General features: G+C 45.4%; 27 protein-coding genes and 1 pseudogene. 13 read left to right on the forward strand and 15 right to left on the reverse strand.

All coding sequences use genetic code 11. From position 1 onward, the window contains the following. Nucleotides 1-102: 102 nt before the first annotated feature. From hflX to RIG66_RS32355, 5 genes are all read right to left on the reverse strand, one after another. The gene (gene hflX, locus RIG66_RS32335; RefSeq protein WP_446384037.1) at nucleotides 103-1821 is read right to left on the reverse strand and encodes a GTPase HflX; all 1719 of its coding nucleotides are present in this window, start codon (nucleotides 1819-1821) and stop codon (nucleotides 103-105) included. A gap of 398 nt (nucleotides 1822-2219) precedes the next feature. Then, nucleotides 2220-5165 (reverse strand): response regulator, encoded by a 2946-nt coding sequence (locus tag RIG66_RS32340; RefSeq protein ID WP_446383987.1) that lies wholly within the window; start codon nucleotides 5163-5165, stop codon nucleotides 2220-2222. A 163-nt stretch (nucleotides 5166-5328) separates the two neighbouring features. Beyond that, nucleotides 5329-6339 carry a phosphate/phosphite/phosphonate ABC transporter substrate-binding protein gene (locus RIG66_RS32345; RefSeq protein WP_446383989.1) on the reverse strand — a complete coding sequence of 337 codons (1011 nt, stop codon included), beginning with the start codon at nucleotides 6337-6339 and terminating at the stop codon, nucleotides 5329-5331. A gap of 194 nt (nucleotides 6340-6533) precedes the next feature. Beyond that, on the reverse strand, nucleotides 6534-8129 hold the full coding sequence (locus RIG66_RS32350; protein ID WP_446383991.1) for a SpoIIE family protein phosphatase: 1596 nt from the start codon (nucleotides 8127-8129) through the stop codon (nucleotides 6534-6536). Nucleotides 8130-8491: 362 nt separating this feature from the next. Further along, nucleotides 8492-8980, reverse strand: coding sequence for a DNA-binding protein (locus RIG66_RS32355; protein ID WP_446383993.1), 489 nt, complete (start codon nucleotides 8978-8980; stop codon nucleotides 8492-8494). A gap of 406 nt (nucleotides 8981-9386) precedes the next feature. On the opposite strand from RIG66_RS32355, the gene RIG66_RS32360 reads away from it, so the two are divergent. From RIG66_RS32360 to RIG66_RS32375, 4 genes are all read left to right on the forward strand, one after another. After that, nucleotides 9387-10841 carry a hypothetical protein gene (locus RIG66_RS32360; protein WP_446383995.1) on the forward strand — a complete coding sequence of 485 codons (1455 nt, stop codon included), beginning with the start codon at nucleotides 9387-9389 and terminating at the stop codon, nucleotides 10839-10841. A 198-nt stretch (nucleotides 10842-11039) separates the two neighbouring features. Next, nucleotides 11040-12485: a DUF3131 domain-containing protein gene (locus tag RIG66_RS32365; RefSeq protein WP_446383997.1), complete on the forward strand. Its 1446-nt coding sequence runs from the start codon at nucleotides 11040-11042 to the stop codon at nucleotides 12483-12485. A gap of 395 nt (nucleotides 12486-12880) precedes the next feature. Then, nucleotides 12881-16798 carry a DUF3131 domain-containing protein gene (locus RIG66_RS32370; RefSeq protein ID WP_446383999.1) on the forward strand — a complete coding sequence of 1306 codons (3918 nt, stop codon included), beginning with the start codon at nucleotides 12881-12883 and terminating at the stop codon, nucleotides 16796-16798. 334 nt (nucleotides 16799-17132) lie between these two features. Beyond that, nucleotides 17133-19535 (forward strand): glycosyltransferase family 2 protein, encoded by a 2403-nt coding sequence (locus RIG66_RS32375; RefSeq protein WP_446384001.1) that lies wholly within the window; start codon nucleotides 17133-17135, stop codon nucleotides 19533-19535. Nucleotides 19536-19564: 29 nt separating this feature from the next. Here RIG66_RS32375 and RIG66_RS32380 read toward each other — a convergent pair whose 3' ends face one another. Further along, nucleotides 19565-19747, reverse strand: a complete 183-nt coding sequence (locus RIG66_RS32380; RefSeq protein WP_446384002.1) for a hypothetical protein — start codon at nucleotides 19745-19747, stop codon at nucleotides 19565-19567. A gap of 18 nt (nucleotides 19748-19765) precedes the next feature. Here RIG66_RS32380 and RIG66_RS32385 point away from each other — a divergent pair, with 18 nt between their 5' ends. The 5 genes from RIG66_RS32385 (at nucleotide 19766) to RIG66_RS32405 (ending at nucleotide 24802) form a co-directional block, all read left to right on the forward strand. Further along, on the forward strand, nucleotides 19766-20092 hold the full coding sequence (locus RIG66_RS32385) for an STAS domain-containing protein (protein ID WP_446384004.1): 327 nt from the start codon (nucleotides 19766-19768) through the stop codon (nucleotides 20090-20092). A 448-nt stretch (nucleotides 20093-20540) separates the two neighbouring features. Then, the gene (locus tag RIG66_RS32390) at nucleotides 20541-21239 is read left to right on the forward strand and encodes an MBL fold metallo-hydrolase (protein WP_446384006.1); all 699 of its coding nucleotides are present in this window, start codon (nucleotides 20541-20543) and stop codon (nucleotides 21237-21239) included. 79 nt (nucleotides 21240-21318) lie between these two features. Continuing rightward, complete coding sequence (locus RIG66_RS32395; protein ID WP_446384008.1) at nucleotides 21319-21858, forward strand: rhodanese-like domain-containing protein; 540 nt, start codon at nucleotides 21319-21321, stop codon at nucleotides 21856-21858. Between the two features lie 136 nt (nucleotides 21859-21994). After that, nucleotides 21995-22837, forward strand: coding sequence for a sulfite exporter TauE/SafE family protein (locus RIG66_RS32400; protein WP_446384010.1), 843 nt, complete (start codon nucleotides 21995-21997; stop codon nucleotides 22835-22837). A 729-nt stretch (nucleotides 22838-23566) separates the two neighbouring features. Further along, the gene (locus RIG66_RS32405) at nucleotides 23567-24802 is read left to right on the forward strand and encodes an LL-diaminopimelate aminotransferase (RefSeq protein WP_446384012.1); all 1236 of its coding nucleotides are present in this window, start codon (nucleotides 23567-23569) and stop codon (nucleotides 24800-24802) included. 181 nt (nucleotides 24803-24983) lie between these two features. Here RIG66_RS32405 and RIG66_RS32410 read toward each other — a convergent pair whose 3' ends face one another. The 3 genes from RIG66_RS32410 to RIG66_RS32420 all read right to left on the reverse strand — a co-directional run bounded on the left by RIG66_RS32410 (nucleotide 24984) and on the right by RIG66_RS32420 (nucleotide 28724). After that, entirely contained in the window at nucleotides 24984-25616 is a 633-nt protein-coding gene (locus RIG66_RS32410; protein WP_446384014.1) for a PEP-CTERM sorting domain-containing protein, read from the reverse strand. Between the two features lie 32 nt (nucleotides 25617-25648). Further along, entirely contained in the window at nucleotides 25649-26407 is a 759-nt protein-coding gene (locus tag RIG66_RS32415) for a glycosyltransferase (RefSeq protein ID WP_446384016.1), read from the reverse strand. Nucleotides 26408-26609: 202 nt separating this feature from the next. Beyond that, nucleotides 26610-28724: a protein kinase domain-containing protein gene (locus RIG66_RS32420; RefSeq protein WP_446384018.1), complete on the reverse strand. Its 2115-nt coding sequence runs from the start codon at nucleotides 28722-28724 to the stop codon at nucleotides 26610-26612. Between the two features lie 504 nt (nucleotides 28725-29228). On the opposite strand from RIG66_RS32420, the gene RIG66_RS32425 reads away from it, so the two are divergent. The 4 genes from RIG66_RS32425 to RIG66_RS32440 all read left to right on the forward strand — a co-directional run bounded on the left by RIG66_RS32425 (nucleotide 29229) and on the right by RIG66_RS32440 (nucleotide 33514). Further along, nucleotides 29229-30578 carry an AAA family ATPase gene (locus RIG66_RS32425; RefSeq protein ID WP_446384020.1) on the forward strand — a complete coding sequence of 450 codons (1350 nt, stop codon included), beginning with the start codon at nucleotides 29229-29231 and terminating at the stop codon, nucleotides 30576-30578. A gap of 2 nt (nucleotides 30579-30580) precedes the next feature. After that, nucleotides 30581-31558 carry a hypothetical protein gene (locus RIG66_RS32430; RefSeq protein WP_446384022.1) on the forward strand — a complete coding sequence of 326 codons (978 nt, stop codon included), beginning with the start codon at nucleotides 30581-30583 and terminating at the stop codon, nucleotides 31556-31558. Between the two features lie 292 nt (nucleotides 31559-31850). Further along, nucleotides 31851-32768, forward strand: a complete 918-nt coding sequence (locus RIG66_RS32435) for a putative selenate ABC transporter substrate-binding protein (protein ID WP_446384024.1) — start codon at nucleotides 31851-31853, stop codon at nucleotides 32766-32768. Further along, a complete protein-coding gene (locus RIG66_RS32440; RefSeq protein ID WP_446384025.1) occupies nucleotides 32765-33514 on the forward strand; it encodes a phosphonate ABC transporter ATP-binding protein in 750 nt (249 codons plus the stop codon). Before RIG66_RS32435 ends, RIG66_RS32440 begins: the two co-directional genes overlap by 4 nt. A gap of 236 nt (nucleotides 33515-33750) precedes the next feature. Here the strand turns inward: RIG66_RS32440 and RIG66_RS32445 are convergent, their stop codons facing one another. The 6 genes and pseudogenes from RIG66_RS32445 to RIG66_RS32470 form a co-directional block, all read right to left on the reverse strand. Next, complete coding sequence (locus RIG66_RS32445; RefSeq protein WP_446384027.1) at nucleotides 33751-35901, reverse strand: CHASE2 domain-containing protein; 2151 nt, start codon at nucleotides 35899-35901, stop codon at nucleotides 33751-33753. Nucleotides 35902-36068: 167 nt separating this feature from the next. Continuing rightward, nucleotides 36069-37472: a DUF928 domain-containing protein gene (locus tag RIG66_RS32450; protein ID WP_446384029.1), complete on the reverse strand. Its 1404-nt coding sequence runs from the start codon at nucleotides 37470-37472 to the stop codon at nucleotides 36069-36071. Nucleotides 37473-37500: 28 nt separating this feature from the next. Further along, nucleotides 37501-40158: a CHAT domain-containing protein gene (locus tag RIG66_RS32455; RefSeq protein ID WP_446384031.1), complete on the reverse strand. Its 2658-nt coding sequence runs from the start codon at nucleotides 40156-40158 to the stop codon at nucleotides 37501-37503. A gap of 204 nt (nucleotides 40159-40362) precedes the next feature. Then, nucleotides 40363-40644: a DUF433 domain-containing protein gene (locus RIG66_RS32460; protein ID WP_446384033.1), complete on the reverse strand. Its 282-nt coding sequence runs from the start codon at nucleotides 40642-40644 to the stop codon at nucleotides 40363-40365. A 162-nt stretch (nucleotides 40645-40806) separates the two neighbouring features. Then, a complete protein-coding gene (locus tag RIG66_RS32465) occupies nucleotides 40807-44418 on the reverse strand; it encodes a two-partner secretion domain-containing protein (RefSeq protein ID WP_446384035.1) in 3612 nt (1203 codons plus the stop codon). A gap of 141 nt (nucleotides 44419-44559) precedes the next feature. Continuing rightward, a pseudogene (locus tag RIG66_RS32470) lies at nucleotides 44560-46910 on the reverse strand (hypothetical protein); the annotation flags it as partial.

The following is a 46910-nucleotide window of genomic DNA, read 5'->3' on the forward strand; positions in this document are numbered from 1 at the left end:
GAAACCCGCCCCTACACAATCTCCCCCATCTGACACACCGAGCGTGTTACTGAGCGAAGCCGAAGTAAGTCGAGGTGTTCCCCATCTGCTGATAACTGATAACTACATCTGCGGTGCGATCGCATAATCCACTAACTGGGCTATTTTTTGCCGCAGGGTTTCTAGTCCTAACCGTTTGCTAGCGGAAATAAATATCCCTTGGGGAAATTCGTCTTGGGCTAAGACTAGGGTTTCACTGTCTACTTCGTCAATCTTGTTAAACACCACTAGAATCGGTCCTGGTGTCACGGGCATATCTGCCAAAATGGACATGACCGAACGAATGTGATTTTGCCATGCGGGATGGGATAAATCCACCAGATGAATTAACGCATCGGCTTCTGTCACCTCTTCCAACGTGGCGCGGAAGGAATCGACGAGGGGGGGTGGTAATTCGTGAATGAATCCCACGGTATCGGTTAGCAGAACCGTAATCGCTTCCCCCGTCTCCGCATAAGTAATCGGTAAACGTCGGGTAGTGGGGTCAAGGGTGGCAAACAATTGATCAGCGGTGTAGACTTCGGCATTCGTTAATGTATTTAACAACGTCGATTTGCCTGCATTTGTATAACCCACAACAGAAATCGTTGGCACATCTTGTTTTTGGCGTCGTTGTCGCATCCGCGATCGATGTGCCTGCAACTGATTCACCTCTTGTTGCAATCGGGCAATTCGGCGCTGAATCGCACGGCGTTCGGTTTCCAGTTTGGTTTCTCCGGGTCCACGAGTTCCAATTCCACCGCCTAACCGCGACATGGCTTGACCTCGACCCGTGAGGCGCGGCAGCATATATTCTAATTGGGCTAATTCGACTTGTAATTTCCCGGCACGGGATTGGGCGCGTTGGGCGAATATATCTAATATGACTTCCGTGCGATCAACGACTCGTACCCCAGTTTGGGCTTCTAAGTTGCGGACTTGGGCGGGGGATAAATCGCGGTCAAATACGACTAGATTCGCCCCTAATGTCTGCACCGTCAGGGCAATTTCCTGCACTTTTCCTGCGCCGACAACGGTTTGAGGATGGGGTTGCGATCGCCTCTGTCGCATCGTCTGTAATACTTCCCCTCCGGCGGTTTGCACCAGTCGGGCAATTTCGGCTAACCCGTCTTCAAACTGTCCCTTACTCATATTCCCTGTCATTAACCCAACAATCAACACCCGATCTTGATCAACATCGACGTGTTGGGCGATGAATTCGCGGCGGAATTCGGCTTCAAGTCCTTCAACTAAATCAAAGAAATCTTGTTTAGTCAACAGATCTAAACTTAATGCTGGGGATAAATGCCAACTCGGTTGACCATCGTTGTCTTGTTTCGATGACTGAGTAACGGGAATCAGGTGGGCTAAATAGGTTTCATTCACATATCCGGTTGCGCCTCCCCCCCGCCGTTCAAATCCCGACTCACTCACGGTTAGCATGACTAACGCATCCAAGCGTTGAATCGCCATGGCGGTTAAGTCAGTATTACGTGGGGTATGGGATTTGAGTTGAGTGGCGATACAGCGAATCCCACACAACCGTTCTGCACCATAGCGGGGTAACTCCAAGGGTGGGATTTTGGTTTGCGTTGGGGTTCCCACTCCCACTCGAATTACCTGTCCTCGACGATTCAGGTAAGTACATAAGGGCTGTTTGATATCAGCGCTAATCGCGGCTAACCGTTGGGCAAATTCCGGTGTGGTCAAGCGATCGCCCGGTAAGCGCTGGTGATAGAGGCGTTGCAGTTGTTTAAGCTGGCTAGGCTTTAAACCGACAAGATTGCCGTAGATCGTTTCGATAGGCGACTTCCAGTAAACTGGCTCCTGACTCTACTTTTGTTTATTTTAGATCCTCCCCGGTGTCAACGCACGAGGATTCCTTACCAGCCAATCCAAATGTAGGGGCGGGTTGAGGAATTCACGTAACGGGGAAATCACTACATTTCATCCAAAACCCGCCCTTCCCCCAATCTTGAACCCAATAATGGAGGGGCGGGTAATGAAACTCAATTAATGGGAAAATCAACCCAAACCCGCCCTTTCCCAATCTTCAACTCAACCGCTAACCTCATCCTAAATTCACCCCTAACGGTTAAGCAGAGGGCGGGTTTTGTTTTTCATTTATCGGTGGATATCTGAATTGATTCTCTAAACCCGCCCCTACAAATTGTCCCTAAACCCGCCCCTACAAATTGCCTTCAACCGCATTTGATATCTATTAGTACCACTTTGACTCGTTCAAATTCCCGCTTCAGCCGCGACACCACCTCGGAAGCCGTGGTTAATTGTTCTTCTTGCCCCATTCTTTCTAAATTTTCGCAATATTCCGAAAACGGTATTGCCCCTAAAGACGCACTGCTTGACTTGAGGGTATGAGCGGACTGTTCTAACCCTGCTGCATCGCTCTGGGCGATCGCGGTTTCCATCCCTTGGATTAATGTCGGAGTTCCGGTTAAGAAAATATCAATTAATTGGGCTAAACAGTCTGATGCAGCATCTCCCATTGCAGCTCGAAAGGCTTGCAGAATCTCCAGATTTAACGCCGCTTGACCCGTGGGTGCTGGTTGTATCTCTTCCTGTTTTGGCACAGACGGGTTCAAGACTTGAACGGATTGTGTAACGTGAATCGACTGGCTGCTATCGCCTTCCATGGCAACAATCTCAGGACAGGCGGCAGTTTCCCAGACGCGCCGTGGCGCGTCTCTACAAGTTCCCTCATCCTCCCGTGGCAAACATTCATGCAACGCTCGAACCAATTCCTCAACCCGAATCGGCTTGCTAATATAGTCATCCATACCAGCACGCAGACATTTTTCCCGATCGCCTTGCATGGCATTGGCGGTCATGGCAATAATTCGAGGGCGGGCGGCAGTTTCCCAGGTTTGGCAGATGTGTTGCGTGGCAGTTAACCCATCCATGTCCGGCATGTGTACATCCATGAAGACCACATCGTAGGGCTGACGCTGCAAGGCTTCTAGCACTTCTAAACCATTGGCAGCAATATCGGCTCGATACCCCATCCGTCCCAGCAGTTGCAGCGCTAACTGTTGGTTGACCATATTGTCTTCCGCGACTAAAATTCGCAGGGGTAGCCGCTGTGCCAAGGTCGCGTCAAGTTGGAGGGATTGGGTCCGCGATCGCTTGATTCTGTGGGGTTGACCGCTAAACACTCGAACTAATGTCTCGTAGAGTTGCGACTGCTTCACGGGTTTGTTCAGAAATGCCGCCAACTCCGCCTTCGCTAATCCCGATAGTCCTTCCGCACCCCCCAATGAGGTGAGCATCATTAACGGTAATTGCTGATACTTGGGCTTTTGGTGAATCGCAGTAGCTAGGGTTAAACCATCCATTCCCGGCATTTGCATATCTAAAATTGCTAACTCGAAATCCTCCTCCTGAGTCATTCGCGTCAGCGCGTCTTCCCCAGACTCAACCGCTTGGGGGATCATTCCCCAGGACTGGGTTTGCAGCGTCAAAATTTGTCGGTTTGTGGCGTTATCATCGACGATCAGGACTCGCCGTCCCGCTAGCTGAGGTTGATTGATGGAGATATTATCCCCCAACTCAGCAATCGACTCCGCCACAATCGTAAAATAAAACGTCGAGCCAACTCCCACCTGACTCTCTACCCATGTTATCCCCCCCATCATTTCACTGAGACGTTTGCTGATGGCTAATCCTAATCCCGTACCCCCATATTGGCGTGAGGTTGAGGAATCCACTTGAGTAAAGGACTGAAATAGCAGGGGGAGGCGATCAGCAGGAATGCCAATTCCTGTGTCCTTAATTGCAAACTGAATCTCGTAATTGGGGAAAGTCGCAGCAGACATCGGTAACGCTTCATTCCCGAATTCTTTGGCATTGACTTCAACCGTTACTTCCCCTTCATGAGTAAATTTAATCGCATTTCCCAATAAGTTGACCAAGATTTGCCGCAGGCGGGTAACATCCCCGACAATTCGGTCTGGCGTCCCGGGTTTAATCAGATAAGCCAATTCCAATTTTTTCTGGGCAGCTTTGGGCGCCAGTAAGTCGAGGGCTTCTTCAATACAAGTTCGCAGACCAAAGGGGTGTTCTTCTAAATCCAGCTTGCCCGATTCAATCTTAGAAAAGTCTAGGATATCATTAATAATGACCAGCAACGCATCACCGCAATTGCGAATGGTTTCGGTGAATTCCTGCTGCTGGGGAGTAAGTTGGGTATCTAAAAGCAATCCAGTCATGCCAATCACCCCATTCATCGGCGTGCGGATTTCGTGACTCATCGTCGCCAGAAAATCCCCTTTGGCACGGGTGGCGGCTAAGGCTTCATCCCGAGTTCGAGCTAACTCGATTGCCGTCTGCTGTAACTGGGCTTCCGCTTGCTCACGCTCAATAATCCGCTGCTGTAACCCTTCTAGGGTTTGTTGCAGTTGACCCGCCATGCGGTTAAATGCGGCTTTTAGTTGCCCGATTTCGTCATTGTGGGTAATTTCAGCACGGCGATTCAGTTCACCGTTAGCTAGGGCTTGTGCTAGTTCGGCTAACTCTTGCAATGGATAACGAACTTGTCGATTAAACAGGATAATCGTAACGGTTGCCAGCAAAATACTAATTGAAATGGAGGCAATTAACGTGGTGACTGTCGAGTGGTATAACTCTTGTTGAAGATTAGCAATAGAATAGCCGAGACGAACTTCTCCCAGGGATTGACCCCCGGAAACAATAGGTTTGCGGAATTCGCGCACGACGGGGTTCTGGGCGACAGCAGAAATCAGGGCAAGGAGATCACCTTCAGACGCCGTAAACTCCATCGCTTCTGCCACAATTGGTTCGTTCTGATTGATAAACCGAGTTAACGGTTTTCCCTCTGAATCAAGAACGACGCTGTAGACAATATTATCATCCACATTGGTTTGTTTCATCAACCGTTCTAGAGTCAAGAAGTCCCAATCGAGAACGGCTTCTGGACTGACGGCGCTTAAAAATTCAGCCTGATCTTCGGCTCGTTGCTCAAGGTTGGTTAACTGAACAGAAAATCGTCTGTTGATCTGCAAAACGCCAAAGAGTAATTGGCTGACAACTAAGACACTACTGGCAATTCCCAGATAGCGGAGAGTAATGCTTTGATTCCACTTGCCTAATGTTTTTCGTTTGAGAGTCATCGTCGGCGTCTCTATTAAGTAGGTAGGGACAATAAAAGTTAACGGTGGGGATCGTCATTGGTCATTGGTCATTGGTCATTTGTAAGGGCTTGAGGGCTATTCACATAACTTAATATAGTTGAGTTTATTTCCACCAACCTACTTACAGTTTTAGTGAAACTAACTAAGGTTTGGCGTTCCAGCTTTTGAGCTTTAAGGTTTCAATTAAGCGATCGAGTTCGGAATAGTCGGCGGCTGGCGTAAATTTCTCTAATCGGGCAGCTGTTAGGGCAGGATGATTAGCGGGAATGTTCAGCAGTGTTTCCTTAACTTTGTCCACGAGTTGCGGATCAGTATCCTGGAGTGCAGCCAAAGACCACTCTGGATAGAGCGCCGTGGTATGTTTGTAGTAGAAATTGTCGTTGGCTGGGTTGATAATTCTTACCACATCGGTACTGTTTATTAATCCTTTGTTGACCATTTTTTCCAATTGCCCAGTCCGAATAAAGCCTACCTCAATTGTGCCATTGAGAACCGCTAAGACAATGTTGTCCTGGGATTTATTTTCGACAAAACTCCTAAAATCTGTAAAGGGATCGATCCCATTTTTCTGCAGGTGATAGAGTTGAAAAACACAACCCGCCGCAGCGGTTTCAAAATCCACACAAGCGGCTGTCTTTCCCCGTAAGTCTTCCAGAGTTTGAATGTCACTATCCCGTTTGACGATAATTAAGGCGCTAAATTCTGCACCCGTTTGGGGGCGAACATGGGTGGTGAGAAATTCGGTATTGTAGAGCCGACGAATTTGGACAGCAGCGAGGGGGTTATTTAGGATAAAATCTAGATTTTCTTCTGCTACTTCAGTAAATTGACTGTCCTGGGTTAAGGGGATTAATTCAAAGGGACGACCCGTAACTTCAGAGAGATAGTTCAATAAAGGACTATAGCGTTCGTTAACGGATACGGCACTATCAATAGCAAGAATTCCCACTCTAATCAGTTCTTCGCTGACTTGCTGCACGGCGGTGGTTTCGACGGAGGACGTTGGTGGAGATTCAGCGATTTCTGTTTCCGTTCTGGCACAGCTTGTTAAAGATAGAAGCAGACTGAGGAGGAGCAACCAGAAGGCAGAGGGCTGAGGACTGAAGGCGGTACGATTTAGGGTGTTTGTTTGGCGTTTATTATCATTTTTCATCAGTAAGAGTAAGGGGGGGAAGTTTGTTAACATTTCTTAACGCAAATTACAAGATTTATGTCCAGGTACTTACATAGCAAAAGGCAGAGGGCAGAGGGCTCCAAGGCAGAAGGGAAAAGATTGACGGATCTTGGTTTGGCGCATTTTGCTTTGTCCTAATCGCTCATGTAGACTGCTATAACTCCCCTAAACGATTAAGACAATCTAATTTTCAACAAAGAAAAGTCATCAGGAAGGACACCATTATAACTGAGGGATTGGATATGATGAAAAACGTGCATTAAAGTGTTATTGGTAGAAAAATTGGTAATTTCTAGAACTTCAGAGAATTCATGAAGTCCCCAAATTTTGCCATTGTCTTGATGAATTTCATAAACTCCGTCACTAAATAAATAGAGTGTACTATCGGGTTTGATTTCACATAAATTGTCATCAAAATCAGCTTCGGGAAGCATCCCAATGGGAATACTCTTCGCTTCCAACCGTTTCATGGGAGTTGAAGCATCAGGTAGCAAAAGAGCGGGTGGATGTCCAGCACAAGCATAAACTAAGGTGCGATTAGTCTGGTTGTAAACGCCATACCAAATAGTGAAATAATCATCTCCGGTATCACCCATCTGAAAGATGGTATTAAGTGCCGTGAGAACCGCGCTGGGTTGGTAAAAATTGGTGTTAGCTAAAGATTGCGATCGCAAGATATTTAACACTGATACCGATAACAGGGCTGACTTCACCCCATGTCCGGCGACATCTAACAGGTACATGACTAAATGTTCGGAATCCAGCCAATAATAATCAAAGGCATCACCCCCTAACTGCAACGAGGGAACAAACTGCTGTTCAATCGTGACAACCGATTCCGTAATGGGGCGCGGTAAGAGCGATCGCACATAGTCAGCGGCTTGATTTAATTCCTGTTGTAAAATCTGATTTTGGCGCTGCAATTCTTCCTCAGCTTGCTTGCGCTTAGTGATATCATTGAGTGTGCCAGAAATTCCTCTGAGAGTCCCATTGCCATTTAAGAGGAGGCGGGCATACACTTCAATATAGCCTACCGTCCCATTTTTTGATAAATAGCGAACTTGGTAACAGCAATCTGGCATTTGAGAGGTGAGATTCTGTTCGGCTATTTGATCTTCATCAACCTGTAAGGCGTTAACTGGATAGGATTGGAGTAGATGGTGGAAATGGGCATCATGTTCGTGACGATCATCGGGATGAATGAAGTCTACAAAGCGCTTACCAAGACTTTCATGAATCGAAAATCCTGTAATTTCTGTCCAAGCAGGATTAAGAAAAGTTAATTGTCGTTCAGCATTCATTTGGAAAATCACTTCTTTCAGGTTTTCCACCACAGAACGATATTGCTTCTCGCTTTTGCGTAACGCCTTCTCCGCCCAACTCGCTTCCAGCAAACGACGCACTCGTCGCCGCAACACGGGGGCGTGAATGGGTTTAGTCACATAATCCACAGCACCCGCTTCAAACGCCCGATCCACCGAGGTTTGGTCATCCAATCCCGTAATCATTAAAATAGGAGTGCGATCGCATCCCATCAAGGTTTGCAGTTTGCTACAACAGGTAAAACCATCCATCTCTGGCATCATGGCATCAAGCAGTACCATATCCGGTTGTAGCTGGGCGTAAGTCGCAAGACATTGTTCTCCATTCTCTACTTCTTCGACTCTGTTCCCCTCTTTTTCGAGAATTTGACGCAGCATGATCCGCGTAAATCGGTCATCATCAACAATAAGAATCAAGGCAGAATTTGAGTGAATTGAGTGACTCATGCGATCAGATTAAATATTAATCAGTTTAATTATGAGCAATGCTGATGTACCAGTGGTTTTCCACTGTACGTCAGTGTTATTCCGTTAATTGTGGACTCGACACTGCCACAGACACCAGCGAAGAATTACGGTAATTTGTCTTAAGTCACAAAAACTCTATCCTAGAATTCACGTATTGACAAAATTCAAAAAATGTGTTTAAGATCGTCATTCATCATAAGTCACCTTTGTAGGTTGGGTTGAGGAACGAAACCCAACAAGAACAGGTTCGACAATACTGACTCACCCAGGGAGCGCGATCGCGAACTAATCCAACAAACGTTTCCTGTCTATTGGCTATCTTTAACGCGACTGGGTACAAGTCAGCCAGAGCCGTCCTCCTGCCAAGAAATTACTCGGACGTTGTCAAAGGTTTCAATCCACACCTTAGCTCCACATCTGGGACTATCGGGACGATATACAACCCGGCATCCTCCCGGTATTTCCACCTCATGACCATAGATATTAGTCTTGCCCTTTTGAGTCCCCTGTTTCTTGGCGTCAATCCCCGACGCGGGGTCGCCCCACTTCTTCACCGTAATCACCGGCTGGCGTTGTTGGTATTTTTGATTGGAGCGAATTCTTTGTGAATTGACGTGAATGATTGTTTTCGCTGGCTTTCGGTGATTGCGCCAACGCGGAGCCGGACCTCTTTTCCCGCGCTTAATTAGGGGTTTACCACTAAATAGAGGCATTAACCACATCCTCCCAGTCTTGTAAGCCCCTTCCACTCTGCCTTGGAGCAGCAGGACTCGCAGTCGAGCCGTGGAGATATTTAAAATTTCAGCCGCTTCTTTTGTACCGACAATCATAGTAACTAGAAAGATAGCGTAATAGTTTTAAGGAGTATACTATACCCGTTATCAGAATTCAACCCAAGCCCAATCAACTTTCCCTGTGGGATAAGTAGGTGGACAGAATTAACGTCAACGGTGAAGAACTCGCGGAGCGCCAAGCAAGCTACGTCATTTGTAAGGGTTTGAGGCTTGTTTACTTGCACTTAGTAAGGAGAAAACACGACACCCTTCAGGGTAAACGTCGTGTGCCTGGGAACTTGGGAAGACAATTAGAACTGTTTTCTTCTATGTCACTCAGTAAATTTACGGATTAAGTAAATTTACGGATTAGATTGCCTTCCCTTCATCAAAAATTCATAGTTTTCCCGGATGTAAGAGACAGTCATGACTGACTAAGATGTTTATCGTTCAGGAGTTAGTCATGAACGTAAACAGTTTCAATTATGGTTTAGAGTTTTTTCTCTTCCTGCGAAATGTAGGTAGAATGCGCTGGCATTACCGAAGGATTTTTATCTGGAGTGTTGGGTTGTGGATATTGAGTGTTGGTAGGTTACAGGCAATTAGTCAAGCTGTTTTTACTCAGGTAGATTCTATGCCATTTTCGGATAATTTGGTTGAATTGGATGCGACGCTAGCTGAGAACTCGGTTATTCCTAAGTCAGGAATAAAAGAGAACCTGTCGTTACATCGGACTCACGATAGTCCGCCAATTTCTAAGTCTACTATTTCCCCATCTTTAGAACCAATACCCTACCCGTCTCCGCCAGAGGTAACGTTGGATTTTGCTTTAGCGTCATCCCCAGAAACACCCACTCAGATGGATAATCGTTTGACTGAAGTTTCCTCCACTGAACTGCACTATCCATTTGATCAATCACCCGTATTGATGGCTGCACCAGACAACTTTAATCCGGGGTTACGATTGCCGCCGGAATCTCCAGAGTTGCCATCCCAACCGAGTTCAGTTTCGTCTTCGGCTGAGTCGATTGTTTTAGAAAGTTTAACGACTGATTTTCGCTATGATCATGATAACTTTGACCAACGGAATCTCTTTATCGAAGAAACTGCTCAATTTCGTTTACGGAATGGGAATATCGTCCGATTTAAAACAGGATTTAATTCCTTCAAGCATCCTGATGTTGATTCCGTAACCAATATTCCAATTCAAGTCGGTTGGGAGGGGAAAATTGAGCAAGTAACAGTGGAGGTTGCTGGAGGCATTGATTGGTTTGACCGTTTGCCAACGGCGCTGAATTTGAGCGCTAGGGTGGAAGCGCCTATTGCGGTTAAGGTGAGTCCGACGGGAGAGTTGGAATCGGGAATTTTCCCCGCCTTTATCGTCGAACAAGCACCCTATAAGTTTAATGCTGAAACGCTGGATAATCAAATCACAGCTTGGCGATTTGGTCCCAACGTATATTGGCAGATTGCCCCAGATACTAGCTTCTTTACCTTTCTGAGAGTGGGGCTTTATAACGATGGGAATCAAGAGTGGCAATCCTTTAGTCGGCTAGAGCAGAAAATTGGTCAGTTTTATCTGGCGGCTAATCTGTTTACCTGGAGTTATCAAGAGGATTTAGAGATGCAAAATGGCTATTTTTCGCCGCCGGATTTCCTGGTTTACAATGCCGAGTTTGGTTGGGAAGGCGATGTCTTTGATTTTCTGAGTTGTCGGTTAGCAGCAACATTAGGACGCCAGCGATTAGATGGAGAATTTGATAATGCTAATGGGTATGAAGCCCGTTGTACAGCTAAGATTTCGCCTAATGTAGAGGCAGATTTTGGTTATCGCTATACCAATGTTCAGAATCGAGCAACGGGGGATAGTGACTATAACAATGATGCCTTTAGCGGACAGGTGCGGATTTCTTTTTAGGTCATTGGTCATTGGTCATTGGTCATTGGTCATTGGTCATTCGTCATTGGTCATTGGTCATTGGTCATTCGTCATTGGTCATTGGTCATTCGTCAAAGCTTGAGTAGTATTGACTAAATTTGATTTAGTTTGGTTTATTTTTACCCGTCTACTTATGACTGAGTTAAATTTCAATAAATCGGTTTATCAAGGAGCATCATGAGTATTAATTTTGAGCCACCACCCAAAAAAATATCTCTTTTGGTTTGTGCTGGAGGAATTGCCACAGCCATTGCCGCGATCGCGAGTTTGGAAACCCTGTCGAATCAACCAAATATTGAGTCTATTCCATCACCCGAAGCCTCGGTTTCTCAAGTCGTTACCCCTAAGACTAAGGAAAACCCTAAATTGGCGAAACTCGATGCTGAATCGGTAAAATTGCCCGGTACTCCAGTCACCTCTGCTGAACTCAAAGCGGCGGAACGTTCAGTGATTCCTCCGGGTGCAGGTACATTAACCCCAGCGGAAATGGCAATGGCTGAACAAGCCTGGAAGTATTTTGAACACAACTGGAATGATCAAACCGGATTGGTGAATTCTGCTGATGGATTTGCCTCAGTAACGATGTGGGATCAAGGGGCGGCAATTGCGGCATTAGTGAGTGCTAAAGAACTGGAGATTATCCCAGAGTCTGAATTTAAGACTAAGATGAGTCGCCTGTTGAAAACACTGGCAACGATGCCGCTTTATAACGACGAATTGCCGAATAAAGTCTATAATTCTAAAACATTAATGCCTGTTGATTATGGTCAACTGGACAAGAAAGAGGAAATCGGTTGGTCAGCCATTGATTTGGGGCGATTGGCGTTATGGCTGAAGATTGTCGGCGCGAAATATCCAGAGTTTAAATCAGAAACGGAAGCCGTTTGGGATCATTGGCAGGTTGATCGGTTGACAGAAAATAATCAGATGTATGGCACTAGCGTTGTTAATGGCAAAGAGCAATATAATCAGGAAGGGCGCTTGGGCTATGAAAATTATGCGGCTTATGGTTTGAAGTTGTGGGATTTGAATGTTCAGAAGGCGTTGGATTTTGCTGAAAATGTGGCGTTTGTGGATCTTTATGGTCAAGGGGTTCCTTATGACAAGCGAGATTATGAAACGTCGGAAGCGAATAACTATGTCCTTAGCGAACCTTATATTTTAGATGGGATTGAAACCGGGTTTAAGGCTTTGCCGAAAGCTTACGCGGATCGACTTTTAGCGGCACAAGAATCCCGGTACAATGCCACGAATCAATTAACGGCGGTAACTGAAGATAATTTGGATCGTCCGCCTTATTTTGTCTACGGCACTTTGTTCGCCAATGGGGAAGCCTGGGCAACGATTACTGATACTCGCGAAAATCATGATAATTTGCGCTTTATCAGCACGAAAGCGGCGCTGGGTTGGCACGTTCTTTACAATACGGATTACACCGATAAGTTGTTTGAGTTTGTCCAAGATAATCTCAAAGCGGATAAGGGATGGTACAACGGGTTTTATGAGTCGTTAGATGAACCGAATAAATCCCTGACGGCGAATAATAATGGTGTGATTATGGAACTGTTTCTCTACAAAAAAGTTGGCGAACCGCTGATCGAATGGGCAGGGGTGAGGGAATAGGTTTGTAGGGGCGGGTTTTACCGATAACGTGAGGGTTCAAACTATTAATGTAACCCAACCCGCCCTGACAGAGTTTTGAATGTGAAAAGGAATGGTGCGTTACGCTACGCTAACGCACCCTACAGATAGAGACTCGCTATCTGCTTTTTGTCCTGAAGCATTCCTCCGTAAATCTAACTAATTCTCCAATCCGGACTAAACAAATCTCCGTAGGTATACGGTTTTCCGGCTTCATTTTTTTGCGTCTAATAAAAAAAGAGTTAAGTAAGTAGCCGGATAAAAGAAAACGATACCCTACTCAGTCTTGTAAACAAGCCTCAAATCCTTACAAATGACAAAGGACAAATGACAAATAACAAATGACGTTACTTGTTCTAGCGTAAACATTGATTCTTATGCTGCCAAAACATTCTCGCCAAACCGCCTTACAACTAATTGCTTTATTCCTCATCGGAGCAATTTCTCCTTCACTATTGATTCAGTTTCCCCAAACAGCATTGGCTCAAATGCCCACTTCTGCGCCTACTACCTGTGCGGAAATTACTGCCCCGCTAACAGCAGAGGAACAACTTTATGCCCAGACAGCTTGGCAGTATTTTCTCAATAACTATCAGCCAGAAACAGGATTCACCAACTCCAGCAATGACTATCCCTCCGGTACAATCTGGGATATGGGAAATTATTTAATGGCACTGAATTCAGCCCGGTGGTTAAATTTAATTGACCAGGAAGAGTTTGACTATCGCCTGAATCAGTTTTTAACGGGTTTGGAAACGTTGAGGTTATTTGAAGATAGCCTACCGAACAAAGTGTATAACACCGAAACCGGACAACTTGTTGATTATGCCAATACTCCTATCGAACGAGGAATTGGTTGGTCGGCGTTGGATATTGGTCGCTTATTAGCCGCATTTGATGTAATTCGGACTTGTCATCCCCAGTATGAAGATTGGCTATCCAGAATTCTCCAGACATGGGATATTAAGCGATCGCTTAACGATGGACACCTCTATGGCGCTACGGTTTTACCGGATAATCAAACCCTATTGGTGCAAGAAGGGCGTCTGGGTTATGAAGAATATGCGGCGAGAGGCTACGAACTTTGGGGCTTTAATGCGGCGAAAGCTGTCTCCTTTGAACCGTTTAAGTTGGTGGAGATTAATGGGGTGCAAATTCCTGTGGATACTCGCGATTACCAAACCACCAATGCTAATAACTATGTGGTAAGTGAGTCCTATATTTTAGATGGGATTGAATTTGGCTTCCAGGGAGATATTGCGGATTATGCGGCTAGGGTTTTAGAGGTTCAAAAACGTCGCTATGAACAAACGGGACAACTCACGGCGGTGACAGAGGATAATATTGATCAACCGCCCTATTTTCTCTACAATACGGTTTACGCCAATGGCGTTCCCTGGGCAACAATTACCGATCGCAACGAGTCTCACTCAGCGTTACGCAGCATCAGCACCAAAGCCGCCTTCGGTTGGCACTATCTCTATCCCGATAATGATTACGCCAAAACCCTGTTTGAGGCGGTGAAAGACTTACGCAGTCCCGATGGTGGTGGGTTTTATGCGGGATTGTATGAGGAAACTCAAGCACCGAATACCGCCTTAACCGGGAATACCAATGGCTTAATTCTAGAGATTCTCTACTATAAAGCCAGAGGAAATCAACCCTTAATTGGCAGCAATGGCGTCAGCGTTTCCACCGGAAAACCGGGAAGAGAAGCCGTGGTTTCCCCTAGAACTCATTCCACCTCCACCCCGCCTGCGGTAGCGATTCAACCCCTCCCTCCAGTCGGAAAACCCCAGTCCTCAACTTGTCCCCCTCTGGCAACACCCCTCACGGATACCCAACGGCGTCAGGGGGAGAGGGCGTGGCAGTATTTCCAAACAACCTATCAACAGAATACAGGCTTGGTGAACGATCGCGCGGATTTAAACGGGGCTACGCTATGGGGATTAGGGGATTATCTAGCTGCCCTCCATGCCGCCCGTACTCTAGATATTATCTCAGCGGCGGAATTTAGCGATCGCACTCGTCATCTGTTAGCCGCGTTGCAGCAGTTACCTCTATTTGCCGGACAATTACCCCATCGAGGCTATGATACCCAATCCTTACACCCCATCGACTACGGCGGTAATCCCAGTGTCAAGGGTAGCACCAATCCCACGGCTGAAGGGACAGGTTGGTCGGCGTTGGATTTGGGACGACTATTGGCGGCGTTGTATACATTGAAAACTTGTCATCCAGAATACACTGATGTGGTGGATCATCTGGTCTTAGATTGGTCCTATTCCCCAGTCATCCGGGATGGGAGACTCTATAGCGCCAGGGTGACACAGGACAACAATGGACGACTGCGAACCCATGTCACACCCGAAACCAGCCTCGGTTATGTAGACTATGCGGTACGGGCATTTCAACTCTGGGGGTTCAACGTTACCCCGTCTCAGAGTAGCCAGAACTATCCGACAACCCTGGTTGAAGATGTTCCCGTACCCTTAGCCAGCCCAGACTCCTCCACGGTTAGCAATCCCTTTCTCCTCTACGGCTTAGAATTTGGCTTTGATCCTGCCATGATGGCGTTGGTGCAACCCCTCCTGCAAGCCCAAGCCCAACGCTATCGTCGCACAGGTACAGTCACAGGGGCGGCGACTACCCTCCTGGATCAACCGCCCTATATTGTCAATAGCACGATTATTGGCAAGGGCAAACCCTGGGCAACTCTGGATGATCAGGGAAACTCGGTTCCCGACAATCGCACTGTGAGTACAGCCGTTGGCTTTGGCTTTCATGCCCTATTCCCGAACCATGACTATACTCAGCAGCTATGGGAGGCAATCCGCGATCGCTATGATTCCCAATCCGGTTACTATGAGGGATTTTATGAGAAAACCGGGGAAACTGCCAAGGGATTGAGTGGTAGTACCAACAGTCTGATCTTGCAATCCCTACTCTACACCGCCACCGATCAGCAACCCCTGATTCGCCCCCAAACCGCCCTGAATTCTCCCTGGTGGCAAGCGGTAGCAGCGGGGGATTCCGGTCAAGGATTGCCGACGACGGTTCAGCAAACTGCCCAGTTCATCAGGGGAACAGCGGGAACCTACTGGCGTTCCACCCCCATCAAACCCATACCCCCACAAGCCGCAACTGACGTCTCCGCTAACCTGGCTGAACCCCGTTTAACCCCAGCCGATCAAATCGCTGCCCAGCAAGCGTGGCAATATTTTGAGCGAAATTGGCATCCGCAAACGGGTTTAATTAATCCGGTGGAGAACTATCCCTGGGCAACGTTTTGGGATATTGGGAGTTCAATATTAGGTATCCATGCTGCCTATCAATTAGGACTGATTAACCAACACCGATTTAATACCATGACCGATCGGATGTTGCAAACCCTAGAAACCCTGCCCATGCCCGCCACCGGATTACCGGATAAAATTTATAACACCCAGACTGCCCAAATGCAAGGGAAAAATGGCTGGTCAGCCTTAGATATGTCCCGATTTTTACTCTCATTACATATTGTGCGATCGCACTATCCCAATTACCGCGATCGCATCAATTCAATGATTGAATCGTGGCAGATTTCCCAACTGGAAAAAGAGGGGTGGCTTTACGGCAATAATCCCACAGCCAATCAACCGATCCGTTTATTCCAAGAAGGACGATTGGGGTATGAGCAATATGCTGCCCACAGTTTAAAGTTATGGGGAATTGAAGCCGAAAATGCCCTGTATAATCCCCCCATCCAAACCCTTGAAGTCGAGGGAATTTCCCTACAAATTGACCAGCGCAATTTCGCCAATTCCAACGCCAGCAATTATCTTACCAGTGATCCCTATCTTCTCTGGGGACTGGAATTAGGATTACCCAACTCCGCCAAACAGCAAGTCCACAATTTACTCCACGTTCAGGCGCAACGGTTTGAACGCACAGGCATTTTAACGGCGGTGAATGAAGATTCCCTCGATCGCGACCCCCACTTTTTATACTACAGTGTTTACGCCAATGGCGAACCCTGGAACATCATTGATAGTCAGGGAAAGTCCCATCCTCACTTACGATTTTTAAGTACCAAAGCCGCCTTCGCCTGGAATGCCTTACGACCGGATCACCCCTATACCCAGACATTAAGAGCAACCGTTGAGACTTTAGCGGAACGCGATCGCGGTTTCTTCGCAGGGCGTTATGAAAATTCCCAACTTGGAGACAATACTGTCTTTAATGTTAATACCAATGCGGTTATTCTGGAAAGTTTACTTTACAAAGTACGGGGAGAACGTCCATTAGCGTTTTGAAACATCATGATATCACATTCACCTAATCCTAACTCCGGGTTCATTATTCCCTATCTCCTGCCTTCTGCCTTCTATAGCGCTACGCGAAGCGGGAATAGGGAACGGGGAATAGGGAATAGGGAAGAAAAAAGCTTACTTTAAAAGGGATTGAGGGATTTTATTTTTTTGTCATTTGTCCTAATTAGAGTGCGTAGTGCTATAAATCCCTAAGTAGTCGGACAAAAAAACAACACCGTACTCAGTTTTGTCAACAAGCCTCAACCCCTTACAAATGACCAATGACCAATGACCAATGACCATCTCCACCGTTCACGTTAATTATGTCCACCCACTTATGACTACCTCTATTCCACTTCTAGAAAACTCCTCTGTTTTTTTAAGCAACATTCGCTCTCGCCTCAAAGAACGAACCTTACTCTTTCGCTATTTAGCCGAAATCAATTTAATTTTTGGCGCTTGGTATCTCCACTGGCGGATTACTCATTCGATTAATACCAATGCGCTGTGGCTATCCATTCCCCTACTTCTCGCCGAAATTTACTGTTACGTAGGCGGTGTCATGTTTTTACTAGGATTATGGCGACCCATCGTTCGCAAAGTCCGCTCATTGTGGCAACTTTCCCCACCCTTACCCCCAGCAGAATTTCCCACTGTAGATATATTTATCACCTGCTACAATGAACCCCCAGAATTAGTCGAAAACACCACACGCGCTGCTTTAGCCCTCAATTATCCCCTCACCAAACTATCAGTTTACGTTCTCGATGATGGGAATTCCCCCGACTTGCGAGCCATGACCGAAAAACTCGGTTTGGAGGACTTACAATCGCCCATGTTGCAACAAGAAGCCGAGCGCCTTAATACCGAGCGCTGCGAGTTAGAAAATCGGCGTCAGCAACTGAAAAATTTAGCCCGAGAAATTTCCCAAGCCGAGCAATTTTTAGAATCCTTCCAACTTACCGTCAATACCGACTTTAATGCCTTATCTCAAGTTTTATCCTGGTTTGAGCAATTACACCAACCCAGAATTCCCAATTCCGTCTGGTTAGAATGTCAAACCGTACTCGCGGAAGGATTTGATAACGCCATTTCCCACGCCCATAAAAACTTGCCCCCAGAAACGCCAATTACGCTGGAAGTCTCTATTTTCACCCAATCCATAGAAATGCGAATTTGGGATAAAGGAATCGCCTTTGATTTAGAGGGTCATGTACTCAATAACCCGAATCCAGTCGAGGAAACCGCAGAACGGGGGCGTGGCGTCAATATTATGCATCAAGTGGCGGATTATTTGAGTTATACGCGCACCTTAGATAATCGCAACTGTTTGCTCATGATTAAAACCTATTCTCCCCTGTCCGAGGTTGAGCAAGATTGTCCCTCCTATACCGTTACCAGTTATCTCAAAAGTCTGCGGAATTGGCTGCGCGTCTTAAATCCCACTTCGCAAAATTTGAGCAGTAATTTAGCGTCTGAAATTAGAAGCGTCGAAAAAGCAATTTACCAAAAAGAGTTAGAACTTAGTAACTTAGTTCGCTGTCGCTACATTGCGCGACCCAAACCCAAAGGCAAACCCCACCATGCCAAAGCAGGTAATATCAACTACGCGATGTTTTCCGGCGAAACCTCTGGTGATTTTATCCTCACCTTAGATGCGGATCACATTCCCAAACCGCAATTCTTACAACGAGTTCTGCCCTACTTTTATACCTATAATCTCAATACCGGGAAATACGAAAGCAATCAAATCGCCTTTGTCCAAACCCCCCAAGCCTTCTATAATATCCCTCCCGGTGACCCCTTTGGACATCAAGCCCACTTATTCTACGGACCCATTCAACAGGCAAAAGATGGCATGAATTCGGCGTTTTACACTGGAACCAATGCCGTGTTAAAACGCGAGGCATTAATTAGTGTCGGCTTGCAAAACTTTGCCGATGAATTCGCCGTGGATCAAAAACGGTTAGCCGAATTTGATTTAGTAGGAGGTGTCTCCAGTAACAGCATTACCGAAGACATGAATACCGCCATGCGCCTCCATGCAGCGGGGTGGAAATCTGCCTATCACCATGAAGAATTAGCGACAGGATTAGCCCCCGATGACTTAAGTTCTACCCTAAAACAAAAGCTACGCTGGGCGCAGGGAACCCTCCAGGTTCTTCTGAGAGAAAATCCCTTCGGTAAACCGGGGTTAACCTTTTGGCAACAGTTACAATATTTTCAAACCATGTACAGCTATTTCTCTGGCTTTGCTACGGTTGTTTTTCTCATCTGTCCCATTATTTATTTCTTCACCGGAATTATTCCCGTTCAAGCTTATGGAGATGAATTTGCCATCCACTTCATTCCCGCCTTTGTTCTCAACCGTTTAACCTTTATCGCCGCAAGCTGGGGGATTCCCGCCCGGGAACTGTGGCGTTCGGAGCAATACGCGATCGCGTTATTTCCCCTATTTATCCAAGCGGTTTGGAGTGTCTTCACGGGACGCCAGATTAAATTCCAAGTCACGCCCAAGCAGCGTCAATCTGGGATGTATCTTCGGTTAGTTTTGCCGCAGTTAGCGATAGTTATACTCACGATTATGGGAATACTATGGTGTCTGTATCGATTAGCAATGGGAGAGTTAGAGAATCCTGGACTTTATCTAATTAATGGGCTTTGGGCAGTTTACAGTTTGTCCCTGTTATGGGTAATTATCCGAGCGGCTATTTGGCAACCCAAAGCTAGCCGTAACTAGGTTATCAGTTATCAGTTACCAGTTATCAGTTATGGGGAGATGGGAGAGATGGGGGAATTGTAGGGGCGGGTTTCACTACTATCGTTTTTTTTACCCACCCTAATGTCACTAAACCCGCCCTGTCTAAATGACCAATGACCAATGACAAATGACCAATGACCAATGACAAATGACAAATGACCAATGACCAATGACAAAGTAAATTTATTCACAACAAAGGAGTCATGCAAATGAGTAAAACCATTAAAGTTGTTCAACCTGCTGGTATCTTAGACGGCGTAAGCGTCAATCAACTTCGGCGTGAAGTCAATGATGTTGTTGAAAGTGGTGCGAATATTGTTTTGGTTGATTTTCAGGAGGTCACGTTTATGAATAGTACAGGGTTAGGGGCTTTAGTTGCCACGCTAAAAACGGTTCAGGCGGCTGGCGGTCAACTGTTTATCTGCTCGCTTTGTGACCAAGTTAAGATGATTTTTGAACTGACAAAAATGAATCGCGTGTTTAAAAGTTTTGCCAATCGAGAGGATTTTGAGCGTCAGATTACTCCTGTCAGTTAATCCAATTAACAGGCAAATCCAAATGTAGGGGCGGGTTTAGGAACTCAAGTAATGGGAAAATCACTACATTGAATACAAAACCCGCCCTTCCCCAGTCTTGAATCCAAGCAATAAGCTCAATCAAAAATACCCCCCTTATGCTTAAGCAGAGGGCGGGTTTTGTTTTTCAGTTAGTTCTGAGTAGCCGATTTTAGTCCCTAAACCCGCCCCTACAAATTGTTCCTTGACGACTAACTAACTCTTCCTCATCTCCCTCATCTCCCTCATCTCCCCCATCTCCCCCATCTCCCCCCGCTGCCCCTGCTGCCCCCGCTGCCCCTGCTTCCCCTGCTCCCCCTGCTTCCCTATCTCCCCTCTTGACAGGTGGGTCTAGTGTGAGGTAAGTTAATATAACTAAATAGTAATTTAGTAAATAAACAACACAAAGCAGCCCAAGGGAGATGAGCCGATGTTATTTCGTCAACTATTTGACAGTGAAACCAGCACCTATACCTATCTCATCGCTGATTTAGCTACAAAAGCGGCGATTCTAGTCGATCCAGTGAAAGAACAGGTTGATCGCGATCGCAAACTCCTCGATGAGTTGGGATTAACCTTGCAGTATTGCCTGGAAACGCATATTCACGCCGATCACGTCACCGGAACAGCGCGATTGCGCGAGTTGACTCACTGTCAGGGTGTGGTTCCTCAAAATGCCTCGGCTGCTTGTGCTGACCGCTTTCTGGCGGATGGTGAGGTGTTAAGGGTGGGTTCAGTTGAGATTGTTGCGATCGCCACACCGGGTCATACCGATAGTCATAACGCCTATTTAGTGAATCGCGATCGCGTCCTCACGGGAGATTCGCTGTTAATTCGCGGATGCGGTCGAACTGATTTCCAAGGCGGTGATGCAAGCACACTATTTCATTCCATAACTCAAAAGTTATTTATTTTACCCGCTGAGACGCTAGTGTATCCCGGACATGATTATCACGGACATACCGTATCCACGATTGGCGAAGAACAGCAATGGAATCCTCGATTAACGAATCGCGATCGCGCCAGCTTTATCGAATTGATGAATAACTTAAATCTTCCTGATCCGAAAAAGATAATGGAAGCAGTTCCCGCTAATGAACGCTGTGGCAAAGTAGCGGTGAACACCTAAAAGAAAAGGGATTCCTGTAAACATCTACACCAATACATTGAGTTAGACAAGTTATGCATATAGATAAGGAGAAAAACTCATGGTTTTAGCTAATGCCAATAACCTCCAAGAAATAGACGCCCAAACGTTAAAACAATGGCTGGATCGTCAACAAGTAATGCTGATTGACGTGCGGGAACCGGGCGAATATGCCAGCGAACATATTCCTGGGGCAAAATTAATTCCCCTGTCTAACCTCAATCCCGTCGATGTTAAACCAGAAACCAATCAACAGGTTGTATTGTACTGTCAAAGCGGGAATCGTTCAAAACAAGCCGCCCAAAAACTCTTCGACTGTGGATTTGAATCGGTAAATCATCTTCAAGGGGGATTACCAACCTGGAAATCCGCCGGATATCAGACTCAAGTGAATAAAAATGCGCCCATTAGTTTATTCCGACAAGTGCAAATTGTGGCAGGTACATTAGTGTTTACGGGAACTGTACTGGGTGCATTTGTCTCGCCTTGGTTTTTAATCTTGAGTGGTTTTGTTGGTGCGGGATTAGTCTTTGCTGGCGTCAGTGGCACTTGTACCATGGGGATGTTACTAGCAAAATTACCTTACAACCAACGAGTTTAAATGTGATAGGTCATTGATTTAAGCTTGGTGGGCATTGCCCACCCTATTACTTCGTAGATATGATGAAACTGGGGAAGGATAAGGGAATGATTAATTAACGAATGACAAATGACAAATGACCAAGGACAAATAACAAATGACTACTTGGATAATTGGGCTAATTCTCGCCGTCGGAATTGGCATTAGTTTGGGGTTAATGGGGGGTGGCGGTTCGGTGCTAGCCTTGCCTATTTTAGTGTATGTGATGGGGGTGGAAGCAAAAAGCGCGATCGCGATGACATTGGTAATCGTGGGAACCGTTAGCCTGATTGGAGTTATTCCTCACTGGCGACGAGGGAATCTGAATTTCAAAAAGGCGTTTATGTTCGGCGCGGCGACGATGTTGGGCGCATATTTTGGGGCAAAGTTAGCCTTTTTTGTCAGCGGAACAGTCCAGCTTCTGCTGTTTGCAGTAATGATGATTATTGCGGCGGGATTCATGATCCGCAAAAGCAGTAAACCGACTCAACCTGATAACGACTTGCAGTATTATCCTCAACCCGTGTGTAAATATTGTTGGCTGTGGATGCTAACTGAAGGGTTAGGTGTGGGCGTATTGACGGGTTTAGTCGGGGTTGGGGGTGGATTCGCGATCGTTCCGGCATTGGTATTATTAGGAAATACGCCGATGAAGGAAGCGGTGGGAACGTCATTATTAATTATTGCCTGTAACTCGGTGGCTGGATTTCTAGGATATTTTGGACAGGTTCCCCTAGATTGGGGATTAATGGGTTCATTCATTGTGGCGGCAAGTGTGGGAATTATAGTTGGCGCATATTTGGCGCAATATGTCAAAGCCCAACAATTACAGCAAGCCTTTGGTTATTTTTTAATTGCCGTAGCCGCGTTTATTTTAGTGCAAAATCGTCAGGTGTTCACATCAGGACAGAATCAGACGGACTCAATCAGAAAGCCAGGGGTTCAGATAGCTTATCGATAAATTTCAGGTTTGATGAATATTCGTTGGCGCTTGACTTTTTTTGTCGTTTCCGGTATTATTTCATCATGGGAAAATGTGCCGTCCTATAGACCCAAATAACCCAGAATCGGTAGGGTGGGTTAGGCGGTATTCAATAGAGAAAACAAATCCTTGAACTAGATATCCGCCGTAACCCACCAAGTTACCGTTGCTAACAGTGGAATAACAGAATATAGGACTAAGGTTCCCCACTACGAACCCAAGCTAATCTACCCAATTATGCGTGCCACGCCAGTAGGGTGGGTTAGGCGGTATTTAATAGAGAAAACAAATTCTTGAATTAGATATCCGCCGTAACCCACCAAGTTATCGTTGCTAACAGTGGAATAACAGAATAGAGGGCTAAGGTTCCCCACTACGAACCCAAGCTAATCTACCCAATTATGCGTGCCACACCAGTAGGGTGGGTTAGGTGGTATTCAATAGAGAAAACAAATCCTTAAATTAGATATCCGCCGTAATCCACCAAGTTATCGTTGTTAACTGTGTAAGTAGGTTGGTGGAAATAAACTCAACCTTCTGAAGTTATGTTAACAAGCCTTAAACCCTGACAAATGACAAATGACGAATGACGAATGACGATCCCCACCGTTAACTTTAATTGTCCCCACCTACTTATTCCCCGTTGCCTGTTGCCTTTTTCGCTACAGTTAGCAGTAAGCTGGTTTACGGCGTTCGTCACAAGTGATTATGGCAACCATCAACGATAACTACCTGAAACTCAAAGCAGGCTACCTGTTTCCCGAAATTGCCCGCCGGGTGAATACCTTTGCTGAAGCTAACCCGGATGCCGATATCATTAAACTGGGAATTGGCGATGTTACCGAACCCTTACCCGAAGCCTGTCGCACGGCGATGATTCAGGCGGTAGAAGATATGGGGAATCGGGACACCTTCCGAGGCTATGGACCCGAACAAGGGTATCCCTGGCTGCGGGAGAAAATAGCCGCCCAGGATTTTCAGGCGCGGGGATGTCAGGTGGATGCATCGGAAATCTTCATCTCCGACGGTTCTAAGTGCGATACAGGTAATATTCTGGATATTTTTGGCAAAAATAACAAAATTGCTGTAACTGACCCCGTTTATCCCGTCTACGTGGACACGAATGTGATGGCGGGACATACTGGAGAGGTGAATGAGAAGGGTGAATTTGAGGGATTAGTCTATTTGCCGATTAGTGCCGAGAATAATTTTACTGCCCAGATTCCCTCTCAGAAAGTGGATTTGATTTATCTGTGCTTCCCGAATAATCCCACAGGCGCTACTACGAGTAAGGAAAACCTGAAGGCGTGGGTAGATTATGCCAAAGCCAATGGGTCAATTATTTTCTTTGATGCGGCTTACGAATCGTTTATCACCGACGAGAGTTTACCCCATTCTATCTATGAAATTGAGGGAGCGCGAGATTGTGCGATCGAGTTTCGTTCCTTTTCTAAAAATGCGGGATTTACGGGAACTCGTTGTGCGTTGACGGTGGTTCCTAAAACCTTAACCGCCAAAGCATCAGATGGTTCAGATGTAGAACTTTGGAAGCTATGGAACCGCCGCCAGTCTACAAAGTTTAATGGGGTGTCTTATATTGTCCAACGAGGGGCGGAAGCGGTTTATTCAGAAGCCGGAAAAGCCCAGGTGAAGGCGTTAGTTAGCTTTTATTTGGAAAACGCCAAAATTATTCGTCAGAAGTTAACGGAAGCGGGATTAAGTGTGTATGGTGGGGTTCATGCACCGTATATTTGGGTGAAGACACCCAATGGTTTATCCAGTTGGGATTTCTTCGATAAATTGCTGCAAACCTGTTATGTTGTCGGAACACCCGGTTCCGGATTTGGGGCTGCGGGTGAAGGCTATTTCCGAATTTCGGCGTTTAATAGTCGGGAGAATGTGGAAGAGGCGATGAAGCGGATTACTCAGAAGTTTAAGGTGTAGACTCTAGCAGAACTCCGACTCCTTCAAGTAGTCGGAGTTCTATAAGCTGTCATGCATTTAAATTGGGTATTAGTAGCGAGCAAGATGCTCGCACTACAATGATTTTGCAATTATAGTTTGGCAAATCCGTACAGGTTGGATTGTGCTATTTGATTCAGATGATTGGCACACCCACTGTTGCTCACTTTCCCTCGTGGAAAGTATTCTGCTTTCTCCTGCGAAGGAGAGATGAACCAGTGCCTAGAGTACCTAGAGCTAAGAGTCCGAGAGTGGAAGTAGGTTCGGGAACCGAAGTAGAGTCAGAAACTAAACTGTAGGTTACATCGCCTTCAAAAACCCCTACACCACTACCAATGTTTCGATATTCAAATTCGGATTGACTTGCTAAGAAAATTGATGCTCCAAATTCAAAACCAAATGCATCTTTCGTTCTCAATGCCAAACTATCTTTTCCCCATTGAGGAAAAACCCCGCCCACCCAAAAAGGAGGTGTTATTCCTGGAATACACACATCAGTAAACTGACAGGTTACATCGTCCAAAGTATATTCAACTCCATCAAAATCAAACTCAAATTCCGTTAGAAAGAATTCCTCAGAACCATAACCAAAACCGACTGGTGTCGATTCATTGTCATAACTAAAAGAGCCAGTAAAACTCTGCCCAATTAGATCTCCCGATGTAATATCAACGGTAAAGTCATAAGTAATTATGCTAGCCTGAACTGGATTGGCTTCAGTTAATAAGAAGCCTAAAGCCAAGGTAGTGCTGGCTGCAATTGTGGTCTGAAAGTGGTGGTAATGTTTCATGTTCATGACTATTGAAAATTTTAGAGTGTATAAAAATTTTACATCTTCTCTTGCAAAGAAAACTTGCCAACGATTTGTAGATTAACTTGAAAACGATCAGATAATCCACGGCGTTCTAGTGCCTGAGAAATTGCCTTGTGTGACAGAAGCATTTGTTCAATTTGTTTGTCGTGAGAGAGGCTTTTAGGGTGGTTGCGATAGTAGTAGAGTGGTCGCTTGACTTGCCACACTTGTGTTACCTCAGAGAGGCGCAAGCACAGATCATAGTCTTCTACTGATTCAAACACTTCATTGATTCCACCTACTTGGTCGTAAACTGAGCGGCGGATTAGTCGGAAGTGGAAGATCATGAAATCAACCAGTAGTCGCTCTTTGGAGTAGGGAATTTGACAACGCCTTCCCTGTCCCTTAATCCTTCCTGCCTCATCCATGACCATATAGTCAGTGTAAACCAACCCCACCTCTGGATAAGTGTCGAGGATAGCCGCCGTCTCCTCTAGGGCGGTAGGGGCGAGAAAGTCATCGCTATCGACCTGTCCAATATAGGCTCCAGTTGTCCCATTGATCGCTGACTTCAAAGCTTGTCCCTGTCCCAGATGTTTGGCTTCTACTAATCGGACTCGTGGATCTTGCTGGGCATAGCTATGAGCTATTTCTACGGAGCGATCTGTAGAACCATCATCCCAGATTAATAGCTCAAAGTTTTTTCTAGTTTGTGCCAAGACGCTATCAATTGCCTGACTGAGGTAACGTTCGCGGTTATAGACGGTGATGATAACTGAAATAGGGACTGGCATAAACTAGACCACAAACTCTGATTTCGACGTGCGATCGCGCTCTTGAAATGTGCCGAGTCGGCGTCAGCCTCATTTTAGCAAACTCCAGTATTAAGTGCCAAAAGCGCTTGAAGCAGGGGGAGCAAGAGAATGGTTCTCTCGCTGGCTCTTTCTCCTGTTAATCGGGTAGGGTAACGCTACCCGCCCAGTTTAAGTCAATCCTTTATTCTTCTATAGATTCATCAACTGAGAGGTCCGATTCGGGGGGATTTTCCACCGTGAGATCCAGTTGATAATCAATCGGTTCATCCGCATCAGATACCACCACAAACTCATAGAACCCCGATTCCGGCAATTCCCCGGAAAAGCTGTGCTGGCGCGAATCTTCCAGGAATATTGTATTACCTGTGGGACTATAGATCGAGAATAAGGCGTCAGCGTCACTGGAGAGATCCACATCCATAAACTGATCTGCCGCTAACTCGGCGGTAAAGGCTTTACCTTCTCCAGGTTGCAGGGTTCCACTCAGTTGTGTGCCAGTCTCACCCGGTTCAAAAATAATCCGTTCTAACGCCTCTCTGGATTGCAACGCCTTGACTGTATCCGCAACAGTGGCTTGCCAGATTTGACCCATCGGTTGATCCAGAAATTCTGATCCAGTTTCTCCTTCTTGTTTAGGGAATACGCGGAAAAACTGGGCATCGGCGATGTCATATAATGCTCGACTACTGACACGTAGACGATTGACTTGACGTTTCCAGCGATCGCGATCCGTTTGATCATAACTGCCCAATTCTGACTTGGCTTGACGACTCAGATCAAGCTGTTCAATCTGGGTGAGTACATTTGCTGCGATTCTATCCCAGGCTTCTCGCAGCCTAGCATCGTCTGGATCGGTACTTAACGGATCTCCCCGTTGTGCTGGGTACTCATTCCAAAACGCTTCATCGACTACACTGACATAAAAGTCATAATCGATCCCCAGATTCATCCGTCGTTGTCGCAGGGTTTGCTTGCGTTGTCGTTCTTCCAGCGAAAAGTCGGAGGAGGGTTCAGGTTCGTCATCGTCCTCTGGTGAAATCACTGGGTTCTCAAAGTCCTCGACTGTCGGCGTAGTATCGGGTTGGTCAGATTGCAGTTGGCTGTCAATCCAGAGATTACCCGCCCACCAGCCAAAAGCACCGGCTGCCAGAATAAACCCTAATACTAGGATCAATTTCCCCAACCAGCCTAAAGCAGCGTTATTATTACCACTGGGCGCAGACCTCTGGGCAACAGGGGCAGGGGGGGATTGTGGCGCCGGTGCAACTTGACCCGGTGAAACCGCTACAGTTGCTTGAGTCTGCGGTGATGGTGGCGGCGGTGGAGAGTATGCCTGTGGGGGGGACTGAGAATTCAGCATCTGTAAGACTTGATTCGCGCTTTGGGGGCGATTACGGGGATGGGGTTGCAGCAGTTGTTCGAGGATATGGCTGAGAGTGGGGCTAAGAGGAATGGCACTAAAGTGCCTACTACGATCCCAAGTTAAGGTGTGGGGATCGATGAGTTCAGAGGGTTCTTTCCCGGTGAGTAACACCAAGACTGTTGCCCCTAAAGCGTACAAATCGCTACTGGCAGAAATAATCCCCCCTTGCATTTGTTCGTGGGGGGCATAACCCACTTTACCCAAGCGCGTGGCTGTAGCTGGGGATGATGCCATCACCTGAGAGGCTACCGTAGCAGCGATTTGCTTAACTCCACCAAAGTCAATCAGTACAGGCAATCCATCCTTTTGACGGATGATAATATTCTCCGGGGAAATATCTCGATGAATCACGCCTAGGGAGTGGATATAGTCCAAAACTGGTAAGATTTGGCGTAATAGTTTGAGAACTTCGGTTTCGTTAAACCCTAATCCCTGATTCCGACGTGCCTCTAAGATAGCGCGACAGGTTTGTCCAGCAATATAGTCTTGGACTAAAAACAGGCGTCCTTCTCCCTGCTGCTTCACTCGCAGCAGTTCTCTAAATTCGGGGATTTGGGGATGTTTCAGTTTGTAGAGAACCCCAGCTTCTCGTTCAAACAGTTCTGAGGCTTTCTGTAAGGCAAACGTCCCTTGCACTTGTGGGGCGAATTCCTTTAATACACAGGCTTCACCGAAGCGATTCAAATCTTGGGCGAGATAAGTGCGTCCAAATCCCCCATGTCCCAATTCCCGCACAATCCGATAGCGTCCCGCCAAAGCCAGTCCCGACTCCCTGTTGCCATTGTTTGCTTGATCTAGCTTCTCACCACAGTGGAGACAAAAGCGACTATTGGGGGGATTTTCGTGACCGTGAGAGCAATGTAAGGGCTTCATGAATCCAGAAGTGGGCTACGTGAGTGAAGAAGGCGGAAGGCGGGCAATAGAGGAATGACCACTAAGATCATTACATGGTTGTAATTGTAGCCTCTGGATTTTTCTGAACTTCTATCATGTCCGCGTCAACCTGCGGACTAGCGCCGTTTTCTGAACTCGCGGCGGACTACTGGGGAGCCAGTCTAGGATAGCCCAAAACGCTCAAGTAGGTTAGGAGCGATCGCGAAATCCAACACATTATTCTAAAACCCTTGATACACCGTAGTGGCTTGACACAGCTAAAATTGTGGAATAGATTTGACCATTGAATCGGGCGCAAGTCTTTGCGCCCCTACAGTTTCCGGGCGTAATTCTAATTCATCAAATAAGGTGTGCCACGCCAGTAGTCAGTTGAATCGGGCGCACGTCGGTGCGCCCCTACGGTTTCCATTCATCTTGCTTAGGTAAAGTAAAATAACACTTGTGAAGCCAACGCGGATATCAAGTCAATATTAGGAGTGTTTTATGCACCTGCAACGAATTCGAGTTCCTGATTTCCGGGTTTTAAAGGATGTTGACATTACCTTTGAAAAGGATTTTGTCCCTAGAATTTTCCCCTTGGGCAGTCTAAATGGTGGTGGGAAGAGTACACTACTGCAATTAATTTTTACTCTACTTCACTGTTCGACTGATCCAGACAAGAAACATTTTTTACAAAATTTGCTATATGGATTCAATATTCGTGAAGACTCTCCTAAGAGGACTTTGGCTATCATTGATATTTGGAATAACAATAAAAATGTGATTATTGATTTTTTTGCTTGCAAAGCATCTTATGTTAAACAGCAATGGAAAGTGAATTCTGATTTGAATTTAACGACCTATTTTCCAGATTCTCTAACAATTCAAATTTTAAGCGAAATAAGTCTTGAACTTGACACCGTAGATCAACAAGGCATAGAAGCCAAAATTGAAAGCAGTATAAAATATTACAAAAAATACAAAAATGAAACAATTAACACAAAAAAATTACTGAGAGATTACTCCAAGTGGCTACAGGAAATCAAGCCATTTTTACCAAAAATAAAGAATTACATAGAATTCAACCATTTAATGTTTATTTCTGACTATAGAGTTAATGATCAAGAGGAAAATATTTTTCTATGCCGTATTGATGGTCTGAATATTCCAAGTATTTCACATTCAAAATCATTTTTAAATAATTTGTCAGAAAATATATTTATTACTGCTCCTTTAACTCAAGTATTTATTTTTATGTCTAAAAAGGATAGAAAATTATTATTTAAGACAGAAGAGATTGATAGTAATGATTATTATTCAATTATAAAAAATACCAAGACTCAACTTATGAATTTATTTACTTATGATTTTTTAGCTGTAGATCTTTTGATACGGACTTTTAAAGATGCCCGCGATCGCGATTTCAGAGAAGCGATAGAAACAGGGGAGTATGGCAATCATTATCAAAGACTTAAAAATGAGTTAAACCAGATGTTATTCAATAAAAAGATAAATATAGATAAAGACCTTAATGGAGTGAACTTCACACTAGATAGGAACGGTGAGACTATCGAACTCTCCCCCGAAGACCTTAGCCATGGAGAGTTGAAACGGTTAAGCATTTATATGTGGCTCAAACATCATAACATAGAAGATGCTATTGTATTGATGGATGAAATAGAAATCGCATTCCACCCTGATTGGCAATATCAAATTATTCGAGATTTACAAGAATGGGCACCGAACAATCAATATATTTTAGCAACCCACTCTTATGAACTCTGCCAAGCCTTAACTCCTGCCCATGTTAAAGAATTGGAACCTAAACTTATCAAGCAATACCCCGAAAACTAGACATGAGTTTTAGTCCAGAACAGTTACAACGCCACTGTGAAATGATTCTTCATTATCCCAGAATCCGGAATAAAATAGTTGTTCTCTGTGAAGGTAAAGGGGGTATCTGGGATCTGAAGGGTAGACCATCACCACAATCTTATCGAAGAATGGCACAAATGCCAGATGCTAACTTTTATAATGCCTGTGTTCCTAAGTGGTGGCGGCACTATCGACCTGAATTCTTTAATTGTGGCGATCGCACAGATGTACTCAATACTTACTTCACGTTATTACAGTTACACGATAAAGATAGCGCTAACTCCTCTTTAAGTCCAGAAAAGCTTTTTGCGATTGTTGATTTAGATTTATACCCTAAAATGATTGATGATTATCTGTTTCCAGATACAGAGGCAATTTTTCAGGATCTGTATGAACAAGCCAAGGTCAATCCTAAAAATGCAATAAATCATCGAATCTGGGTGACAGGGTTTATCTATAAGGAGTCCTACTTTCTGTTCCCGGAACTCCAACCCGTATTTGATAACTTTTTCGCTACTCCAATGTATAAAGATAATCCTGCTTTGCTGAAAAAGATTTATCTTGATATGGCAGATGGAATCAGTAATGATGCTAATTTGCGAGATAACTTACAACGAGCATCAGAACGTCTTCGCTACTGTTCTGGATTAGATTGCCAGGGAGTGAATGAGTTGCGAGATTCCTGGAAAGATGAGTTTCAAAATGCCCCTGATGAGCAACGGAAGCAGGAGTTGATTTTTGCCTTATTGACGATTAAACAAGTAAAGGAATACTGGAAACAAATACATCCGCCTGATGATTGGAATCGCTCAAGTGAGGATAATCGAGGTCAAATGTATCGAGATCAACTTTCTTTAGAAATAGGGCGATTTTATGCCGAAAAAAGTAGTGATGTTCAATATCATCTTCCGTTTTTCTTGAAAACCTTATATGAAAAGGATTGTCAGCAGCGCGGTTAACCAGGTATCTGATAAGAAAGCATCATTACAATGGCGGGAGTGCATATCCACTTTGTAGGGGCGCACTGACGTGCGCCCGATTTAACAGTAAAATCTATTCCACAATTTTAGCTGGGTTACGCCAGTAGTGACGTGGCACATCTTAGGTTGTAGGTTGGGTTGACGACTGTTACCCAACAGAATATAGGGCTAAAGCCCTTACTACAAGCCCGCGCGATCGCACACCGTACACCCTACCCCGACACTCCTGCTGTTACAATTTTTTTGGGTAAAAATTTTATAGATTCAGCAAATGGCATCGCTAAGAAACGTTTTAGTATCGGGGATACTGCTGTTCCTGCTATCTCCCTTAGTTGCTTGTTCCCCAGCTTCTGAAACGGGGAATGAGACAACGGTTGAACCCTTAATCGCTGGGGCGATTCCCGATCAAGATCCGGAAAAGTTGCAACGGCTATATGACAAGTTAGCGAATTACCTGGAAACGGAGTTAGGTGTACCCGTCGAGTATAAACCTGTCACCAACTATGCGGCGGCGGTGACAGCGTTTCGAGTCGGGGATCTGGATCTCGTCTGGTTTGGTGGCTTAACTGGCGTACAGGCGCGATCGCAAGTTGAAGGCGCAGAGGCGATCGCCCAACGGGATATTGATGCTGAATTTACCAGTGTATTTATTGCTAATAAAAATAGTGGACTACAACCGATTCAGGATATCCAAGAATTATCCAAATTAAAAGGATCAACCTTTACCTTTGGCAGTGAATCATCCACATCAGGGCGGTTAATGCCTCAGTATTTTCTGGAACAAGCCGGGGTGACACCAGAGGATTTCCAGGGAGAGGTCGGTTTTTCCGGTTCCCATGATACCACAATTCAACTGGTTGAAGCCGGGAGTTATCAGGCGGGGGCATTAAATTCTCAAGTCTGGAAAAGCCGCGTGGAAGCCGGAGACGTGGATTTAAATAAAGTGGATGTGATTTGGGAAACGCCAACCTATTATGATTATCATTGGGTGATTCATCCCGATGCCAAGTCACGCTATGGCGAAGATTTTTCCCAGAAAGTGCAAGCCGCCTTACTCAAGCTTAACCCGAATAACCCCGAACACCAAGAAATTTTAGACTTATTTGGTGCTGATAAATTTATTCCCACAGAAAATTCCAATTACGCTCAAATTGAAGAAGTCGGTCGTCAAATTGGCAAAATTAAATGAGCGATTCGTCGCCAATTTTCCAGCTAAACGGTGTAACTCAGCAATTTGGTCGCTTGACTGCCCTAACGGAGATTAATCTCACGCTTTACCCTGGAGAACGGGTGGCATTAGTTGGGTCAAGTGGGGCGGGAAAAAGCACCCTATTGCGTTTGTTGAATGGGACATTGCAACCAACCCAAGGAAAAATTTGGGCATTAGGGTACAATCTTTCCCAAATTTCAACTCGGAGATTACGCCAAGTGCAACGGCAAATTGGTACAGTCTATCAGCAGTTTCATTTAGTGGATAATCTGCGAGTGATTCACAATGTTAATGCTGGACATTTAGGACGGTGGTCATTGTTTAAAGCCGCTTTATCTCTGTTATTTCCGTTAGAGGTAGAAACAGCGCATCAGGCGTTAACTCAAGTGGGAATTCCGGATAAACTTTATACCCGCACCGATCAACTTTCTGGTGGACAACAGCAGCGAGTGGCATTAGCGCGAGTTCTCATCCAAAATCCCTTAGTGATTTTAGCCGATGAACCTATTTCTAGTCTTGATCCGGAGTTGAGTCGAGAGGTGATAGAGTTGCTATGTCAAATGAGTGAACAGGGTGGTAAGACTTTGGTTACTAGCCTACATTCGGTTGATTTTGCCCTGAGATATTATCATCGCCTTATTGGATTAAAAATGGGAAAGATTTTATTTGATAGTTCAGCTAAAAATGTTTCGACAGAAATGATTAATCAGTTGTATAAAATATAATACAGCGCTTTGCGCTCTCCATAAAGTACAGTAGATCAAAGTCCCCCTTTTTAAGGGGGATTTAGGGGGATCGACAATGTACCGCATAGCAGAGCAAACTGCTGTATAGCAACCGCCATAGCTGTTAGGACACATCATTTATGTAGAGACGTTGCATGCAACGTCTCTACAATGGTGCCGAAAGTCCTAATCGATGTGTCTACTGCTATATCATAAATTACATTATATTTAAGCCCCTAAACTTCTTGCTTAAGTACGACTAACGTAATATCATCAAAAACTTTTTGTTTGCCAATAAAGTGCCGCAGATTATCAATAATCGCATCTTTAATGACTTCGGCGGATTTATCCCAGTTTTGACTAATCACATCACACAATCGATCTAACCCATATTGTTCGTTTTCCATATTTTCAGCTTCAGGAATGCCATCGGTATAGAGAACAATGCTGTCACCAGGATGTAATTCAATTAAAGCCCGATCAATAAAATCAGCAATGTCATCATCTAAGGCGATCGGAAATCCCAAATCCATGGTATCAATTCGTTCGATAATTCCTCCAGCACGCACTACGATAGATTCTTCATGTTGACCACTTATACTAACTTTGCCATCGGTATAGTTGAGAATGGCTAAGGTCAAGTTACGATCCGAGTTCATCCGTTGCACATTTTTGTAAAGCGTGCGATTAAGGGTATCGAGAAACTTCACGGGATCACGTTCCCGAATTTCATCTAGGGTACGAACAACGGTTTGGGTCATCATCATTAAAATACCACTTTCTAACCCATGTCCGGTTACATCGCCAATACCAACAGTAACCACATTATCTGTGCAGAGGATGTCGTAGTAATCACCACCAACTTCGTCAGCCGGTTCCATAAACCCAGCCAGATCTAATCCTTCAATGGCTTCTAATTCATCAGACGTGGGCAGAATCATGTATTGCAATTGACGGGCGACGTCAAGTTCAGCACCCATCCGCAGGTTTTCGGCTTTGAGTTGTTCGTTAAGTTGACCAATTTCCTGATTAGCGTGGGCGAGTTCAGCGGTGCGTTCTTCCACTTTGTCTTCTAAGTTACGGGCATAATCTTCTAATTTTTGATAGGAAATCATCAGATTTTGCCACAAAACCTGACCGACGCTCAACGTAGCCGCAACAACTACTGCTAATAAAGGCGTAAATACAGGAACTAACCAACCATAAATAAAGGCAAAATAGGAACTAGCAACAATAATTCCCACCGCGATCAATAACCCAAAAAGAGTCATCCAGCGTCGGCGGATATAAAAGGAGCCAAGTGTGGCACTGTATCCTGACCAAACAACAATCAGTAGCCAGTGTATGGGTTTTGTGGTTGCCCGTAACATGGGACGCCCTGATATAGCGGCGCTGAGAATCTGGCTGGTGACATTAGCGTGGATAACTACACCGGGTATTAAATCTGTAGGGACAGCTAGATTGCTATTATAAGGCGTGAGGTAGTTATCATTACGACTAGGCGCTTTTGCTCCAATAAAAATAATGCGATCGCGGAAGAATTTTTCTGGTATGCGGTTCTCCAAGACATCGGTCATGGAAATATTAGGAAAGCGATCCAATCCGCCGCGATAGTTCACCAGGATTTGATACCAACCCAAGTCCGATTCTTTGTAGAATCCATCATTTTTACTGAGGGGAATAAACGTAGCTTTGCCTAAACCGAAGATTTTTTTGTCAGGATTGATCGCTTCCAATTCAATCCCTTGGTCTGCCAAATAATCTAAAGCCAGTTTTACGCCAAAGCCTTGCAGTAAACCGCTCTCAGCTTCACCGAGAACCAGACTACGACGAATTTTGCTATCGTTATCCAGGAACATATCGTTAGCCGCCACTTGACCTTTGTCGGCTAATGTGGGTGGCGGGTCGATGGTATCTCCGGCAATTTTGGTAATTCCAATTAGGTTTGGGGTAGTTTTAAACACCTCAACCCGTTCATCATGTCCCGGTTCTACGGGTAAATCTCGATAAATATCTAACCCAATCACATTGGGGTTTTGGGCGTTGATATTCCGGAGTAGCTGTGCCATGACTTTATCCGACATGGGCCACTGCACCACATAATCAATATCTTCTTCATCAATCGTGACGATCGCAATTCGCTCATCAACGGGTTCTTGGGGACGCAGGAGAAAGAATTGATCTAAAATCAACCATTCTAAAACCCGAAAAATCCCCAGATAACTCCCAGCACTAATTAAGCCTGCTACAAAAAGCGTAATCCGTAAAACCCCTTTCCAGCGTTTCAATAATGCCTGTAGAAACGTGTCAGGGTTCATTTTAATTGTTGACCCTTCGCTTTGTTCAAGGGTTTGATTTTCAGTTTTGGTTAACGAGTCATCACCCATGTTATATTCGTTTCAACCCTGATCATGTTGTTTTATCCTTTCGATAAGTAGTGTCGTGGCACACCTTAATTGGTGGATTAGCTTGGGTTCGTAGTAAGGGCTTTAGCCCTCTCCAGCTATGCGTTAAAGCACTCTTCGTGCTTACTACAAACAAAGCCTCCTGCCTTCTAGAAAACAAAAGGTTGAGATGCGATCGCTTCTAGGTCAACTTGTTCTAGTAAATCGTGCCATTCGGTACTATAGGTTTCATTCGTCGGTTCAGATTGTTGAGCCTCAACCAAAACCTGCAACGTATCATACCAGATCCCTGCCTCGGCATACTTAGTTGCTAGCTTCACGGGAGATTCGACAAACTCTTGCTCATTGACCGTATTTTCAACCCGCTTCACCCATCCCGTCACGGCATAATTATCAGGTCGTAAAATTCCACCGGGTTCAATGGGAGCAAAATACCACAAATAATTCTTATCGATTTCCAATCCCGGTGTGTCTGGGGGTAGGGTAATCGCCATGACTCCCCCTTGGGGAGAGACATTCAATATGGTGTGGTAATGAGAATTCCCTGCTTCATCTTGGATACTAAAAAAGACCTGCTGTGCGCCAATTGGAGGTAAATAAACATAGATTGTGGGACGAGGTGAAACGGTGCGTCCGTGTTTCGTCGGCGGAACTAATGCTGTAAGTACGGGAGTGTCATTGACGGGTGTTGCTTCTGGTGCTAAGGCACCTAACACTTGGGGAACTGAATCTTGATTGGGGAGCAATAGTTCAACATCACCTCGGATATCCCCACCAGCACTGGTATAGGGGTTTTTCGCGTCAGCGGGTAAGCTAAGTTCTACCTCTCCTCGGGTTCCCCCAGCGACACCACTACGGGGTGCAGCACCACCCGGTAAGCTAAGTTCTACCTCTCCTCGGGTTCCCCCAGCGACACCACTACGGGGTGCAGCACCACCCGGTAAAGTCAGTTCTACATCTCCTCTAGTTCCACCTGCTACACCACTACGGGGTGCGGAACCACCCGGTAAGGTTAGTTGTACATCTCCTCTAGTTCCCCCAGCGACACCGCTACGGGGTGCAGCACCGCCAGGTAAGGTTAGTTGTACATCTCCTCGTGTTCCACCTGCTACCCCACTCCGCGGTGCAGACCCACCAGGTAAGGTTAGTTGTACATCTCCTCTCGTTCCACCAGCTACACCACTACGTGGTGCAGAACCACCAGGTAAGCTAACTTCAACATCTCCTCTAGTTCCACCTGCTACACCACTACGAGGTGCAGAACCGCCAGGTAAGCTAAATTGCACATCTCCTCTAGTTCCACCTGCTACACCACTACGGGGTGCGGAATCTTGGGGAAGACCAAACTGCACCTGACCTCGTACACCCCCACCAACAGGGCTTTTCGGAACATTATCGTCAGGAAGACTAAAGTCTACACTGATCAAGTTATCGTTGATGGGATGTTCCGACTCTAAGGGGACAAAACGTGCTAAAGCAGCATTGGCTGTTAGTAAGAAGACTGTCCCCGTTACTGTAGCGGATAAGAGAGTTTGGCAGATTGCTGGAGTCATGGTCAACTTTCCTTGAATGCTTAATAACCTATAGCCAATTACCGATCAGAACAAACGCTGCCCAAAAATAAGGGTGTTTGTATAAGGGTTCTTCGAGAAGAGTAAGCTGTGCTTGTCGCAATGCTTCCGCTTTGCTCACCTTCAGATCCGTTAGTTGGTGATAGAATTCCTGCATCATAATCGAGGTGGATTCATCACTCACTGACCAGAGACTGGCAATTGTACTTTTGGCACCCGATCGCAGGGCAAATCCTGCTAAACCTAATGTAGCTCGATTATCCCCGGCTGCGGTTTGACAGGCACTCATGACGAGTAGTTCAATCGGTCGCAGTAGCCCCAGCCGCCGTTTTTGAAAGATTAGATCGAAGTCTTCAATGGAAATGCGATCGCTCCAGGTGAGCAGAAAGGTTTCCTCCGGATTAGAACTGAATTGACCGTGAGTCGCCAGGTGAACGATGGGGAAGGATTCGTTGTTAATCAAGTCTTTGAAGGTGCCGAAGGAAAAGTTTTCATTGAATAGCACTTTAGAGTTGACTTGTTGCGACACTTGTGCTATCTCTTCATCAACTCCTGGTAAGGGACTGAACCCTTGACGCGCTTCGGTTAATCCAGCGGCTAATAAACTCAGTTCTTCTTGGGGGAGTCCTTGGGGAAACAGTTGTAATCCGGGACTGAAAACAATCTGATACTTTTGCAGGACATACTGTTCTCCATCATAGAGTGCCGCCATGGGTAAGTTGCGAAGAAAGCCATCAGGGACAAATACTAGCGTCTGGATATCTTGGCTAGCCATCGCTGCTTCAGCGGGTTGGATTAACCAGTTATACACCTGTTGAGAGAGTTGTAACCGTTCGCTACTCGGATAGCCAGGAGACAGGGCAGAATATAGTTGGGTCAGTGTGGATTCAACCTCAGCTTGGGTGAGTTGAGTGGCGTAATGGGTGAGGGGTTGATTGGGAATCGAGAGGATCACTTCCAGGCGATCGGGTAATATAATCGGATAAATTACCGCTGCTTGGGTATCAATTTCTTCCAAGGCAACCGGATGCGTATCTAAACAAGCATCTTGGAAAAAGTTATCCAGTTCTGCTAATTGCAACGCTTCCATAACATCACGGGCTTGTTGCAAGTTGGCTTGATTATCCCCCTCTTTTAACAGTAAGCTGACAAGTTGGCGATAGAGAGGTTCAATCCCTTCTTTAAAGTCGAACTGAACATCAGAACTAATCGCAACTAAATCACTGCGTAGGGATTGGATATTATCAAAGGCAATTTTATAGGCGGCGAGGGCTTCGCTGGTTTTGCCTTGTTTTTGCAGGATTTCACCCAATTGTCCCCCCGCCCGTGCTGCGATATCGTCGGCGTTAATTTCTTGAGCGAGTTTTAGTGCCTGTTGGGATAGGGTTTTGCTATCGTCTAATGTCCCATTCGCCTGATACAGTTGACCCAATTGATACAGGGCATAAGCTTCGGCTCTAGGATCGTTAATTTGTCGGGCTTGTTTAACCGCTTTTGCCAAGAGTTTTGATGTATCTACTGCTAAGGAATTAGACATCCCCGCTTGGTCGTATTTCATCAAACTATCTGCCAGATTAATTTGGGCATAAATCGCCGGACGCGAGGCAGACAGTTGGTTAACTTTGGTGGTGACAATTGGGATAAGTTCTTGGGCAACATCCCAGCGTTGTAACTCCACTGTCATTCGCAATTGATTCAGTTGTGCTTCCAGTTGCGTTAAGGAATCAGGCGTTAATTCGGCAGCTTGTTGATAGTACGTCCAAGCCACGGCATATTCCTGTAAATCTCGCGCTACATTGCCAATGCTAAACAGTGCCTCACTGGTATCCTGGGGTGAGTTTAACTGTTGACTAATTTGCCAACTGGCTTCCAATGCGGCTTTCGACTGGCGCAGTTGACCCAGAGTTTGTAATGCTACACCTAAACTTTTCAATCCCTTGGCTTTCAGCAGACTATTGGGTTCATTTTCTAATTCACTCACCAATTGTTCCAAGAGAGACTTTGCTCGTCGATATTTTCCCAAGGCTTGTAAAGCTTGCGCCTGGTTAATTTTGCTAATTAATTGTCCGGTTTGGTCATCTGCCTGTTTATAAATGGAGGCGGCTTTTTCCCAGGTATCTAACGCGGTTTGGCTTTGTCCTTGCAGCAGGTGAATGGTTCCTTGAGTATTCAAGGCTTGGGCAAGAAGTAAGCGGGTATTTTTGTCAGTATTGGGTTGGGATTTTAACAGATTTAAACTTTGTGCGATCGCGCTTTGTGCGGATTCCGTATTTCCTAACTCTTTATACGCCAACGCCAGGTAATTCAGCGCCTGGGTTTGTTTCAGGATAAACCCTTCTGCGGCATACGTCTCGGCTGCTTCTTGCCATACTCTTGCTGCTTGGTCAAATTGTCCCGCTTGATAATAAAGTTTCCCCTGTTCAACTAAATTTGATGGTTCAACCGTTTGGCTGTAGAGAGATTCCATGGGGGGTCCTAATTTTTCCGCCCCGTTCTCGACAATTGCCTCCGTCTGATTCCCCATATCCAACGGAGGATAAGCCGCCGTTGCGGGAACTTTTGGCGATTGTAACGATAGGGTGAGAAAAAAAGTACCCAGAATTAAAGCAATAAAAGAACGGGGGCGCTTGAGCCAACCCTTAATAATTTTGCTTATTTGAGAATACATTTTGCTCATGTTAATTCCTTCGCTGAGGATCAAGTCTTCATTGTCGTATCCGGTTTAAATTCGCCACAGTTTTCCCGGAATTTGGCGTTACTTAAGGCATCGTTTTAGAGTGCCGGTATAGTCTTGACAATACAATCAATTCCTGAAAATCCGCAATCAAAACATTGACATCCTCATCGAGGTATAAATGAATAAATAATCTGTTCACAGCCCTTGAACCAGTGGATCGATTAACTCATTTGGAATTTTATTTCGTTCGATATATTGATTAATTTCCTCTTGGTGATCACTGTAATATGTTAAAGCACCAAACACCTGAACCAGTGTCAGATGAGGCATTCCTATGGTAATTTCTTCGGGAGTAACTCCCATACGCCACGTTTCAACAACCGCCCTCACAGGAGTCCGAGTCCCCTTAATGATGGGTTCATTATTGAGAATCTGGTCATCTCGAACAACGTACAGGTAATCAGTAACCTGAACCATAAACACAAAAGAAACCGTACTATTTTCCTCTTCAATTATAGGTTGTATTACAAGGCAAATGATGTAAGAGTAAAAAATCTCTACCTGTCAGGAGGGTTAGAATCAATGTATTGCTTGCGTTTTCCCCTTACGTTGACACTAATAAGTGCGCCCCTACAATCCTCACCTCGCACTGTGACAGTTGGCGTATTGATTCGGTAATGTCTCTTGAGGCACAGCCGCCACTAATTCAACCTCTCCTTGTTCATTTTTTACCCAACCCGTCGCTTCCACAAGATACCGCCCTTCGCTAGTCGATTCTCCCGGATTGGGGACAGACTCTTGGGCTTGAGGCTCATTATCGATTGCAGTTGCGGCAAAATCACGCACATCAGATAACAGGGTTTGACCGCGAATCGGTGCCGTTGGATCACTCGGTACCCCTCCTCGCCCGGTAATCGTAAACACATTCCCCTCAGCCGCCGCACAGGTTTTCACCACTTGGTTACTGGTATCGGCAAGTTGATCGGGTAATTTGATTAGCCCTGATTCGGGATCAATCTCTGGACTACTGAGCGAGAATGTACCATCAACACCTAAATCAGAAGTCACAGTAATATCATTGGTCATGACCTCCCGTGGGTTGGTTAAGTCCCGAAGCTCAATAAAAAAGAGTGTATTCGTCGCAATACTAATATTACCTCCGTCACCCTGGAAGGCATTAGCCGTAATATCGCTATTTTGTCCAGGAATAGCCACAACAAATGGGGTCGCGATCTGAATATTTCCCCCATTACCGAAACCACTCTCTATCCCGGCTGTAGCTGAAATTAAGCTCCCTCCGCGCAAGATTATAATATCGTCTAAGGATAGAGCAATATTCCCGCCATCATCACTGGCAGCTTCTGCCGAAATCCGACCATTATCCAGAATTAAGCGACCGCCTTGAAGCTGAATACTACCCCCTGTACCTGTGCCTTCGCTATCGACAGAAATTGCCCCACCATCGCGAATTTGAACCAATTCTGGATCAATGAAGATACTGCCACTATTTCCCGTAGACTCTGAAGTTGTACTGGAAAAGATGCCTGTATCTTCACCCATAATATTAATCACGTTATCCACGTTGATAACCGTGTTCCCGGCATCACCTGTTCCGGCTGTATCGGTGCTAATTTGCGCTCCATCTTTCAAGATCAGAGCGTTTCCAGTAACCTGAATTAAACCACCATCTCCTGATGAACCTTCGGCAGCATTAGAAAACAATCCAGTATCCTCACCGGAAATGAAAATTGAGTTGGCATCAATTTCGATTTTGCCAGCATTTCCACTGCCTTCCGTCAAGGCTTCTAACTGTGCGCCGTTAGTGACAGATAGAGATGGGGTATTAATGGCTAAACTGCCGCCCTCTCCCGTCGCTCCACTCAATGTACCCACAAATGCGCCACTGGGAGAAAACGGTTCACCCGGATTTCCATCAAAGACAACAGATTCTGAAGCATTAATCACTATTTCACCGGCATCGCCTGTCTTTCCCTGACCCGTACTAGCACTAATACCTGCCCCATTCGTAACGGAAAGACGACGGGTGTTAATTTCAATCTGACCGCCGTTACCTCCACCTGGACTTGCACCAAAACCTGAAACTTCACTAGCAATGGCGGTGACACTAGGAATAGGTTCTGGTACACCAGGGATAGAGCGTAAAATTGCGCCGTCAACTACAATATCATCGGCGTTAATTTCTACATCTCCGGCATCACCCGTGCCTATGGTTGTGGTTCTAATTTGAGTACCCCTGAGTAGTGAAATAGAATTGGCATTAATGGTCACCTTGCCACCATCTCCCGTCGCCTCGGTTATGGATAATACCGACGGAGTTGCACCTTCTGCTATTAAGGTATCGGTATTAATCTCTACATCTCCGGCATCCCCTTCCATCCCACTCACCGAGCGACTACCAATTTGAGAGTCTTTCAACTCAATGGAATCGGCATTAACGATAACTTTCCCACCATCACCACCGCGAGTGACATTAACTAATATGGCATTATTAGCTGTCAAAGAATCAGCGGTAATGATTAGTTTCCCCCCAGTTCCTGCTGCATCTTGACGCAAATTACTTTGCACAAAATTACTCAAGAAAATAGAAGGGGCTTCTAAAATAACATCGCCGCCTTGACCATCACCGTATCCCGCACTTTCAATGAATGAAGCCTCGCTAGGCGCTTCCTCTTGAATAATGGCAGATTGGCTTTTCAGTGTAATGCTACCCCCAGCGGAACCCTCGGAAAAAATTTGAGAGCCATTTGGCATAAAAATATCCCCATTGGCGAGTAGGGTAATATCGCCACCAGGATTAGCAAAGGTAAACGTTGACAAATCAAAGCCAGAGGTGTCAAGCGTGCTGGGGGTAGTAATTTTTCCCCTTGAATCAATCACCACCTTCCCACCTCCATCAGGACCAAGGGGAGTACGAATGCGTGAGTCAACCGTAATGTCACCAGAGAGATTGGGGTTAGGTTGATACTGGTTGGTTAAAAAGACCAGTCCACCAAAATTGAAAATTTGATCAATGGTGATATCTGCACTTGTACCTGTTCCTGTGGTGTTCAGGGCAGGTGTAAATCCAGTTGTATCACCTGTATTGCCCTGTGGGTTAAATGCGGTTGTTCCTGCCCGAATATCTACCGTGGGTGTCTCACTTCCATCCACATCTATAGTTGTTCCATCGGAGAGGACAACGGTTTCCTGAATCGAATTGGCGGTGGTATCCGTTCCATTAACCGTAATGCTATCTGCCGTTACACTACCCCCGGCAAAAATATGTAAGGAAGCCCCGGTATAACTGCCAAAATTGACATCCCCACTGGCTCGAATAACCGGATCATCACTACTGGATAAATCCCCAGGATTTCCATTCGTCTGTTCAATCCAAAAATTACCGCCACTGAAGAAGTGAGCATTCCCGCCAATGGCATTGGCAGAACGGAACACCATATCTCCACCAGAAAAGAAACCACTGGCGGAATGGTTTAGGGCAAAAACATCAACTTTATTCCCTTGAATCAGCAGTTGATTCCCTGCCTGAGCAATAAACGGATGGGTAATTGTATCACGAATCTTGAGACTATCAGTTCCTTGAACGGTTAAGTCTTCTCCTGCGTTTAACTGACCCTCTAGGTCGATACTTTGACCAACGAACGTCAAGTTCTGTCCAACGAATAAATTGCCCCGATTATAAATCACACCTTGGGCAGGTAGCCCTGTTTGTAAACCAGGACTAATATTGAGAGTGAGTAGTGGTGGTGTATCAGGATTTTCCGTGCTGAACTGATACCCATTATCTAATAAAAGACTTTCGTTTGTTCCGGCAAAAAACGAACCGGAGATATCCAGTTGGGCATCTTGACCAAACAGTATGCCATTGGGATTAATCAAGTACAGGTTCGCATTCCCTAATACACCTAATGTACCGAAAATACTAGACGATTGAGTTCCCGTCACTCGTCCCAGGATAGCCTCAATTCCCGCAGGATTGGCAAAATAGACCTTTTGCAGAGTATCAACGTTTAAATCTTGGAAGCTATGAAAGAGACTACTGCCTCGTATGGCTCCCCCATCAATGCGATCAATTACACCTTTGATGCTGTTAACATTGGGCGTAACAATTGACCCTTCACTGCCCAAACTATTATCAGGAACAATCTGTGCAACTACACCTGGAGTCAAACCCAGTATACAAGCGATCGCGCTCAGTCCTGTCCAGATTCCTATCCGTTGATAAAACAGCATATCTAGCCTCTGTTGGTTTATTGCCTTGATTGTACGGAATAGCAGATCATAATTATATATCTCAATTGCGTCACGTAAACCTTCACGTAGGGGCGCAAGGCTTGCGCCCCTAATATCAATCATGATCTCATTCCGATGAGACTATAGGATAACGTTAGCCATATTAACTGACGTTACCCCGGTTAATTCGAGAGTCCCACCATTCAACGATGTGAGGTCAATCATCAGATTACCGTTCGTTAAACTTGCAAGAGTGTCGTTCGCATCAACGACCATATCACTATTGCTATCTAAATCTGTGACAGCAAGATCAAGTTCGCTAAAGTCCAGCTTATCAAGACTCTCAAAATCAGTAATTGTGTCATTACCAAAACTGGCACCAAAGACAAAGGTATCCTGTCCTTCTTGACCACTTAAGAGGTCATCACCTAGACCCCCGTTGACTAGATCCCCACCATTTCCACCGAGAATCGTATCGTTCCCCTTATATCCATTCAAACTATCAGCGCCATTTTGCCCATTAATGCTATCGTTAAAGTTCGTGCCAGTAATGGTATCAATTGCATTATTACCCGTAATTGTGAAAGTTGGTATAGTTCCAGTTGCCTGAAAATCTTGAAATGAAAGATTAAGATTGGCAGGACCATTTAGGGAGGTAAACGTTACACCAGTAACATTTGCGTCAACCTTAAACTCCTGAACGAACCAGTTTGCATCAAAATCAAACCCACTCAGTTCTTGCAATCTCGTTTGCACTAAGCCATCGCCACTGGTATCTTGCAGCGTGACTTCTACCCCAGTCGGATCAGTGAAATTAAATGAGTCTAGAGCCGTTTGCAAATCAACAAATGAACTCACCAATACACCATTCGGATCAAAGTAGTCTACACCAGCATCGGTGACAACCAAACTCACCGTCTGATCACTAATTGGCGAAAATTCCCCTGCCTCAAAATTGAGTTCTTGGGACTCTGTACCGTTATCAAACGTAAATGAGCCACCGTTATAGTTATCGCGACGATAAACCCCGTCTTGAATAAACTGGTAAAGTGCATCAATGACCGCTTGTTCGTCTGTCGTATTGCTTAAATCACCATCCGCAGACAGAGCCGTCCAATCTGCCAAATCAGCTAAGTAGGCTGTGTCGTTAATTTTACCCCACGACCCGAAAAACTCAGCTATGCCAGTTTCTCCCGGCGGCAAAAATTCTGAGTGATTATTGTAGGGATACGTACTGCCACCACCATCGGGATCAGGATTCATGAAAAAGGAAACTGGATTACCGCTGGGATCAGTTAAATTCTCAACCGACAGCATCCGGAAGTCTTGGTTGTTATTTAACGCTCCTTGAATGTCATAGGTGGAAACATCCAATCGACCCGTGGCTTTGATTGAGCCGGGAATCACGGCGTTTTGATTCACGGAAACAACTTCCGCATCGCTGGTGATATTCAGATAGCCAAAGTTAGCGATGTCTTGATTAAGAGTTTTGGTGACATTGAGATTGAAGAACAATGTTCCATCAAAACTGGTCTGATAATATTCAGGCAGTGCTGTATTGACATCTCCTGTGGTGGGATCTGAAGTCCCCAGAGTTCCTGAAAAATTGACCCGTTTAACATAATCATCACTGACTTTTGCATTAACGGTAATCGTTTTCGATTGACCCGCCGCAATCGTATCAAACAAAACCTCAATGGTTTGAGCATTATTGTCTCCTGCACCAGAAACATCTAAGTTTGTGCCACCGTCTGTGTCAAGACTCTGCACATTTAAACCAACTGGTAATACAGCGGTCAAATCATCATGAATCAGGACATCAGTCGCATCAGCCACCCCATTATTTGCTACCGTGATGGTAAATGAGACATCTTCACCGGGAAGGGCAATAAATTGTTTAACAAAACCCGGAGTATCAATTGTTTCAGTTACACTGGTAAATTCTTTGGTTAAGTCTAGATTGACCACGGGTGCCAGCGTACTGGTATAGTCATCTTCTGTCGTATCACCATTATTCACCGTTGAATCTGGGTCAAACTGGTCAGCAGCAATGATCTCCGCTACATTGGTGTAATCAGCGGCACTAGCTGCATCCAGCACCGTTGCTGTCAGAGTTAAGGTAGCATTACTTCCCGATGCAATACTGTCAACATCCCAAATACCTGTGCCACTGTCATAGGTTCCCAAACTTGATGTGGCACTAATTAAACTAAAGCCAGAAGGAAGTAAATCCTGAATGTTTACACCTGTTGCGGTTGCTGGACCATCATTCGTTAAAGTGACTTGGAAGTCTATTTGATCACCAACCACAATTGATGTGTCAGATACCGTTTGGGTAAGGGAAAGATCAGCTTCTTCTCGATTTCCAAAGTCTACATCGATTACGTCTGTATTACTCTCGACTATATTGATAGGAGCAGGGTCAACAGTTTTTTGCACCCAACCCGTTTGCTGAACTTCGCGGATGGTATAGGTTCCAGCACTTAAATCAG

Origin of the sequence: Coleofasciculus sp. E2-BRE-01 (genome assembly GCF_040221695.1) — a bacterium.
In the GTDB taxonomy this organism is placed as follows: Bacteria; Cyanobacteriota; Cyanobacteriia; order Cyanobacteriales; family Coleofasciculaceae; genus Coleofasciculus.

Excerpts from the sequence above, each read along its gene's own strand:
- RIG66_RS32385 (WP_446384004.1), top strand. The coding sequence starts at position 19,766 with ATGAGTAAAACCATTAAAGTTGTTCAACCTGCTGGTATCTTAGACGGC.
- RIG66_RS32355 (WP_446383993.1), bottom strand. The coding sequence starts at position 8,980 with ATGATTGTCGGTACAAAAGAAGCGGCTGAAATTTTAAATATCTCCACG.
- RIG66_RS32370 (WP_446383999.1), top strand. The coding sequence starts at position 12,881 with ATGCTGCCAAAACATTCTCGCCAAACCGCCTTACAACTAATTGCTTTA.
- RIG66_RS32345 (WP_446383989.1), bottom strand. The coding sequence starts at position 6,339 with ATGAAAAATGATAATAAACGCCAAACAAACACCCTAAATCGTACCGCC.
- RIG66_RS32390 (WP_446384006.1), top strand. The coding sequence starts at position 20,541 with ATGTTATTTCGTCAACTATTTGACAGTGAAACCAGCACCTATACCTAT.
- RIG66_RS32405 (WP_446384012.1), top strand. The coding sequence starts at position 23,567 with ATGGCAACCATCAACGATAACTACCTGAAACTCAAAGCAGGCTACCTG.
- RIG66_RS32430 (WP_446384022.1), top strand. The coding sequence starts at position 30,581 with ATGAGTTTTAGTCCAGAACAGTTACAACGCCACTGTGAAATGATTCTT.
- RIG66_RS32465 (WP_446384035.1), bottom strand. The coding sequence starts at position 44,418 with ATGCTGTTTTATCAACGGATAGGAATCTGGACAGGACTGAGCGCGATC.
- RIG66_RS32350 (WP_446383991.1), bottom strand. The coding sequence starts at position 8,129 with ATGAGTCACTCAATTCACTCAAATTCTGCCTTGATTCTTATTGTTGAT.
- RIG66_RS32450 (WP_446384029.1), bottom strand. The coding sequence starts at position 37,472 with ATGACTCCAGCAATCTGCCAAACTCTCTTATCCGCTACAGTAACGGGG.
- RIG66_RS32455 (WP_446384031.1), bottom strand. The coding sequence starts at position 40,158 with ATGTATTCTCAAATAAGCAAAATTATTAAGGGTTGGCTCAAGCGCCCC.
- RIG66_RS32435 (WP_446384024.1), top strand. The coding sequence starts at position 31,851 with ATGGCATCGCTAAGAAACGTTTTAGTATCGGGGATACTGCTGTTCCTG.
- RIG66_RS32365 (WP_446383997.1), top strand. The coding sequence starts at position 11,040 with ATGAGTATTAATTTTGAGCCACCACCCAAAAAAATATCTCTTTTGGTT.
- RIG66_RS32460 (WP_446384033.1), bottom strand. The coding sequence starts at position 40,644 with ATGGTTCAGGTTACTGATTACCTGTACGTTGTTCGAGATGACCAGATT.
- RIG66_RS32340 (WP_446383987.1), bottom strand. The coding sequence starts at position 5,165 with ATGACTCTCAAACGAAAAACATTAGGCAAGTGGAATCAAAGCATTACT.
- RIG66_RS32420 (WP_446384018.1), bottom strand. The coding sequence starts at position 28,724 with ATGAAGCCCTTACATTGCTCTCACGGTCACGAAAATCCCCCCAATAGT.
- RIG66_RS32410 (WP_446384014.1), bottom strand. The coding sequence starts at position 25,616 with ATGAACATGAAACATTACCACCACTTTCAGACCACAATTGCAGCCAGC.
- RIG66_RS32415 (WP_446384016.1), bottom strand. The coding sequence starts at position 26,407 with ATGCCAGTCCCTATTTCAGTTATCATCACCGTCTATAACCGCGAACGT.
- RIG66_RS32445 (WP_446384027.1), bottom strand. The coding sequence starts at position 35,901 with ATGGGTGATGACTCGTTAACCAAAACTGAAAATCAAACCCTTGAACAA.
- RIG66_RS32425 (WP_446384020.1), top strand. The coding sequence starts at position 29,229 with ATGCACCTGCAACGAATTCGAGTTCCTGATTTCCGGGTTTTAAAGGAT.
- RIG66_RS32360 (WP_446383995.1), top strand. The coding sequence starts at position 9,387 with ATGAACGTAAACAGTTTCAATTATGGTTTAGAGTTTTTTCTCTTCCTG.
- RIG66_RS32440 (WP_446384025.1), top strand. The coding sequence starts at position 32,765 with ATGAGCGATTCGTCGCCAATTTTCCAGCTAAACGGTGTAACTCAGCAA.
- RIG66_RS32395 (WP_446384008.1), top strand. The coding sequence starts at position 21,319 with ATGGTTTTAGCTAATGCCAATAACCTCCAAGAAATAGACGCCCAAACG.
- RIG66_RS32400 (WP_446384010.1), top strand. The coding sequence starts at position 21,995 with ATGACTACTTGGATAATTGGGCTAATTCTCGCCGTCGGAATTGGCATT.
- RIG66_RS32375 (WP_446384001.1), top strand. The coding sequence starts at position 17,133 with ATGACTACCTCTATTCCACTTCTAGAAAACTCCTCTGTTTTTTTAAGC.